The sequence below is a fragment of the Rhodococcus sp. IEGM1339 genome, assembly GCF_050321925.1.
GTDB lineage: Bacteria > Actinomycetota > Actinomycetes > Mycobacteriales > Mycobacteriaceae > Rhodococcus > Rhodococcus pyridinivorans.
On the sequence record NZ_JBNQFT010000018.1, the window covers coordinates 57,672 to 107,905 of the forward strand.

A 50,234-nucleotide genomic window follows, 5' to 3' on the forward strand; every position below is an offset into this window, starting at 1 on the left:
AGCCTCCTCGACTGTGATCCTGCGAAGACGGGCCTCGGGCGGAAGCTTCGCCAACGGGTTCTTTCCTTCGACGAACAGCCGCCGATGGTAGTCGACGATCCACGGCTCCTCCCCGTCGTACAGGTCTCCTTCGTCGACGATAGGAGTCCTGTTTCCGCCCATGGACGCGGGCAGCGTGGGAGCGGGGCGGTCCAGCCCCATTGCACGCCCCTGGCCATTGAACAACATCCCCGCATAGGGAGAGCGTCGCAGGACCGGTGACTTCGCCAACGTGATGATGGCGGTGCACAGGGAATCGTTGCCCGGTTCTCCTGCGCGGGGCAGGAGTGACAGCGTCGAGCGGACGGTGGGAGGCGCGTCGATCGTGGGAGGTTCGGGAAGGGCGAAGTCCGGCCCGTCATGCGGCACGCCGACGAGGAACATGCGCTCACGCGCCTGGGGCACGCCCCAGTGGGAGGCGTTAAGCACGATCAGCTCGATCTTGTAGTCGAGCGCTGCCATGTCCTGGAGGTTTGCGATGATGTCCGCCCAGCGTCGGTTGCGCGCAAGCGCCGCGACATTCTCCATCACGAACGCCCGCGGCTTCACCGTGGCGACCAGCCCAAGAAAGTCGAACACATGGCGTGAGCGAGGATCGTTCGGGTCCATACGGCCGGCAACCGAGAATCCTTGGCACGGCGGCCCGCCGATGACGAGGTCCGCCATCCCTGCCTCAAGTTCCGCTGCGGCGACCCGCACGTCGCCGCATACAGCTGCGTGGCCCTCAAATCGGCGAGCGGCTTCTCGCCACTCAGGATCGCGCACCTCATGCAGCCGGGTATAGGTCTGGACCGCATACGGGTCGATGTCATTGGCGAACACCGGGGTGAATCCCGCCCGCGCGAACCCGAGGTCGAGGCCGCCCGCTCCCGAGTACAAGGAGACGAAGGTAAGGCCGTTCGCGCCCCTGGACGCTGCTGAGTTATGCGCTTTTGACATAGCGCGATCCTAGCAACGCTGGGCGACATCTCGTCGAAGATAGATTTGTGGCGTGTCATCAGGAACAGGTGCCGAAAGCGACTTCCACCGCGCGCTCGCGAACATGCTTTCCGAGCTGAGGAACGACCGCCACGCTTCTCAAGGCACGCTTGCCGGTGAACTCGGTATCAACCAGGCCGCAGTGTCACGCGTCGAGTCCGGCCAACGCCGCCTGACTGTCGCCGAGGCTTTTGCCTGGCTCGAGGCGCTAGGCCTTGACGCGGACGAAAGTGCCACGCGCCTGCGGGACCTATGGCAGGCCCATGGCGGGCGGCCTCCGGGATTCTGGAACGAGGGCGGCCGTGGCTGACACATCAAACCTGGCCCTCGCGCAGGTGATCCGTGGCTGGGAGCTGCCCCTCGCGATCGAGCACGAGCACGCCGCAGTTGAGGCAACCGCCGAGCTTGGCGCTGCGCAAGGCCTGCGCCCCGACGATTTCGCGCTTGTGCTCGAGGAAGCCACCGAGCGCTGGCAGCTCAACCGCACCGTTGGCTCGCTACTCCGTCTGGCCGTCGACGAGGCGCTTAGGTTCACCCCTCCGGTGCTCGACAAGATCGACGCTGGGGCTTATTTCGAACTCTACAAAAAGCTACGAGACGGCGCCGGAGATGTTGCAGGACTGCCACATTCGGTCGCTCGCAGACTTCTCTCCAGGACGTCTCTCATCGCCCATTTGCTCGACGAAGAGCAATTCTCCTGCTCCCAGGTCGCGAGGTTGCTCGCGACCACCGAGGCCAGCCTCGACGTCTCGCACGGCTCTGTCGCATTCATCGCACGCAAGCTGAGCCTTCTGCCCAAGCTGGATGAAGACGCTGCCGGGCAGGATCTGTGGGATTCGGACCAGGCGCTCTCTCTCGCCTTATTCCCCGACTCATCGGTTGCCGAGACCAGCGCCATCGCGGGCAAGGAGACCGATACGTGGTTGCCTGAAGTCGACGTAGAACGGCTGCTCAACCGGCTCAGCGGGGCCGACCAGGGCAGTACGGAACCAAACTGGCCGTACTTGCAGATGCTTCATTGGTGCCTCACGCCGATCGAGTTCTACGATCATCCAGCGAGTTACCTGTACGAGTTCTCACCCCGAGGCCAGATCGCGCTTGAACTCTTCGCCCGCTATCCGGCAGCCACGGGCAACCCGGTCTTGAACAACGCTAAGGCGGTGCAAACGCTCAATTCGACATGGGCTCGAAACCGCGGCAGAGCCGATGCCCACGCGCTCGTCGCACTTCTCAGCACTATCGAATCGCTGCCCTTCGTCCCGAGACGCCAGGTCGCACGCGTACTCCGAGCCTGGCTGCTGCGCATGATCGAACTCCGCACGGTAAAGCCAGTGCTCCTCGACCTGACCGTGACCGATGACCTGTTCACAACGGTCACCGACTACATCACCAAACACGAGACGTACACACAGGGAGTCATAGAGCAAAGAGTGGTCGACTGCCTCGCCGTGCTCGCCTTCGATCGCGCAGGCTGGCGTGCCCGTGGCCTTGGAGACGGGGTCAACGCGTCCAACCTCAGCCGCCACAAGCTGGGCGACGTGGAGTTCGCCAACGTCGACGAGCGGCGCGCAATCGCGCTCGAAGCCCACGGCGGCCATCTCTCGGTGACCTACGTCACAGACCATACGCGCTCCTTGAAGCGAATCGTTGAGCAGCGCCTCGCAGAATCGTGGGCAGCTCTCGACGACCCCGAGGCATGGACTGTCGAGGTGCTATTCGTCGCGCACTCGAAAGATGCGGCAGGACTCCCGACGGCCCAGACTCTGCACGGCGTCAACGTGACCTACGAGTACATCGACTACCGCGAGCTTGTGGAACGCGCAGTGTCGGGATCGACGCCTCCGGACAGGATTGCGGCCTTCGGACTGCACGTCATCGAGCAGCTCAACGCCGGCACTGTACGAGAGTCGGTCCGCGAGAAGTTCCGAGAGATCACGGCTGCTCCTGCAATAAGCGATCTTATCCCTCAAGTAAGTAGCTAGGACCGGACCAGCAGATGATGATCACTTGAGTCGTCGGGTGGTGGCCGGGTCGGCCACCGGAAGTACGTGCGTGCCCCGGTTGCTCAGACGCCTGATCACGGTCAGCGCGGCAGAGCAGGTGCCGGACGAGGCCGGGGGATCCGGAAGATCTCGAGCCGGACGAACTCTTCGCGCTTGACGGCGTGATGGTCATGGTCGTCGATACCGACCGGAACGGCGTCACTACTACGGATCCGCCCCGGTCGAGACCGACGAATGATCTGTGCGCAGAAAAATCCCCGCCGCAAGGGGTACGGCGGGGATGGTCCCTCCAGTGTGACAGAACCACCCGATACTGTCGCCGATCACCGTCACCGGAAACCGTCCGCCCCCTCATCCGATCCGCTCCGGTGTGCCCGAGCCGATCCCCGTATGCCGGTGGTGTCGCCGTTCGGTGATAGACACAGGCCGTGGCGAACTGGGATGTATTGATCGACAAGCTGGCGGTCGCCGACTCGCCGGTCCGACTGACGTGGGACGAACTCGAATCGCTCGTCGGGGACCTGCCGGCCTCGGCGTCGAAGCACCGCACCTGGTGGTCGGGCGATCGCGGCCATGTCAACGCCTGGAAGGCCGCCGGATTCGCCCTCACCGACCTGCGGCTGGGCGAGACGGTCACCTTCGACCGCGTCGCCGACCCCGGCCACCCGTCCTCGGGCGTGGTGACAGCGGATGGTTCCGTCCCCACCGCGACAGCAGGGGAGCACTCGGATGGACATGTCGAGGCGGATCTGGTGCTCGTCACGTGCGTGAAATCCAAACGCGAGGCGCCGTCGGCGGCGAAGGATCTGTACGTCTCGCCGTTGTTCACCAAGCAGCGGGCCTACGCCGAGCAGACGGGGCGGCCGTGGTTCATCCTGTCGGCCGAGCACGGACTGGTCGCCCCGGACGACTGGCTCGCCCCCTACGAACGCTATCTCCCCGACACCCCCGCCGCGTATCGCGCCGCGTGGGGGAGGTGGGTCGCCGAACGCCTTGAGCTACTGACCGGTGCCCTGCAGGATCGGGTCGTCGAGATCCACGCCGGATCGACCTACCTCGACGCTTTGACACCGCACCTGCACGCCAAAGGCGCCAGCATCCGCACCCCGTTGGCGGGGTTGAGCATGGGCCGGCGCCTGAGCTGGTACACCCAGCACGGCAGCGACGCCCCGGCCACCGAGACGACCCCGACGGCGACGGATCCCGACGCTACGCATGCCGACACCGCTGCCTTCGTCGCCGGGTTGCTCGATCACTCCCACGCCCTGCGCCCGACCCAGTTCCTCGCCGCCGATCCGGCGCCGTGGAAGCGGCCCGGCTTGTACAGCTGGTGGGTCGATGCCGCCGGCGCCGATGATCTCACCGTCGGTCTCGACCTGCCGATCGCCCCAGGGTTGATCTACGCCGGATTAGCCGGGGCGACACGCTGGCCGAGCGGCAAACGCTCCACCAACACGTTGTGGTCGCGCATTGCGGGCATGCACCTGGGCGGTAAGCACGAGTTTTCCACCTTCCGGCGCACCCTCGGCTCGATCCTCGCCCACGCGCGGGGCAGCGACGTCATCGACGAGGCTGCGTTGACCGCGTGGATGACCCGGCATCTGAGCGTGGTGGCGATCGCCTCCACCGATCCGGACACCCTCGGGCACCTCGAGGACGAGGTTCTCGCGGCGATCGATCCACCCTTGAACCTGCAAGGGATGGTCGCCACCCCGGTCCGGATCCGGCTGAAAGAACTGCGGCGGCACCACCGCTAACCGACGCCGGTCCGTGCACCGAGTGATCTGCAGCGGGTGATGCCGGCGCGGGCGACTGCACACAGCAGCAACACCCGCTCGAGGACCACGTGTATAGATGACCTGAAGATCATCGGTACTGCTCGTACATCGATCTCCATGGAAGGAAGGCACGCGCCCGATGGACGACTCGACTCCCGGGTGGCGGCCCGATCCTCACGATCCGACGGTATTGCGGTACTGGGACGGACAGCAATGGACGTCGAACACCCGCATCCGGACCGAACCGGTGCCGGAACCAGAATCACCGACATTGCAGAACCCGACTTCGTCGTGGGGCCGTGGGCACTCTCTTCTGGTAGGAGCGGTACTGGCGACCATTCTGGTCATCATGATCGGCGGCATCTTCGTCGACGGTAACGACGACACCGAAGCTGCTGTCCGCGCCGAGGACACCAGCAGCGCGCCTGCACCGCCGCCCGAGACCACGGCGCCCGCCGTGCCGTCCGAGAGCGTGGACACCCCCACTCTCGCGCCCCCGCCCGAGACCACGGTCGCCGAGCCTGCCACCGATCTGGGTGTGCCGCTGCGCGACGGTAGTTTCGAGATCGTCGTGCACTCGTGGAACAACTCGACTGCCGCGATCACGGTGACCAATATCGGTACGGGTCCCCGGGTGTTCTGGTTCGGTGACCTCGATGCGTTCGATTCGCAGGAGCGTCGCTTCAGCCCGACTGTCAACACGCTCTCACCGCTTGCCTACCCGACCCTGAACCCTGGGGAAGCGGCGTCTGGGGAGTTCTACTACGAGATGAGTGGAGCGGAACCGGACTATCTGTTGTTCGAGGATTCGTTGACGTTGTTCTCCGAAGGGGTCCGGATCCGGTTGCGGTGATCGGGCGGGCCAGTATGAATCTCGTTCGTTCGCCCTCGTGTCCGGCAAGCCGGATCAGCGGCTGCACGAGTCCGGTGCTGTTCTCACGCTCTTCGGACCTGCGGATGTTCACTGTCGCTGCGGTCGGGGTTGTTCGCTCGCTGTCGTTTCTGAGCGGAACCCGGAAGCGATCCGGGCCGGTAGGTGAGATGCCCGATTGCCGATACGACCCGCGTGCTGGCCTCATGCCCATCGCGCTCACTGGCACCTCCCCACCGGATACGCAGGAGGACGGGTAGCCGAAAAGGACTCTACGATCGCAGATGTGTCGACCCCTGAATCCCCATCTGCCGAAACGGTTCCGGATCCTGCTCTCGTCGAGGGCGACAAGGCCGATATCCTCGCTCGCACCGTGGCTGCGATCGATGCCGGTGATCTCGAGCAGGGCCGGCAGATCCTGCGCAGCGAGTATCCCTTCTCCCCGGTAGCGAAGAACTCACGGCAGTACACCGACCGTCAATGCCTGCGCGTGTTCTACCGGGACGGCTTCCTCGATCGCTACAGCGGCACCAAGCTCGTGCACCCAGCTGCCCTGCGCACGCTGTCGCTGATCCTGCCGGACGAGTTCCCGGCGCATCCGAACTGGCAGATGTCGCAGTCGCATTTCGCGTTCTGGGAGCTGTTTCCGACCATCGACCATCTGGTTCCGGTCGCCCGCGGCGGCGTCGATGCGGAACCGAATTGGGTGAGCACCTCGATGTTGCGCAACTCCGCCAAAGCGCACTGGACCCTCGACGAACTCGGCTGGAGCCTGACCGCGCCTGGGGACCACAGAAGCTGGGACGGCCTGTCCGGCTGGTTCGTCGGCTACGTCGAGGCCCACCCAGAGTTGATGGCCGATAAGTACCTGGCCCGTTGGTTCCGCGCGACGATCGACGTGCGCTCCACCTTGACCTAGCCCGCAATGGTCACGACCTGCGAAACGCCGCGGCGAGTGAACGTGAGGTCGATTGTGTGGGCTGACACCTCGAGACGGTGTGAAGCTCCGTGGTCGGCGCGGGTCTGCGCCCGGTAACTTACCGACCCTGCATGTCAGGCGACAGCCCAGGTCAGCAGGTCGAGCAGACGCACATCGGTCAGGGTGGCGATCCGGCGGACCTGCTCGGTCTCGGACTGCTCCAGGCGGCGGCGGAAGAGCGGGAGGGCACCGCTGTCGAGGTTGGTGCACACGTCGTCGCGGATGGCGGCCCAGAACATCTTTTGCCTGCCGCGGTGGGGGTATCGGGCCGCTGCGGCACGCGCATGGAGCCGGTAGAACGCCATGACTTTCGAGTCGAGGATGGGGAACAATCCGGGGCGTTTGAGGTGGAGCACCTTGCTGATCTTGGCTACCCCCACCTGCCGGGGCACGGCGGTTCGGAAATGGTCGTAGAGAGCTTCCGCGCGGTCGTAGAGTCCGTCGTTGACGTTCGGGTCGGCGTCGATCAGTTGTGCTTCGATCGGTACCGCCTCCCATGGGGCGTCGACGGCGGTGCGGATGAACCAGTCGCGTTGGGCGTGGCTGATGCGGGAGCGCACCTTGTGGGTGCGGGCGATCTCGTCGGCGGTGATCACCGCGGCGGGTCCGGGTCCGGGCAGGTCGTAGCGGGCCACGGTCACTGCCGGATAGCCGTGGGCCTTGGCGACCGCGGTGTCGATGTCGATGCTGCGGCCGGCGATCACCAACACGGTGGCCGCGGCCTCGCCGCCGGCGCGGTTCATGGCTTCTGCTTCCAGGCCGGGCCCGGGTCGGTGTCGTGGCTGCATCCCCGATCGGTGTGTGGAGTTGCGGCGGACGTGCCTGCGTTCGTCGCAGCGGGGATTTCCGTCGGGTCCGGCGGGCTCGAGGTGCGGATCGTGCGAGCGAGTGCCCGCAGTTGCTGCAGCGAGCGGATTCCGTCCGGGACGCTGCCGCCGGCGGGTGGCCGTCCACCTCGATAGCAGGCGCGGAAATCCTCGGTACCGGTCTCGTTCATCGCATCCTCGAGGTCTTGCGCTGCGGCGATGTACTCGGCGCGATCCTGTTCGGTGAGCGAGCCGAGGTACCTGCCCAATGTCTCGATCTGCGCCTGGGCGTGGGTGTGCGCTGCCGCGTCGGCCGTCGTCTGCGCGGGTGTGCCGCTCCGGTGCGATTCGGTGGTCGGCGCGTGGGCTGTGGTCGATCGTGTGCGGAATCGGGCGCGTAGTGCGGTGAACATCGTTCCCCTCGGTGCGTGTTCGGTGGCCTCTCATCATGCACGCCCGCTTGACGATTCGACCACGCATCGACTCTGGACGGATGCGATTCCCGCAGGGCCCCGGGTTCAGGTGGGCAGACGACACCCCAGGGGTGTCTACGACGTCGCCGCCCTGGTCGGCGATGAGTGAGTGCCTGACCGCAGAACCCATCCCCGCCGCAAGGGGTACGGCGGGGATGGCCGGATCGAAGTATGACAGGTCGATCCCGTCGAGCCCTGGAGGTCCGCAGCTGCGCCAGCCGGCAGTGCAGGGAGCCAGCTGGGGGTTCACGGGCCGGCCGGGGGCTTGCGCAGGTCCTGGAGTTCGGCGCGCAGTTCGGCGACACGTTCGCGGGCGGCTTCGGCTTGCGCGTGTGCGGCGGCGGCGTCGGCGCGGGCGGTGGAGGCGCGGTCGCGTTCGGCTGCCGCCGCGGTGCGGGCGGCGGTGAGTTCGGCTTCGAGCCGCCGGGTGTGTTCGGCTGCGGTGGCCGCCGCGGCGTCTTTCTCGGCGATCGCTCGGGTCAGCCGCTCGCGGTGCTCGTCGAGCTGCCCGGTGAGCAGCTCGATCCGGTGCTCGAGGCCGACGATCTGCTCTCGGTGGGTCGAGGCGGCCTGATCGAGCTGCTGCTGCCAGCGGTCCTGTGCCGCGGCATGGTCGGCTCGGGCCGCGGTGAGCTGGGCGAGGGCCTCGGTGGCGTCGGCGTCCGCGGCCGTGGCGGCGGCATCGGCGTCGGCGCGTTCGGTGCGCGCGGTGTCGAGTTCGTCCCGCAGTGCCGCGATCTCGGCTGCGGCGTCGGCCCGGACCTTGCCGGCCTCGGCCTGCACGCGCCGCAGCTGTGCATCGATCGCCGCCGGATCGGCGAGCAGATCGGTCGCGGTGGTGATCGACGACGCGATCGTCGTCAGCGTCTCGAGCATCGCCTGGGCTTCGCGGCGCAGCAGTGGTACCGCCTCGGCGAGGGTGCCGATCGCCGAGGTCGGATCGGTCGGCAGCGCATCCTGTTGTTGCTGGGCGCGGGCCTTGTCTTTCTGGCGCTGCCGCCAGGCCCGTACCCGATCGGCGTCGGTGGCGTATTCGCGGCGCCGTCCCCCTCTGGCTTCCTCGGCCATGACCCCGCCCTCCCGACCCGATGACGTTCCGTATCCAGCATCGTAACATCATTCGTAACGTACGTATCGTGATACGTACGTTACGAATGGGGGGAATCGATGCTCGGACCAGGAGATCGACCCCTGCCGTCGGCGTACCTCCCGAGGCTTCTACGCCCTGCGGAAACGATTCGGCAGGCCGATGCTTCCCGAAGTCCGCTCTCGCGTCCCTCCATCGACCTGCCGCCCACCGACTATAACGCCAGAGTCGAACACATGTGCGAAAATCTGCGGTGTGGTGTCCTACGAACGCGCACCGAAACGGTGCCCGAACGTTATGTACCCCTATGTAGTCGATGTCAGCGCTTGTCCGCGCAGGGGAGACCGAGACATGTTCTGACAGTTATGCATCCGGCTATCAGCAGTTTGCCGTAGCGTCCGGACGCATGCCGGAGAAGCCGACGTACAGCGTGACGTCAGCGATCCATACCCAGACCGGTGAGCAGCGATTTGTGATCGTCGATCGCGACGGGCGCATGCACCCGGCTGGCACCGCGTGGCTGCAGTACCTCAGCGACAGTGGGCGATCACCCCTCACTGCCCGTGAGTATGGACGCCGGGTCGCGGGATATCTCTCCTGGTGTGCCCAGACGATGGACTGGCGCACGGCAACGCTCAGTCATATCGCGTTGTGGCGACAGATCGTCGCGGCCACTCCTATGGGGAAAACAAATGGTCCGGCGGTGACTCGGGCAGCGTCGACCGTCCAGTTGTGGGTCATTGCTGTGCGCTCGTTCTATGAGTGGGCCGATGCGCATGAGCTGCTGGAAACCGATCTGATCGCGCGGATGACGCAGCTCAAGTACTTTCCTCCCGGCACTCGAGCGGGCGGTGAATTCGGCGTCACCCGTCGAGTGTTGGTCGATTCTCTACGGTCCGTGACGGAGACCGAAGCCACGCCGCGATGGATCGCGGATGCGGATGCTCGCACGGCTCTCACCCATCTCGAACTCGGCACCCGAGACCGCTTCCTGGTCGATCTTCTGTCCACAACAGGCATCCGTGTGGGCGAGGCGTTGTCGCTGTTCGTGGCCGATCTGCATTTCGGTGGAGGTTCGAGGCAGCTGGGTTGCCATCACGTCGACCCGCACTTTCACGTGCGTGTCGGCAACTCGGTGGAGAACCGGGCCCGCGCCAAAGGGCGGCCTCGAACGTTGTTCGTTCATCGTGATGTTGTCGAGGCCTACATCGACTATGCCCTGGAGCGTCGAGAGATCCTCTCGGCGGCCTCGGTCCGTGATTCGAGTCCGCATGTGTTCGTCAATGTGCGCTCCGAGCCTCGTTGGCTGGGACGAGCGATGAGCTACCAGTCGGTGAAACGACTGATGGACCGGTGTTCACGAGCTATCGGCCATGATCTGAGCGGTCCGCACATGCTGCGCCATACTTTCGCCACCCGGCTGTTGCGTGGGATCGACTGCGACCCGGTACCGATCGATGTTGTCCAATCGCTGCTCGGGCATGCCAGCATCACCTCGACCCGGATCTACACCCACGATGTCGAAACTGCGATGAAAGCGGCTACCTCGGCGCTGGCACCCCGCCCCACGCCGCCGATGACAGCGTCGCGTTGATCGGCGTCGGCGGCGGTGCTGCGCTCTCGCTGTGGACAGAAAGCGGTTCACCACCGGTCCTGACATGGCGCGAGCACCTGTTGAGCCACATCGATACGCAGTGGCGACCGGGCGAGTACGACCATCGCCGGCTGATTCTGATTCCGAGCCCGGACAATCCTCGGACGCTGTTGCGGCGCTGCTGGCGCGAGGGCTGCTTCCATGTTGTGGACGGGGTACGACTCTGCCCGTCGTGCACCGCCGAGCACGCCGTGACCTCGGGACAGTCGTTGGAGGAGTTCTGTGCTTCTCCGCCGATCGTGCGTCGGGACATACGCACGTGCCTAGTCGGATGCGAGCGCACGACCCGCCGAACCGGCCTGTGCTACGCACATGCCAGGCATTACCAGAATTCTGTCCACAAGCACGGTGCCGACCTCGGCCTCATGGAGTGGATCGAACTCACCCGGCCGACGATTCTGGAGAAGACGCCATCATGCGCGATACCCGGCTGCCGGTACGACCAGGTCACCGCGACGTTATGTTCGAACCATCGAACAGCGGCACAGTGCTGGCTCACTACCTGGAACGCTGCCGGCCGGACACCACCCGCGGATGTGAACCTCTGGATCCAGCGCTCCGCGGAACCGATCGACGAGCAGACCGGCCGGACCATGGCCACGTTGCGTGCGGTGCCCTTCGGTTTGTTGGAAGAGCCTCTCCGTTTCGAGCTCGTCTACGCCCTGCAACTGCGCGACACCGACGCCAAAGCCAGCCTCGACCCCGTCCACCTCCGACATATGCACCACGCATTGCGTCGCGGCGGGGTGAGCACTCTCATCGGCTCGGATCCGCTCCAGGTCGCTGAACTCACCACGTCCACACGAGCTGTGCGGGTGTTGGCCGCTGACTGCGTCCGCCGGATCGAAGCAGAACACCGCGTGTGGTCCGGACGTGACGATCGGGATCCGAGGTTGATCCACTTCGTCGACCTCGATCTCACAGATCACCATCGGCCGGGCCCGAAGGCTGTGGCGGATCTGAACGGCTTCACCCAGAACTGGATTGTGGAGAGTGTGGCTCACTGGATGTGGAACACCCGCACCCACACCACCACCATTTCGCGGATGCTCGGGGCATGGCGTCTCGCCGATCGGGTGCTGAGTGTGCACGACAAACCGCCGTCACGGCTGAGCGCGACTGACATCGACGCCATCGTCCGAGCGATCACCGCGAAATGGCCCTCCGCGACCGAGCAACGACGCCGGATGACGATGCTCTGGACGCTCATCGAGTACGGGCATCGGGTGGACGACCTCGAGCACATTTGGAAGAACATCCCCTCACGGTTCGGTCGAAACCGCACGACGCACAGGCCGAAACCGCGCAGCGGTACCGGACGCGACGACGACGAGCCTTTCCGGTTCGTACCCCAGCCAGTCGTGGATTGGCTTATGGACCATCTCCACCTCGTCGAGCGCGACACCGATTACCGGACCATGGAGGCGCGGGCCTTGCTGTTTCTGCTCGAACGCTGCGGCCGCCGGCCCGTCGAGCTCTTGCATCTGCGCGATGACTGTCTGTCCTTCGACTCGTCCGGACACCCTTTTCTCGAGTGGGAGCGCATCAAGGCACCCCGGAGCGCGGGAAAAAGGTTGCCCATCCACCGTGAGACCCATGACTTGATCCGGCAGTGGCAAAAGGTCAAAAGTGAGTGCGGGATCGAATCGCAGTGGCTGTTCCCGTCGAGCAGGTATCGACATCGGGACGACCCCTACGGGACCGGGCATTTGCTGTCCCGACTGCGGGAGCTTGTGACCGCGGTGCTCGAGCATGCGCCGTACCCCGGCCGGGTCGAAGGTGCCGACGGAAACCTGATCGACTACGACCTGCGGACCATCGATGCTTATGCCCTGCGGCACGCCTACGCGCAGCGTTACGCCGACGCGGTGGATGCGGACGGCCGAAGCACGACACCCCCCGACGTGCTGCAGGCGCTCATGGGTCACAAGTCGTTCACCACGACGATGATGTACTACGAGGTCGGCGCCAAACGCCGCAAGAAGGCACTCGCAGCCATCCCGCCCCGGAGAATCGATTCCTTCGGCCGCGTCGTCGACGTCAATCCCGAGCGCGATGGCTTCACTCGAGTTGCCGTCGCCCTCGGACACTGCGAAGAACCACAGAATGTCGCGTTGGGCGGCGATGGGTGCATGCTCGCCCACGCGTGCGAAGCCTGCCCGTTCTTCCGGGTCGATCCCCTCGAACGCGATGGCATGATCGCCAAACGGGTCGACCTGAAGGTACACCTCGAGCGGGCGTCGGTTATCGGAACTCCCCAGCACATGCTCGATCACTATAGAGCCCGAATTGACCACTGCACCAACATTATCAACGCGATCGACGACTACCTTTCCACCCTCCCTCCCGAGGAGGGCGCGGCGATCCGGGTGGCGCTCGACAGCATGGCCGATATCCGACGCCGCGCCACCTCCGCACGACGAATCGACCTTCGCTACCACCTGAAAGCAGTCGACCAGCCATGACCACCACCGCGGCGATCGCCGGTTTGATCCACTACAACTCCGCCAGAAGCAAGCAGAAGACGCAGGCGGTCCTCGACGCCGTCGCCGAGCTTCGCGAGAGCCCGCGGGGTCGAATCACCAAATCGATCGTCGCCAGGCACGCGGGCGTCTCCCGCGAATTCATCTACGCCCATCCCGACCTACGCCAGCTCATCGACGCTGCCGCACGGGAACTTCCACACAACACGACGTCGATCCCCTCGGAAAACGCGAGCATCGACGGACTCCGCGCCCAGAACCAGACGTTCGCCGCCAAGATCTCCGACCAGAAATCCGCCATGGCGCACTTGCGGTCCACGATCCAGGAATTACAAAGACAGCGGCAGCATTATCTCGGTGACGCACTCGCTCACTCGACCATCGATATCGGCGATCACCAACGCCTACAAGCGGATCATGACCGGCTTGCCGCTGAAAACATCGCACTACGGCACCAAGTGCTTCAACAAGACAACCTCCTCGCGGAACTTCGCGAGGACCTCGCTGCATCCCGACGAGCACACGCCGAGGACCTCGCGCACCAGAATTGTGCGGACGGGACGGTCCCGCTCCACGGCCGGAGGGTGTGACGACTCACCCGTTGTCGGCCCATCAGAGACCGCGGTAGCGACGCTGACGAGACGGTTTTCATTCATCGTTGGTTAGCGGTTATTATCGCCGTATGGCGATTAATAGTGTGGATGGGTGCCTCGCCGCAGCGGGCACCGAATCGAATCTCGATGCGGCGGTGGCGTTGTTCCACAGCCTCTCCGACGGCACCCGACTGGCGATCGTGCGCAGCCTCGCCGGCGGGGAAGCCCGAGTAGCGGACCTGGTCGGCGAGCTGGGATTGGCACAGTCGACAGTGTCGGCGCACGTGGCGTGCCTGCGGGACTGCGGCCTGGTGCAGGGCCGGCCGCAGGGCCGGCAGGTGTTCTACTCGCTGACCCGACCGGAACTGCTCGATCTGCTGGCCTCGGCCGAAACCCTCTTGGCCGCCACCGGCAACGCCGTCGCGTTGTGCCCGAACTACGGCACCGGCACCGACACCGGGGTGACGGCATGAGCGACGCCTGCGGGTGCGGCCACGACGAACCCCGCGTCGAAGGCGAGGACGAGCACGAGCCGGACAAGTGGTGGCAGGTCACCGAGATCCGGGCCGCCGCAGTGGCCGGTGTGCTGCTGATTGCGGCCCTGATCGTCCACCTGATCGGTGGGCCCGACGCTCTCGGGACGGGCTTCGAGGCGGTGGCGCTGATCGTCGCCGGCTACACCTTCGTCCCCTCCACCCTGAAGCGGCTGGCCAAGGGCAAGATCGGCGTCGGCACCCTGATGACCATCGCCGCCGTCGGCGCCGTGCTGCTCGGCGAGGTCGGCGAGGCCGCGATGCTCGCGTTCCTGTTCGCCATCAGTGAGGGCCTCGAAGAGTACGCGGTCACCCGCACCCGCCGCGGCTTGCGCGCCCTGCTGAATCTGGTGCCCGACACCGCCACCGTCCTCCGCGGCGGCCGTGAACAGACCGTCGCCCCCGCGGAGTTGAGGCTCGGGGAGATCATGATCGTCAAGCCCGGGGAGCGGCTCGCCACCGACGGCACCATCCGCACCGGCCGCACCGCCCTGGACACCTCCGCGATCACCGGGGAATCGGTGCCGGTCGAGGCCGGACCGGGTGATGAGGTGTTCGCCGGATCGATCAACGGCACCGGCGTGCTCGAGGTCGAGGTCACCGCCGGCGCGCAGGATAACTCGCTGGCCAAGATCGTCAAGATCGTCGAGGCCGAGCAATCCCGTAAGGGCGAGGCCCAGCGTCTGGCCGACACGATCGCCAAGCCCCTGGTCCCGGGGGTGATGGTCGCCGCGGCGCTGATCGCCGCGATCGGCAGCGTGTTCGGCGATCCGCTGGTGTGGATCGAACGCGCCCTGGTCGTGCTGGTCGCCGCCTCCCCGTGTGCGCTGGCGATTGCGATCCCGGTGACCGTGGTCGCCGCGATCGGCGCCGCCTCCAAGCTCGGTGTCCTGGTCAAGGGCGGTGCCGCCCTCGAAGCGTTGGGCCGGATCCGCACCGTTGCGCTGGACAAGACGGGCACCCTGACCCGCAACCGACCCGAGGTCATCGACGTCGCCACCACCGGCGGCGCCACCCGCGCCGACGTCCTGAACCTTGCAGCGGCACTCGAGGCCCGCAGCGAACATCCCCTCGCCGCAGCGATCCTCGCCGCCGTCGACGACTACACCCCGGCCGGGGACGTCGACGCGGTCCCCGGCGCCGGACTGACCGGACACGTCGGCGGCATCCCCGCTCGCCTGGGCCGGCCGGGCTGGATCGACCCGGGCCCCCTGGCCGCCGATATCGAGCGGATGCAGCACGCCGGAGCCACCGCGGTGCTCATCGAACGGGACGGCACCCTGATCGGCGCGATCGCGGTGCGCGACGAACTGCGCCCCGAAGCCCGCGACGTCGTTGCGGGGCTGCGCCGCGACGGCTACACCGTGGCGATGCTCACCGGCGACAACGAGCGCACCGCACGAGCGTTGGCCGCCGACGTCGGCATCGACGAGGTCCATGCCGATCTGCGTCCGGAGGACAAGGCCCGCATCATCGACACCCTCCGCGGTACGCGGCCGACGGCGATGGTCGGCGACGGCGTCAACGACGCCCCGGCCCTGGCCACCGCCGATCTGGGGATCGCGATGGGCGCGATGGGCACCGACGTCGCCATCGAAACCGCCGATGTCGCCCTGATGGGTGAGGACCTGCGGCACCTGCCCCAAGCCCTGCAGCATGCCCGACGCTCCCGGACGATCATGTTGCAGAACGTCGGCCTGTCGCTGGCGATCATCACCGTCCTGATCCCCCTCGCGTTGTTCGGGGTGCTCGGGCTGGCCGCCGTCGTCCTGGTTCACGAGGTCGCCGAGATCATCGTGATCGCCAACGGGGTCCGCGCCGGCCGCGCCCGCGCCCTCGCCGGCCCGACGCCGGGCATGCCCAAACCAATGTCGGCGTCTACGGCCAGCGCATGACCGGTACACCGATCGCGAGAGTGCGGCCGCCGTGGCGACTGCTGCTCGTGTCCGGTGTCGTCGATGCTCGCACTGAATCCAAGGAGTCCGCACTATGACCGCGATGTCCACGATCGTCCACGCCGCCTACACCGCCGAGATGGCGGCCGCCCGCGCCACGTCCGTGGACAGCGAGCGGTGGGCGCACCTCGAGCGTGCGCACATCCTGTCCCAGCCCTACCCGTGGCCGCACACCCGCAACCACCTCGCCATGCTCGGTCTTGCTCTGCGCCAGCGTGACCGTCGTGAAGCTCTCGGTCAGGTAGTGCGGGTCATCGTCGCGTCTCCCGGGTCCACGCTGGGCCGTTACCCCGAGGGCAACACCGGTCGTACCCGTGCCGGGCTGATGACCCGGATGACGGTGCCGGCCGACCTCGCTGAAACCCTCGCCGCACAGCATTGATTTCCTCGAGTGTCCTCAGGCAGCACAGCGAATGGGCACAGTATCCACAGCAACTGACACCCCACAGCCCGCTGGCCAGCAAAAACCGACGTAGGGGTGAGATAACGAACGGGCACCGGCTGGGACCGCACCGGGTGGTCGTGGGATGGACACCGTGCACCTGCGCGACGGCGCTGCGCCCCTCGGGAGCCACCGGACATCGCACCTATCTGTGCATCGTCTGCGATGCGGAAATCTTCGTTCCGCCCCATACGGGGCCGCCGTTCTCCGGAGTGCAGTGGCCACCGAGACAGACGCAGGGGCAGCCGCGGCCCGACTCGTCAGGCGAGTGAGCCAGCCAGATCGCAGGCGGGGCGACCCGCCAGGATCCAGAAAATTAGCTTCGCTAAAATTGCGGTGTGAAATGGGAAAACGACACGTCCCGTTCTGTCGTGTCGATCGGAGACAGCACCACCATCAAGCCCGGCGATCAGGTGAAGGTCAGCACACGCGGCGCGTTCGTGTTCACCGTCAAAGACATCGACAAGGACACCGGCATGGCGAGGATCGAGGTCAACGCCGACAGCCCGCTCACATATCCGTGGCTGGCGCGCATCACCGATCTCGTGCCTGTCGAGGACTGACTCCGAGAGTTCCTTCCCTGCCGGTCGCTTCCGCTTCACCTGTTTGGCGGGCGATCCGCCCGTCCGATACGGTGACCGCTGCAATCACCCGAGTTCCCCGACAGGTGAGTGATTCCCTGACGGGTCGAAGGATGGTCCCCGGCGCCACCCCGCCGGGGACCATCGCCTTTTCACTGCTGGGCTGCGCGTACACCGGACGACACCGTGGCTACCCTCGGCGTGTGGAGGACAGGACGCGAGCCATCGGCGATGCCGCCGATGCGATGACCGACGATGAGCTCGAGACCGCGATTGCGGCACTACATGCCCGTGAGCGGGAACTTCTCGTCGCCGGCGACAGTGAAGCGGCGTTCGATCTGATGGGCACGAAGCTCGTTCTGCTGTCCACGCTGGAAGGTCGGCGGCGGTAGCTGACTGTTGTACCGATTCGGTTTTTTCTTCATTTCTGTCTGCCGCGGTATTCACTTAGCGGTCTGTGGAGCAGATTCGTACAGGCCACTGCACGGCTGACGTATCCCTCTCGGTGGTTGTTCAGGGTTCAGCGCGGCGCAGCCGCTTGTGATCATGGGCTCCGGTGTCGTAGCGCATGGTGTTCTTGCCTGCTGCCGGGTCGAACAGGTCCTTGTAGCGGTGGTTCGGCTCGGGAAGTGCTGCGGCGGCGCGTTCGGCGGCGAAAGTGGAGGTGCCCTCGAGGATTCGGCGTACGGCGGCATCGTGTTCGGGACCGTAGTCGGTGCGTTCGGCCAGGTTCAGGCCGATGCGGACCAGGGCGTGAGCGTTGTCGAGTTCGGCTCCGCTCAAGGATCGCTCGCGGGGGATCTCCCGGAAGGTCTGGAAGGCCGTGTAGGGGCCGCTGCGATCACGGTCGTAGTCGCGCAGCATCGTCATATGTGTGGTCAAAGACAGCACTGGTCGACCTGGGGCGGGCTGGGCAGGGACGTATCCGATGTTCGGTACGACCGCCGGGGCGAGAACGTCGGCGAGCAGTCTGGGATCTCCGGTCTCGGCGGTGATGTAGCGGGCCGCCGATAGGGCAGCGAGGTCGACACGTGCGGTGTCGATCTGCCATCCGGCCCGGTCTGCGATGCGGCGGAACAGCTCGTACTGCGTCCGAGAGTTCCCGTCCGGGAAGGGATGAATCTCCGTCAAGCGTGACCAGTAATCGGCCAGACGGGTGACGAAGGTGTGGTGGTCGAGTCCGGTCAGGTTGTTCTCGGCGGCGAGATCGGCGAACAGTTCGTCGACGTCGGCGGTGGTGTCCTCGGGGCTCGAGTGGGCGATCGGCAGATTGCCCTGGGTGGTGGGCACCGTTTTGTACTGGCCGGCCCAGTCGTACAGGCCGTCGAAGGCTCGCCGGTGTATCTCGCGTAGGAACTCTCCGGTGAAGGTGCTCGGCGAGGGAACGTCCGTGAATTCGTACATCGCCTGCGTGAACAGGCGTTTTTCGATTCTGTCGAGTGTTGGGGTGTCGGTGATGCCGAGAAGGTTCACTCGCGTGTCGGTTCCGGGGATGTAGCCCTCGATCGGGAGCGACGAGGCGGTCATTTCTCGGGGCGCTCCCCGCGTCGGAACTCGTTGAGGATGTCCTCGCGGGTGAGTCCGGCTTCGATCTGCTCGATGATGTCTCGGGGATCTTCGCCGCCGAGGTCGCCCGCCATCGCGCAAGCGGCGCGGATGTGCTGTGCGATGGTCTCGCGTGTCACCTCCTCGCCGAAGGGGGCGAGTCGTTCACGTAGGGACGGGTTTTCGGTCGTGTCGTCGTCCATGTCGGTCATGGTCTCCCCTGTTGGTGTGGTGTGGTTCGGACGTGGGGCGGGATCGGCCGCGGATCCCCTCCCCCACTGGTGTGTTCACGTTGTGGCTCCGACAGTAGGCGCGCCCCCGAGTCGGGCGCGTACACGCTCGAGGCGTCGGGCGGCGGCGCGCTGGACACGGCCGATGGCGACCATGTGGTCGAACAGGTCGGCTTCGGGCAGGGTTTCGGCGGCTTCGGTGATGGTGGCTCCGGCGGTGCGAAAGCTGCGGCGGTAGGCGGCGCTGATGACGGCATGGGCGTAGTAGGGCGCGGCGGTGGGATCGGCGCCGGCGGTGGTGGCGGTGGTCAGGGCGTAGGCGAGTCGGCGGCCGTGGTGACCGGCGAGCCGACCGTGGCGCTCGAGGTGGGCCAGGACCATTGCGGGGTCGTGGGGTTGGCCGGTGTTCATCAGTGCGGCGATGGCGTCGAACAGTTCGGCGTGGAGTGGCTGGTGGAAGTCGTCGGTGGTGAGCAGGTCCACGATGTAGGCGGCTGCGGCGCGCGTGGCGAACAGCAGCGCGCACAGCAGCAGGGTTTCGGTGTCGGCGTCTGGGGGCGCGAACTCGTCGGCGCTGAGGTAGCGGTCGAGATCGGTCTGGTCGGTGACGGTCATGCGCTGATCCGTTCGTCGAGGGCGTCGGCGATGTCGAGCACGGGAGTCGGGTCGGGGTGGCCGATGGCCGAGTGGCCGATGGTGGCGCGAGCGATGACGCTTCCGTCGATGGTGATGGTGACTGCGCTACCGGCGGGCGCACCGTAGGCGAGCGCGAGCGTGCGCGCTGCTTCGGCGGCGTCGGAGGCGGCGGCCGCGTGGGTGAAGGTGCAGCCAGAATCGGAGTGCGCGACGGTGGGCGCGGTCAGCGTGACGGTCCAGACGATCATTGCGGCGCTCCTTCGGCTTGACGGGGTTTCCCCAGGTACTCGTCGATTGTCGCTTAATTGACATGCTTTGTGAAGCCTTTTCGATGAGTTTTACATGACTGTGTGGTTGTTTTTTGATTCTTTTGTGATGAGTAAGTGAGGGCCGTGCCGGAGCCGTCGACCGGGGTTCGATGCCCCGGTCGACGGCCATGCGTGCCGGGGGCCGGCACCCGGCGAGTGGTCTGGCCCGGTGGGCGGCCGATACGACCGCCCACCGGAAGGGGCGTTACTGCTCGTCGAGGGGGTCGAGTCCGGCGGCGCGGCGCTCGATGTCGGCGAGGGTGTAGCCCTGGGCTTCGATGGCGCGCAGGTAGAACTGCGACAGGTCGGTGGGCTTGCGCCAGTGCTCGACGCCGACCTGGGACTCGAGGGCGATGAGGATGTGGGCGCGCAGCAGGACCAGGGCGCGGGGGTCGGTGGCGCTTGCGAGCTTCGCGAGAGTGTCAGACGTGGGGAGCATCTGTTCGGCCAGGGTGCGGGCGTGATAGGCGGCGGGGATCTGGGGCCACTTCATCAGCACTGTTACCACGAATGAGGCGGTGCCCTTGGGTGCGGTCTTGCGGGTGGCCTGCTGGGCGATCCACTTGCGGCGGACCTCGGTGGCGGCTCGCCATTCGCGGTTGTTCTCGATCACTTCGCGCCGCTGGGCTGCGCGGTCCTCGGCACTTTGTTCCTGTTCGGACTCGGCGGGGCGGGGGTGTCCCCACCAGGTGCGCCAAGGGGCGTCTTCGATATTGACGACGTGCCAGTACAGCGTGGTCTCGTGGTTTTCGACGACGTTCTCGCGGGGAATCATCCATTCCTCGCGGGCATCGCCGTCGGGTAGCTCGTCCACGATGTAGTCCGCGTCGATCTCGTCGCCGCTCTCGCGGTCGAAATAGGTGGTGCAGCTGTAGACGTACAGCCCGAGGTGTCCGAGGGCGGCGACTTCTTCGATGGCGGGCGTGTTGCCTTCTTCGTCGGTGACGCGCTCGACCAGCTGGCTGGTCCCCTCCCCCACTCTCTCGTGAAGAGCACCAAGCGGCACGGCGGCGATGGAGTGTTCTGCGAGGTACGCCTCGGCGCGGGCCAGTGCGGCGTTGCGTTCGGTGCGGCGCAACCGTTCGGCGGCGAGTGCGTGGTCGAGTCGTCCGCTGGCGATGGCCCACTCGATGCGGCGGACGGTGGCGGGATCGTCGCCGAACTCGGCGAGGGCGGCGGCTTGTTCGATGGTCAGCTCGCCTCGTTGCACAGCGTCGCGCTGCTCGGTGTCGCGCAAGGTCAGGGCCGCCTCGATCTCGGTGCGGGGCGCCTTGGTGCGACGGGCGATCTTGGTGGAGGTCAGTCCGTGGTCGGCCAGGGTCTCGAACAGGGCCAGGCGTTCGCCGTTGGTGATCGCGGCGCGGTGTTCGTTCTCGCTCCACTGGGTGACGAGCCGTTCGACGGCGGCGTCGGTGCCAGCGCCTTCGTCGCCGACGATGAGGGCGGGGATCTGGGTCAGTCCGGCCTCGAGGGCTGCGGCGGTGCGGCGGTGGCCGGTGAGCACGCGCAGGGGTCCGGCGGCGGTGCGGCACACAGTGATGGGGGTCAGAACTCCTTGCTCTGCGATCGACTCGCGGAAGGCATCGGTCAGGCGCAGGTCATGGCGGATGTTGGAGTCGGTGAGCAGGTCAGCGGGGTCGACGGTGGCGAATTCGGCGGTGCTTCCGTTGTTCATAACTCAAGTTTACATCTGTTTTGATGCTTTTTCGATGTTTTATTGGTGCTTGTTCGATGATTGTTTGGTGACTATTGTCACACTTTCTACCCTCCGAGCTGGGGGTTTCCGTGAAACGCAGACGGCCCCGCCAGGGCGGGGCCGTTGGTTCAGTCTTCTATGCGGTCATGGATGGGCAGGATCATGGATCGGTGGCCGAGATACCGTTCGGACAGCTCGCCCAGTCTCGAGTCGGAGGTTCCGGCATAGTTGCCTCCGAACATCACCACTCGTCCCGACTCGGTGAGTTCGTACCGACGACGGTCGGCGTTCCATTCGACTCTGACCAGAGCGGCATAGCTACCTTCGATGAAGGCGTGGCGTCGAATCCGTACGGCGACGGTGGGGCTGATCTGCTTATGGCCGCCGACGTGGCTTCGCACTCCGTGGGGGGTGCAGCCGGACGGCAGTGACGTGATGCGGCCCGTGCGGGCGCGGCGCTCGTCGAGGACGCCGACCAGAAGAAGAGTGTCGGCGGCGGCGCTGATACCGCCGTTGGTGCAGTCGCCGAGGCAGTGGGCACGGTAGACGTCGAGCAGGAGGCCAGCGGAGCGATGGTCGTTCTCGTTGTTGTTCATGCCTCTAGTTTACATCTGTTTTGATGCTTTTTCGATGTTTCATTGGTGCTTTTCCGGTGCTTTTCTGGTGATGCTGGTCACACGTTTTTAGGCTCTGACCTGCGGTTTTGCGGGTGTAGCGGGGGTTCGGTGGCGGTGGTGGAGCGGGTACCTCGGTCGGTCGGTGCGGCCCTGGTGAACCGGGCGCGGTGACTGCCGGGCAAGGGCGGGTTTTCCCTTGCTCGGTGGTCGGCGGGTCCGGTAGGGCCGTGGTGTGGCGACCGGGCGCGGTGCACGCGGAGCAGCGGGAACCTTGGGAGGGAGGGGCAGGGGTCCGGGGGCGGAGCCCCCGGGGATCGGTAGAGCGATGTGGGTCGGGCCGGGGGTTTCTGTGCCTGTACACGAGGCCCGCATAGACCGAAGGCCCCGACCAGGAGGTCGGAGCCTTCAACGGTTGGACTGTGGTGCGGTCAGTCCTCGTCGGTGCTGTCGTTCTTGCTGCCGCGGGCTTTGCGCCGGCGCACCTTCTCCACCTCGGGGAAGGGCTCGCCGCCGTTGTATTCCTCTTCGAGCTTGTGGGTGTACTCGGCGATGGCGGCCTCGATGAAGCTGTTGAGACTGCCGTGTGCGCCGGGGTAGACACCGCGCAGACCCTTTTGAGCGTTGGTCGCAGCGTCGATGACGGATTCGGCGAGGGTGAACGTGCGCCGGGTCAAGGTGGGTTGCTGCACGATCTTCTTCGGTGCTGCGGACCGTGCCGGGACGTTCTCGTCGGGAGCTTCGGCGTCGAACATGCTGCGGATGTCGCTCATGACTTCTTCCTTTGGGTAATGGTGGTGGCCAGGTCGTCATAGACCAAGGCGTGACGCCAACCGTCCTTCGTGTCGGCGAGGGATACTCCGTCGTTGACGGCCCTCTTGATCGGCTCGGCGGATCGGACGCTGCCGAGGACGGGGATGCCGGCCTCGGTGAATTGGGTGGTCCAGGCGCGAGCGAGGACCGTTCCGGACTGCACCTTGTTGAGGATGGTGCCGCGGACCCACAGAGTGCTGTTGTGCCGCTTCTTGATGCTCTGGGCGTACGAGGTCACGCCCTGCATGGCCGCGATGCTGAAGTCATGCGCCTCGTTGAGGACGATGAGCTGGTCAGCGGCCACGAGCGCGCACATCTCGAGGGCATTTCGCGTGGGGGAGCAGTCGATGAGGATGTAGTCGTAGCGGTCACGGATCGGCTCGAGTGATTCCCGCAGGACGTGGGGGCCTTCGATGGGATCGTTGGTGATGTTCTTCTCGGCGGCGATGAGGTGGGCCGCGTTCGCAGGGGCGGCGATGAGATCGACGCCGGGGCGTATTGCATCGAGGATCGCCTCGGCAGCGGGCTTTCGGGTCTCCGGGTCTATATCGACGATGTGATCGGCGGTCACCTTCGCTGCGGCGCGGAGGTCGGGCTGCAACTTGGTGAGGGTGTGGGTGAGGTTGCCGGAGGGATCAAGGTCGACCAGGAGCACCTTTTCGCCGGCGCGGGCGAGGGCTTCACCGACGTTGAGCACGGTGGTGGTCTTGCCCACCCCGCCCTTTTCGTTGCCGATCAGAATGATTTTCGAACTCATGACCTCCCTTTCCTGATGCAATAATACATCACTTCTGATTCATAAAGCGTGCTTTTCTGGTTCTTATCGGATGGCGGTTTCGTGACTGTTGCGGACTGGGTGGTGTTGCATCTGTTCAGGTGCGGTTTTCATGTCAGTGGTGGATGGAACGGCGACGGCCAGGGCTCGATGCCCTGGCCGTCGGCCACCGCTGCCACTGAGGTGGGGGTGGTGGGTTGAATCTGGTTGCGTTCGCGGGGTTTCCAGTCCTGTCGGCTGGTGCGTGACGCTAGCCAACATCCAACACTATCGGTGGGGGTCGTGCACAGGGGGCCGCTGGGATTCGCGTCGGGCTCGTGGTCGGCGGTGGGGTCTGTGCGGCGCAGCCGCTCCTTCGGGTTCGGTTCTCGGCCGGCCTCGCGGTGGTGGCAGACCGTACGGGTGGGGCGGATATGGCGGCGGCCCGAGCCGGGGCCGTGAGGGGCGTCCGGCTCGGGCCGTGTGTCAGCGGATCTCGCGGCACTGTCGGCATTCCCACCCTTGGGGGCGGAGAAGGCAGGTTCGTCGTTCTTCGCAGAGCCAGCAGGTCTGGTTGGCTTTTTCGGCTTCGCCGCGTTCCTGCGCTGCGGCTTTTTCGTGTTCGGCTGTGCGGCGTTCTCGCTCGGTGTCCAGGTCGTTGTGCTGGGCCGCGGTGGGTAGTGCGCGCATCATGCGGTAGGCGGCGGCGGTGCCTGCGTCTCGTTCTGCGAGGTCGGCGGCGGTGTAGCTCGGGGGTCGGTCGGCTTCGTGCAGCATGGGTCCGAAGATCGCGCGGCAGGTCTGGCAGGGGGTGAGTTCGTCGGTGACGGGCTGTTTGCATCCGGGGATGATGCACTCGGCGAACAGGGATTCGGCGGTCATGGCGTCCTCGCGGCGAGTGGGGACCGGCGGCCGCGAGGGGGTCGCGGCCGCCGGATGTGGGTTACTGACCTGGGCGGATGGGGGTGTGGGCGTCCTCGGCGCGGGCGTCGGTGATCTTGTCGTAGGGCAGTCGGTCGGTCCAGCTGTAGGCGGTGGCGACGGTGACCGACTTTGCGTTGACTCGGATCACCTTGTGCCAGGTGCCGGAGCAGTTGACGAAGCATCCGGGGCGTAGGTCGGCGCGGCTGTAGAGCTTGGGGCCGTCGGTGGCGTCCTGTTCGGCGCGTACTGCGGTCCAGTATTCGATGTCGCGCTCGAGTTCGGCTTTGTTGAGTTCGAGTTGGTGCATGTGGTTGCTGGTCTCGGCGGTGTGTCCGGCAGCGCGGTACTTGGTGAGGTGGCGTTCGATGCTGCGTAGTTCGGCGCTCTGTCGTTCGATGCGGCGGTGGATCACTGCGGGGCTGTAGCGGTGATCGGTGCTGCGGGCGGCGATGCGGGCGGATTCGGCGGCTGAGCGGGCGGCGGCGTCGGCTTCGATCGAGGCGCGGGCGGTGGTGTGGGCGCGGTCGAGGGCGCGGCGGTGGCGTCGTTCGCTGTGATGTCCCACTTTGATGGGTTCTCCGCCTTCGGGCAGTGCGGCACAGGCGTGGTCGTGGCGTGCGTGGGCGGCGGCGGCGGCGGTGGCCTTGCGTTCGGCCTTGGCTGCGAGGGCGGCGGCGCGGTCGGTCAGACGCTCGTTGCGGTCGTGGTGGGCGTCGGTGCCGTCGCGGAGGGTGGTGTCGATGTCGGTTTCGACGTCGTAGCCGGCGGCGCGCAGGGCGGCGGCGGTGTGTTCGATGCGGGCGAGGTGGGGGGCGCGGTCGCGGCTGTGCGGGATGTACCAGGCGGTGATGCTGCGTCCCCATTTCCAACCTGCGGTTTTGAGGATCGGCGCGGTGCCGTCGCCTTTGCTGGTGCCGTCGATGATCGTGCCCTCGGTGGGGGTGTGCGTGATGGTGAGCATGTGGGCGTTTCCTGTTCGGGTCGGTAGTGCGCGCCGGTGGGGAGTCGCGGTGACTCCCCACCGGCGCGGAATGTGGATCAGTACTCGGCGATGAAGACCGGCCAGTGGGGGCCGGGGCGGGTGGTCCAGCGGAGGATCGGCCGCCAGTAGGTGGTGGTCCGGTAGGCGCGTTCCTCGTGGTGGGGGCACATGACCCACTCGCCGTCGGTGTGGGTGGCTTCGGTGGTGCAGCCGTTGTAGTCGCACCACTGGTCGGGAAGCTCGAGTGTCTGGACGGGGGCGGGAGTGGTCATCGCGTCTTTCCTTCCGGGGTGGTCGGTCAGCTGAGGCCGGATTCGATTGCGGCCGCTGATTTCGTCCTCGGTCATGCCTGCGGCACGGGCGGCGGCCTTGGTGTCGCGGGACTCGGCCAGGAGGGGTCACGGTAGTAATGGCGCAAAAAACAACGAAGTTCGCGTAGTGCCTGGTCAGCGGGTAGACGGACGCTCTTGTTGGTGGCCGCTATCGGTGGCTGCGGTCGGGGCCGATGAGGCTGGTGATGCCGCGCATGGCTGCCGGTGAGGGTTTGAAGTAGCGGCGTAGGTTCTCGGGTTTGCGGTGGCGGGACTTGGCCATCAGCTCCACCAGGCTGGCACCGGCCTCGCCGAGATGCGTCAGGCCGGAATGCCGAAGTTCGTGCAGATCCCAACCGGTGCCGGGCCCATTCGTCGCGGTGGCGGCATCCAGCACGGCGCGGGCCTGGCCGTAGGACAGCCGGGCCAGCCCGGTGTCGGGGCAGATGTCCCGGTCGGCGGCGGCCTTTCCGGGGCCCGGTCGGCGGTGGGTGACGAACAGCGGTCCGCGGGTGCGGCCCTTGGTGAGGCGTGGCAGGAGCCGGGCGGTGCCCGCGTCCCAGTACACGAGCTCGTGCGCGTACTCGTGGTAGGTGGCACCGCGGCGGCGGGTGCGGGGCTTGGCGCCCTTGGACTTCACCGGGCAACACCGCCCGGCCAGATCGAGGTCCTCGATGTTGACCTGGAGCAGTTCCTCGGTGCGGGCGCAGGTTTCGTAGAGCATCCGCCACAGCGTCTTCTCCCGGAGGTCGATGTCGCGGCGGGCGATGAGCCGGTCGATCGCGGTGCGCGAGTGCACCGGGGTGGTGGAGTCCGGTGGAGTGGAGCGTTTCACCCAGGCCGGGACCGCCGGGGCGGTGTGGCCGTGCTCGCGGCACCACGCCAGCCACGACGCGACCGCGGCGCGGCGGGCGTTCCAGGTGTTGACTGCTGAGGAGCCCCACAGGGTTTCGAGGGTTTCACCGATCTCATCGTCGGCGACGTCGGCCAGCCGCCGGGTCTCGCCGAGCGTGGCGGTGGTCTTGTCGACGGCGATGCCGTAGGCGCGGCGGGTGTTCGGGGAGCCGATCGAGTCGAGGAAGCTGTCGCCGGCGGCGCGGACGGTGATCCCGGACGGCACGGTGGTACCTCCCTCACTGGGCTTGCCGCAGATAACAGGTCCGCGTCGCGCACCGCCGGAGCGGAGTCGGCGCAGGCCGGATGTCATGATGCTACAGATAACAGGGTGTTATCCGTGGCAGTCGGAAAATGGCCTCACCCGAGTACCGGGCGATGCTCATGGGGTGTCTATGCGCCGATTTCGCGGTGGACGCCGCCGGCGGCGGTGTTGACCGCTTCGGCGAGGGTGGGGTGGATGTGGATGGCTTGGGCGAGTTGGGTGTAGGTGGCGCCGGTGGTCATGGCGATGACGGCCTCGTGAACGAGGTTCCCGCCGTCGGGTCCGGCGATGTGGCAGCCGAGGATACGGTCGGTGGCGGCGTCGGCGACGAATTTGACCAGGCCGCGGGTGTTGCCGATGGCGCGGGCTTTCACGACGCCGGTGAAGTCCTGGCGCCCGACGACGACGTCGTAGCCGGCGGCGCGGGCGGCAGGTTCGGTGAGCCCGACGGCGCCGACTTCGGGGTCGGTGAACACCGCGTGCGGCACGATGCGCCCGGTTGTGGTGCGGTCCTGGCTTCGGAATATGGTGCGGTAGACGATGTCGGCGTCGTCGCGGGCGGTGTGGGTGAACATGGGCCCGCCGCGCAGATCGCCGAGCGCCCAAACATTTTCGGCGTCGGTGCGCAGGGAGGCGTCGACGGTGAGGAAGCCCTGTGGGTCGGGTTCGAGACCGAGGTACTCGAGGCCGAGATTGTCGCTGTTGGGGGTGCGTCCTGTCGCGATCAGCAGGTGGCTGCCGGTGATGTCGTCGGCTTCGCTGCCGGTGCAGCCGAGCCGGATGTTCCCGGTGGTGCCGGTGGCCGCGGTGCAGGTGGTGCCGGTGAGCACGGTGATGCCGTCGGCGGTCATGCCCTCTCTGACGGCGGCGGAGATGTCGGGGTCCTCGCCGGGCAGCAGCCGGTCGGCGCGTTGGATGAGGGTGACCTCGGAGCCGAATCGCCGGAACATTTGGGCGAACTCGCAGCCGACGTAGCCTCCGCCGACGACGAGCAGATGTGAGGGCAGGTCGGTGAGGTCCAGCAGGGTGCGGGAAGTGAAGTAGGGGACGGTGTCGAGGCCGTCGATGGCGGGGATGGTGCTGCGGGTGCCGGTGACCAGCAAGATCCGGTCGGCGGTCAGGTCGGTGCCGTCGACGGTGAGTGTGCGGGGTGCGGTGAAATGTCCTGTGGCGTGGTAGAAGTCGAGGTCCGTTGATTTCTCGACGGTGCGGTAGGAGCCCGCGCGGATGGAGTCGACGATGGTGTTCTTGCGGTCGACCACGGCGGCCAAATCGACGGTGACCGGTCCGGGTAGGCGGACCCCGAATTCGGCGGCGCGGCGCGCCTGGTGCGCCACGGCGGCGGAGGCGATCATGGTCTTGGTGGGGATGCAGCCGCGGTTGAGGCAGGTCCCGCCGAGCAGTTCTTTCTCCACGAACGCGACGCGGCCGTGCCGGGCCGCGCGCAGCGCGAGCGGCAGGCCGGCCATGCCGCCGCCGAGTACCAGGGTGTCGTAGCGTTCGCTCATGTGCTCGGTGCCTTTCCTCGATCGAATCGCTCTGGAAGGGGTACGGCAGTCGACCGGTCGGCGCGGTCAGCGCGCGTGTTTCTCCTCGATTGTGGCGGGTGCGGGGGCGCAGCAGTCGTTGTCGGGGGTGGCGTCGCGGTGTCGGGCCCGGGTGTTGCGGGCAACGACGGTGGCGGCAAGCGTGGCGGCCACGGCCGCCACGGCGAGAATGATGACCGTGCCGGTGTGGTTTTGAATCCAGATGCTCACCGCGGCGGACCAGGCGGTGGAGCCCATCGCGGCACCACCGGTACTGCCGATAGCGGCGGGCCACCAATACCAGACGAGGTAGGCGCCGGTAGCGACGAGCACGACGGCGGTGATGCGGGTGCCGTGGCGGGCGAGCACCGCGAGGTAGCGGGTGGCAGCGGTGCCCGCCGCGGCGGTGGCGAGGCTGACCAGCAGCAAGACCGTCGCGGCCCCGGCGGCGTAGACGGCGAACACCACCAGCAGCGCTGCCCATCCGGCGGTGGCCTGGGCTTGGGCGATCACGGCGAGCAGCACCCCGAAGGTGCACGACAGCGACGCGGCCGCATAGCCGGCACCGGCGGCCACCATACCGGTGGTGGTCATCGATGCGCGGGGCGGGCGCTGAGCGCGGCGGGGCAGGCGCAGGCCAAGGCCACGGCCGGTGAGCATGACCAGCCCGAGCACCGCCAGCGCCGCGCCGACGGCCAGGCCGAGGCGGGGGGCCGCGGCGATGAGCGCGCGGGCGCCGGCGCTGACGGCCAGGCCCGCCGCGGCGAGGGTGCCCGCGAATCCGAGGGTGAGCGCGGTCCCGGCGCGCAGGGCGCGCGCCATGCGGACCGGGAACGCGTCGGTGGTGGTGTCGCCGAGGGTGTGGGTGATCCAGGCGGGCAGCAGCGCGAATCCGCACGGGTTGACCGGGGCGAGCATCCCGGCGGTGAACGCCAGCGCCAGCAGTCCGCCCATCACGCCGCTCCCGCGTCGCGCAGTGCGGTGGTGATCTGGTCGGCGGACGGGTCGGTGGCGCGGTAGGTGACCTTGCCCGCCGGATCGACCACGACCAGCGTCGAGAGCGACGCCACCGAGAGTCGTGTGGTGAGGGTGGCGCCGGTGTCGATCACGGCGGGCAGCGCCTGGGTGCCGGTGAAGTCCTGGAACCCGGCCACCGTCTGCGCGGATTCACCCGGATCCATGTCGACCAGCACGAACGACGCCTTGTCGCCGAGTTGTCCGGCCGCCTGCGCCACCGATTTCGCGCCGCCCACGCATTCGCCGCAGCCGACGGAGAAGAAGAACAACGCGGTCGGCTTGTCACCGGGCACGCTGATGGAGGTGCCGGTGACGGTGTCGACCTGCACCGGCGCCACCGGATCCTGCGCCGTCGTGTCGGTCGAGGTGCACCCGGTGAGGGCCAGGGCTGCGGACAGCGCCAGCGCGGCGGCGGCGAGGGCGGGGCGGCGAAAGCGTGGCAGAGTGGCCATTCGAGGACAGTGGCCTTTCGTGCGGGGGCGAGGGAGTGTCAGCGCGGTCTCGCGACCGCTCATCGGGGTGTCAGAGTTCGAGACGGTCATGCCGGGGTTTCCGTCCGGTCGCGGTCGGCCGGAGCCGACCGAGGGGATCCGGGTCGGGGCGGACAACACCCCGTGGCCTTACGGGCGCGGCGCCGCAGGGTGTAGCCGACGGCGGCGGCCACGACCAGCACGCCTGCGGCAAGCAGCCACGGGCTGGTCAAGACACCGCCGAGACCGGCGAGCACGCCGCCGGCGATCAGGGCGGGACCGGCGCAGCAGGCGACCATCACCAGCACGCCACCGGCCACTGCGAGCAGACCACCGAACCCGCCCGAGTCGTTGTCGGGTGTGTTCATCGCCTTGTTGTCGGGTGTGTTCATCGCCGCCCACTACCGTCCGCGGCGGGGATGCGCGGGCAGCAGCCCAGCGCGGCGGAGTTGTCGGCCGCCAGCGACCGCGCCAGCATCACCAGGTCAGCTACCCGCGGATCACCCACGGAGTACCGCAGTTTCTTCCCGTCGCGGCGCGCGAGGACATACCCGCAGTCGGCCAGGCAGGACAGGTGTACCGACACCCGGGGCTGCGAGATGCCGGCGTGTTCGACGCAGTCGGCGGAGGTGCGCTCCCCGGCGAGGATGAATTCGAGGAGCTTGAGCCGGGTCGGATCCGACAGGGCGCGAAAAAACTTCGCCGTCGTATCCAGATGCGTACACGCCGACTCGGCACCGGGCACGGTGACAGTGGCGGTGGTGGACCGGGCCATGGGATCGCCTCCACGAGACTTGAACTATTCGGATAAGCGCATAATATGGTTCCGGTAGATATTCGTCAACACGAATAGCAGCCGTTGTCGGTTCAGCGGTTGCCCGACCAGGAGGCACCCTCGTGACCTTGACAGATTCCCGCGCCGATCTGGCGATCATCGGTTCCGGCTCGGCGGCGTTCGCCGCCGCCATCGCCGCGGTCAACCTCGGCAAACGGGTGGTGATGGTGGAGCGCGGGACGGTCGGGGGCACGTGCGTGAACGTCGGGTGTGTGCCCTCGAAGGCGCTGCTGGCCGCCGCCGAGGCCCGCCACGCCGCCGAGGCGGCGGGCCGGTTCCCCGGGCTCACCCCCGCCGAGGTGCCGCTGGATTTCCCCGCCCTGATCGCGGGCAAGGACGCGCTGGTCGGGCAGCTGCAGGCGGAGAAGTATGTCGACCTGGCCGCCGACTACGGGTGGGAGATCGTCTCCGGCACCGCGGTGTTCGACGGCAGCGCCGAGGCACCCGTGCTGCGGGTCGCGCGCGCCGAGGGCGGTGTACGGGTGATCGAGGCCGACCAGTATCTGATCGCCACCGGTGCCGCGCCCTGGGCTCCGCCGATCGACGGCCTCGTTGAGGCCGGGTATCTGACCTCGACCACCGCCATGGACCTCCAGCAGCTGCCGGAGTCGCTGATCGTGGTGGGTGCGGGCTATGTGGGGCTCGAGCAGGCCCAGCTGTTCGCCCGCCTGGGCAGCAAGGTCACGGTGATCGCGCGTAGCCGGCTGACCTCGGGTGAGGAACCGGAAATCTCGGCCGCGCTCGAGGCCGTCTTCGCCCACGAGCGCATCGACGTGCTCACCACCGCCACCGTCGAGAAGGTCCTCGCCGACGACGGGCACAAGGTGGTGACCGTGCGCACCGGCGGCGGCGCCAGCACCGAGCTGCGGGCCGAGCAGGTGCTGATGGCCACCGGCCGCCGCCCCAACACCGCCGGGCTGGGCCTGGATGCGGTCGGCGTCGCCGTCGACGAGCGGGGCGCGGTCGTGGTCGACGACCGCCAGCGCAGCAGCAATCCGCGCATCTGGGCGGCCGGGGACGTGGCCGGGGATCCGCAGTTCGTGTACGTGGCCGCCGCGCAGGGCACCCTGGTCGCCGACAACGCCCTGGCCGGTGCCGATCGCGTCCTGGACTACACCACGGTGCCGCGCGTGACGTTCACCAGCCCCGCGATCGCCTCGGTCGGACTGACCGACGCGCAAGCCGCCGCGGCCGGGCTGGCCTGCCAGTGCCGGGTGCTGGGGTTGTCGAGCGTGCCGCGGGCGCTGGTCAACCGGGACACCCGCGGCCTGGTCAAGATCGTCGCCGAAGCCGGCACCGGCCGGATCATGGGCGTGCACGCCCTCAGCGACGGCGCCGGGGACCTGATCACCGCCGCCACCTATGCGATGACCGCGGGTCTGACCGTCGACCGGCTCGCCCACACCTGGGCGCCGTACCTGACCATGGCCGAAGCGCTGAAACTGACCGCGCAGACTTTCACCACCGACGTCACCAAACTGTCCTGCTGCGCAGGCTGACGCCGTCGGACGGGAGGCAGTGATGAACGGACACATGACGATCGGGGACCTCTCGGCCCGCACCGGGGTGCCGGTGAAGGCGCTGCGCGAGTACACCGACCTCGGCCTGATCTACACCCTGGGCCGCAGCCCGGCCGGCTACCGCCTCTACACCGACGACGCGGAGTGGTGCGTGCGGTTCATCGGCGAGCTGCGCGGCCTCGGGCTCACCATCGCCGAGATCTGCCAGCTCACCTCCACCGACCGTGACGACCACGGCCGTTCGGTCGGCGCCCATCTCGCCGAGCTGCTGCAGCGGTCGCGGCAGCGGCTGCGCCAGCGCATCGCCGATGCCGAGCAGATCCTCGACCGCATCGACGCCTTCGAAACCGCACACCGTGCGCATCTGGCCACCGACGACCTGTGCTGGGCCGGTGACCCGTGCGGATGCGAGCTACGGGCTTGACCCTCACCCCGGGGACAGACCCTACCGTCGGCACCGTCACTGTCCGATCGCCCTCGAGGAGTCCGATCCCATGAGTACCGACAACCTCACTGCCGACGTTTTCGCCAAGATCCTGCCCGCCGGCCGGGACCGGGCGCTGATGCGCGCCGCGCTGCGGCTGCTCGCCCACGGCACCCCGGTCACCGTCACCGAACTCGCCGCCGCCGCGGGAGTGCCCGACCTCGACCCCGCGCAGACGCCGATCGGCGCCGACGTCGAATACGACGAGGCCGGCCGGATCGTCGGCTGGGGCCTGACCCTCAACCCGACCCCGCACCGGTTCAGCGTCGGTGGCCACCAGCTCTACACCTGGTGTGCCCCCGACACCCTCATCTTCCCCGCCGTCATCGGCGCACCCGCCTGCATCGAATCCGACTGCCCGATCACGGGCACCACCGTGCGCCTGACCATCGACCCCGTCACCGGGGTCAGCGACCTGGAACCGGCCACCGCGATGGTGGCCTTCGTCGACCCCGACCGGATCCAGCCCGGTCACCTCCGCGCCACCTGCTGCAACCCGCAGATGTTCCTCGCCACCTCCGACGCCGCCCACCACTGGCAGGCGAAATTCCCAGGCATGACGGTGCTGCCGGTCACCGACGCCTACCACCAGCTCGCCCGCCCCCTCGCCGACGCGATCACCGACCCGACCACGACCACCGGAACCAGCGCCTGCTGCTAGATCGCGCCGCCGCCGATCCGGGCCGGCGCTGCGGGTCAGAACAGGGTGTCCCGCACGCGCAGCGGCCGGTACCCGGTGGGGCCGAGCTGGGCGAGTTCGGCGTCGATGTCGACCTCGATGGCGCCGAAGAAGTTGATGTTCTCGCTGTGGGCCGGGGAGATGTGCGTCAGCACCTCGTCGTCGATGCGCCGCCCGGCCCGCCGCATCTGTTCGGTCGCCAGCCCGTAATACTCTGTGGTCCAGGCGATGACGGCGTTGGTCGCCAACGTGAGGCACCATGCCTGTTCGGTCTGTCCCTCCAGGTGCCTCGCGCGCACGGCGCCTTCGTGCGCGTAGAGCAGGTCGCGGCGGAGCGCGTGCAGGGATTCGCCCTTGTTGAGCTGTCGGGAGATCTTGCGCCGATAGCCCGGGTCGGACAGGTACCGGGCGGCGTAGATCGTGCGCCGCAGCGCCCCGTATTCCTTGAGCGCCGCCGCGAGGGCGTTCTGCCGGCCCGACGCGGAGAGCTTGCCGACCAGCAGCGACGCGGTGGCGTGCCCGAACTTCAGCGACCCGCTCAGCCGGAGCAGGTCGTCGTAGTGCTCGGCGATGAGATCCAGATTCAGCTTGCGGGTCAGCAGCGGCCCGGCGTGCGGGAACGCGGACTCCACCTGGGCCCGAGGCGCCGCCCGATACAGGGTGATCCGGCCCAGGTCCCGGATGCGGGGCGAGAGCTGCAATCCGAGCAGGTCGAACAGCCCGAAGTTCACGAGGGTGACGCCGTGCGTGTCGGTCGCATGCTCGGTGATCGGCAGATCCGTTGCATTGCCGAGGATTTCGTCCAGCACGTAGTGAGCTTCGCGTCTCGTCGCGACGATGACCTTGGTGCCGTAGGTGGCGTGCTGATCGGTGACATGGGTATACGTGCTCAGTCCTTCGTTCGCGAAATAGCGGCTCAACGCTCTGGCGGTGACCGATTTGCCGCGGGTCGGGAACCGTTGCCCATCACTCGACGACAGGGTGCCGGCGCCGAAGACCGGGGTCAGCGGCAGCCTTTGGTGGTAGTCGATGATCGTCAGGTTCGCCGCCCGCAGCGTCTCCTCCCGCACATACCATTCGCTGGTCCAGGCCAGGATGTCGTAGGAGAGGCCCGACGCCTCGGCCATTCGGGTCAGCCCGAGGTTGGTGGAGTAGGCCAGCAGGACGGCGATGAGGTTGCGTTTCAGCTCCGGGCTGCGGGCCTGTTTGCCGCCGGCGTGGGTGAAGCAGTCCAGGTAGCCGGTGCGTTTGTCCAGCTCGATCAGCAGCGACACGATCGGCGCGAACGGCAGCATCTCCGTCAGCTCGGCCTTGAGCGCCGTCGCCTCCGCGGGCACATCCTCCGCCGACAGCGGTGAGATCACCAGGTCACCGGCCTCATCGAGACGGACCGGCCCGTCGCCGCCGGCGAGCACCTTCTCCAACTCGCCCATAGCGGCGTCGAGCTCGTCGGTGGCGGTCGCCAGCGCGCGAGCGGGATCAGCGGACTTGCCGACCAGGCGGCAGAACTCGTCACGCTGCGGCTCCCACGCCTGCGGGGTCAGCAGGTACGCGGCCGGGTCGGCGTAGCGGCGCGACCCCGGCACGAACACATCCCCGCTGCGCAACCCGTCACGCAGCCCCAGCAGCACGCACAGCTCCCAGTAGTGCCGATAGGCGGTGGTGTTACCGGCTTTGCGGGCCTCGTCGAGGTAGCCGCGCCACTTCGTCGGCACGAACCCGGTCGGCGCGTCGTCGGGCACCTTGCGGGTACCGGTCGCGTTCAGCTCCCGCAGCATGTGCACCCCGATCAGCAGCTCGGTCGCGGCGGTGCCGCCGGCGAACCGGACTGTCGACAGCACCTGCGGGGTGAACTGCCGCAGGTAGGAGTACGAGCTGTCCAGAGCGGCCAGGTGCCCGTGATCGCGCGGCAGCCGAGGCTTGGCCTGCGCGACCGCGGCCCGCAACCGCTCCCATCCGATCCGATCGCCCCGGATCAGGCCGCCGATCTCCTCGTCGGGGATCTGCAGGTCACAGACGATCGCCAGCAGGTCGTCGAGCAACCCCTGCCGATCCTCTCCGGCCTTACCGCGCTCGGCCAGCTCGTCGCGCATCCGGCGTTCGGCCTTGCTCAACCTGGCCGAGATCGCCTGATCGAACAGCTGCACCACCTCGTCGAGCACATCGGTGGCCGACTGCGCCAACACGGTGAGCAGAATCGGGTAGCGGCGTTGCGGATCCCGGCGTTCGAGGGCTTGGCCCGTCAAGCGGCGGCCCACCGTCGCCAGGAACCGCCGCCGCTCCGCCGGCAGCACCGACATGTCCAGCTCATCCGCGCCCAGGTTGCGCAGGAACACCAGCTTCTCGACCTCGGCCTTCACCGCGGTCGCCGACGCCTCCACCGGGCCGGTCGACAACCACCGCAACCGCGACATCTCGATCGACGGGTCGACGACCAGCAACGCATCCAGTTCCTTACACCGCTGCGGCGTGAACTCGCGCGCCAACCGGTCGTAGGTCTCCCGCTGCGCCCGCGTGCGAGCGTGCGCGACCCGGCGGACCACCGTTTCCGGGCCCGGCCGGATCACCCGCGCCGAGATCAGGTACTCACACGCCAGCCGGAACAACAGCGTCGGCGAATCGTGCTCCATCGCCCGCGCCAGCAGAAACTCATCCAGCTCCTTCAACTCCATCGCCCCGGCAGGCCGCCACCCCAGATACTGGGCCACCAGCCGCACATGCTCGGTCCGCGTCTGCGCCCGCTTGCCATACGAACGAAGCTGCGCTGCATCGATATTCAGCTGATCCGCCAGCCGGGCCACCGCCACCGGCGGCGCCGACGGCACCTTGTCCGGCACGAACCCCAGCCACGGCAAGGTGCACAACGCCACCGCCAGGCCCAGACGGACCGCAGGGCCCCTGCCCTGCGGAGCAACAAACGCCAGATCCGCCGGGGTCAGCGTGAAGTACCGGAACAACTCCTCACGACTGATCTCCGGGAACTCCCGCAGGCGCTGCAACTCCTCGTCCGCGAATACCCGCGTCGCCACGAACCCCAGCCTCCAACACGCCGACCAACCTCATCGGCAGACAAGCCAAGCACCAACCACCCCGGCCCGCAGCCCGAACCGAGAAATCGCCGCTGACCAGGCACTACGCGAACTTCGTTGTTTTTTGCGCCATTACTACCGGGACCCCCAGGACTACGGAGATGTCCTTGCCGGTCGAGATGTTCTCGAGCAGGGCATCGATGTCGCGGCCGAGGTTGTGGAGCTTCGCGGTGATCTCTTCCTTGTTCATGCCTCTAGTTTACATCTGTTTTGATGCTTTTTCGATGTTTCTTTGGTGCTTTTCCGGTGCTTTTCTGGTGATGCTGGTCACACGTTTATAGGCTCTGACCTGCGGTTTTGCGGGTGTAGCGGGGTTCGGTGGCGGTGGTGGAGCGGGTACCTCGGTCGGTCGGTGCGGCCTGGTGAACCGGGCGCGGTGACTGCCGGGCAAGGGCGGGTTTTCCCTTGCTCGGTGGTCGGCGGGTCCGGTAGGGCCGTGGTGTGGCGACCGGGCGCGGTGCACGCGGAGCAGCGGGAACCTTGGGAGGGAGGGACAGGGGTCCGGGGGCGGAGCCCCCGGGGATCGGTAGAGCCGACACACCGCAGACGAGCCGGGGCACACTCCTAGCCAGGGCGAGGGGGCACCGTCCGCCGGCCGCGGGAGCATACGTTTGCCGGCCCCGAGACCAACGAGGCAAAGATCCGACTGCCACACCGGCCCTCGAACACACTGCTCGTCGACACCCGACACGACCTTAAGGGGGTCCGGGGGCGGATCGCCCCTGGTCAACGCCGACAACGCGACTCGGCGCACCGAACCGGGGGACGATTCCCGGGTTCGATGCGCCGAGGTGAGACTGGCAGGCATCAGACGTGGACATTTTTTGATGTCGCTCTGATTGTTTGTTGATTCCGATTTGCCGCTGAAAAGTTGATATTTCCGATGTCGTTGTGATGCTCAGATGGTGACGGAGGTGTCGGCCTCGGAGAGCCAGCGGTAAACGGTGGCGACGGAGCGGTCGACTTCTTGGGCGATGACGGGCACCTCCACTCCGGCCTGGCGCCGGGCGAGTGCCCATTCGCGACGCTCCTCGTGAGAATGGAAGGCCGGGATGGGGTTGGTGTCGAGGTGGGTGCCGGGCAGGTGGGGCAGTGGCACCTCGAGCTGTCGAGCGAGAGCGTCGGCGGTCGCGGTGCGAGTCGACCGCGCGACCGGAGTCTCACTTGCGGTCTCGGCGGCGGCACGGTTCTCGGTGATGGTCGTGACGTGAGTCGTGGGTGCGGTCGCGTTCTCGTGTGCGGTCTCACGGCGCGGCTGTGTCGCGGGCGCGGATTCGATGTGAGTCTCGGTGGGTGCGGCGGTGCGACGGCCGAGAACGGTCAGCGCGTGGGTGGAGGCGAGCAGTGAGATCGGCGGGAGTGTGGCGATCACGGCGGCGAGAACGGAGTTGAAGCCGGGGGTCGTGGTGAGAACGGCGTGGATCGCGTTTCCTGCGATCGAGACGGTGGCGGCGCCGATGAGAATCTTCCAGAAGAATCGTCGCGCCCGGTGGTCGTGACGTCGGGAAACGACTCCCATCGTTGCTTGCAGGATCGTTCCGTCGACGATGACGGGGAACAGGAAGGCGATCTCTCTCGGTTGGCCGGCCTGGATGCACAGGTCTCGCAGTGCGAGGAAGCTGAGAATGAACGCGGCCGCCCCGATTCCTACGGTGATGGTCACGCCTGCGAACCACATGGATCCGCTGACGGCTGTCACGTTCTCGGGCACTGAGGCGTTCTTGTTCTTGTGTCGCTTCGTCCACATCATAGTTCCCATAGTAACAATGAGAACCATGACATGAGAAGGGGTTTCTCAGATGAGATTCGCAGGTCACGACGGGATCGAGGCGGATACGTGAGATGAGAGATGACTGCGCTCCGGCCGGTTCTCGGAGGAGTCGTTCGGGCGTGATGGTTCTTATCGCTCGGGTCGGCGTCTCACAATGTCGACTGATCCTGTTGCTCGTTGCAGAGGCCCATCGTTGGCGAAGCCGCCCCCTGGTGCATCCACCCGCGACAGCTCCGGTCCGAGTAGTTCAGGAAGGGTCAGTTCGCGGCGATCAGGCCGAAGACTCCGACGACGAATCCCATGAGGCCGCAGTAGAGGAAGAAAGCCGCTCCGAGCCTGTTCTTCTCTTGCCGTTCCCTCCTGGTCACGCTTTTTCGCCGCATGTACTCGCATGCTCCGAAGCAGATGAGCGCCGCGATGATCAGGGGTAGCCGTAGCATTTGCCGAAAATCGGGCGGATATGGCGTAGTGCCGGTCGGTGATCCGCTCGGCCTGTTGGGTCGAAACGATCGTCTGTCTCGCCACCGGCTCCTGGCGGGCGCGGCGTATCCGCCCAGCTCGCCGACGATCCGATTCGGGCCAGAACTCGTGTGGGACGTAAGGGCCCGCAACCCAAGGTTGTCAGGAAGTGCAAAGTAGCGGGATCCTGACGACAGGCTGGTGAATTCTCAGGCTCGTGGTGCAGCACTGCTGACGATGCGGTGGATGGTGGAGCGGCCGACGCTGTATTCCTCGGCCAGGTCCGCCAGGCTCGCGTCGTCGGCGGGGTCGTGGTAGCGGCGGTGGATTATTTTCCGTGCCGTGAGAGGAAGTTTCGGCTGCTTGCCCTTGAGCCTGCCTTTCGCGCGGGCCTTGGCCATGCCCTCGCGGGTGCGTAGGTGGTTGAGGTTGGCCTCGAATTCGGCGACCATGGCCAAGGTTTGCAGGAAGAGCTTGCCGAACGGGTCGTTCCAGTCGTAGATCGAGCTCCCGAGTCCGAACAGCACCTCGCGCTCGCGCAGTTCGGTCAGGGTCTGGCCTGCTTCGGCCATGTTGCGTGCGAATCGGTCGAACTTCGGCGTGGTCAGCACTACCTGTCGCCCGTCGATGGCCGCCGCGGCGGAGGTGACGGCGGCGAGTGCGTTGTCGAGCCCGGCCCGGTTCTTGCGGGTGGTCCCGGAGAACCCTTTGTCGATGAAGATCCGCTCACGCGGCACTCCGAGCGCCAATAGCTGCTCGGTTTGGATCTCGACGTCTTGTTCGTCGGTGGAGCAGCGGCAGTATCCGACGCGGAACGGCTCACCCATGCCGAAAGTGTTCCAGATAGCGGGGGCTGACCGGCACAGTCAGCGGAACACCTCTACGGAACACCGGTGAGCTGGGCCGACGTTGGCTCTGCGTGGTGTTCCGGTGGCCGATCCGGTTACGGAACAGGTCAGGGGGTGTTATCGGTGTGTGGGGGTGTGTTGTGGGTGAGGGCGTGCTGGTGGGCGGTCCGCAGGATGGCCTCGGTGGGAGTGGTGCCGCGTAGCTGGTAGGCGTCGGGTCCGAGCCGGTCGAGGTCCGCCCCGAGCTCACGTGCGTCGATGTGGTGGCGGGCGCAGATGATCAGGAGCCGGGCGTGGGTGGCGTGGGCGAGTTCGGCGGCGTGGTCGACCACACGGTAGGAGCGGTCGGATCCGTCGGTGTCGACGATGATCGTGCGATAGGCCGTCATGACGGGCGTCTTTCACGAGAAGGGAGCGTGTTTTGCGGGGGAAATGGTCGAGATGTATCGGCGGCGTGGTGCGCGGCCGGGGGCCAGTACTGCCAGCACGATCGCCCCGACGGTGGTGAGGGCGGCCAGGGCGAGCGCGGCCTGGCCGCTGCCGTGCACGAACGCGGCCTTGGCGAACTCGGCCAGCGGTGCGGCCACCGGTCCGGCCTGGTCGGCGACCTGCAGCGCCGCGGCCAGGGAATCGGCGACCGGGCCGCGGGCGGGCTCGGGCAACTGGGGCAGGGCGGGCTGGATGCGGTGGGTGTAGCCGGCGGCCAGCACGCTGCCGGCCACGGCGATCCCGATCGCGGCGCCGATCTCGCGGGCGGCGTCGTTGACCGCGGCGGCGACCCCGTGTTTGGCCTCGGGGGTGTCGGCGACGATGGCATAGGTCGCCGGCGCGGTGCACAATCCCAGGCCCGCGCTCATGATCAGCAGCGGCCACAGCAGGTCGAGGTAGTGCGCGGCGAGTGTCAGCCGGCTCACCAGCACCAGCCCGGCGGCGATGGTGAGCAGGCCGGCCACGGTCATCACCCGTAACCCGACCAGGCTCGACAGCCACGGCGCGATCACCGAGATCACGACCAGCGGCACCACCATCGGCGCCAACGCCAGCGCCGAGGCCAGCGGCCCGTAACCGAAGACCAGCTGCAGGTACTGCACAAGCAGCAGGAATACCCCGAAGGTGACCAGGAACTGGATGGTCACCGACAGCGACCCGGCACCGAAACCACGGCGGGCGAACAACCGCACATCCAGCAGCGGCGCCGCCGAGCGCAGCTCGACGACCACGAAGGCCGCCGTCGCGGCCACGCCGACCCCGGCGGCGGCGGCGACGAGCGGGTCGGCCCAGCCGCGCGCGGGGAACTCGATCACGGCGAACACGATCGCCGCGACAGCGACCGCCACCGCCACCGCGCCCACCCAGTCCACCTGCGGATGCTCGCGCTGGCGGGACTCGGCGATGGTGCACGCCAACCCCGCCAGCACCGCCCCGGCCACGGTCAACCCTACGAACACCGATAGCCACGACCATCGTTCGAGCAGCACCCCGGCACCGAGAATCCCCAGTATCGCCCCGGATCCGGCGACCCCGGCCCATATCCCCACCGCCCGGCCGCGATGAGCGGGGGCGAACCCTGCAGTGAGGATCGACAGCGTCGAGGGCATCACCAGCGCGGCGCCTGCCCCGGCCAGCGCGCGCGTCGCGATCAACCAGGCCGGGTCGGACAGCAGCAGCGGCAGCGCCGAGGCGGCGGCGAACACCACCAACCCCACCACCAGCACCACGCGGCGCCCGTAACGGTCACCGACGGCGCCGGCGGGCAGCACCAGACACGCCAGCACCAGCGTGTAGCCGTCGACGATCCAGGTCAGCTGGGCTTGGGTGGCCCCGGTCGCAAGCGCGATCTGCGGCAACGCCGAATACAACGCCGCCATCGCCGCGACCACCAGCGCCACCGCCAGGCACGACACCGCCAGCATCCACCACTGGGCCCTGGTCCAGCGGGCGATCTCGACAGTGTCCGTTCCGGGTGTGGCCACCGGCACCTCCCCGACTTTGAAGACCAACGGTATCTGTACGAGACCATTCGTATCATAGTGGTTGGGGGGTGGGATAGAGTTCACCCATATCAAGAGTTCAACGACACGAATTCGGAGGAAGGCGCGTCCATGACCGACCCAGGCCCGGCGGCGACCGACCCGCTCGCCGCGGACGACGAGCAGGCCGATCCGCGACTGGCGCGCTCACGCAACCGGTTGCTCGACGCGGCCACCCATCTGCTGTCCACCGGCGGTGTCGAGGCGGTCACCGTCGAGGCGGTCACCCGCGTGTCGAAGGTCGCCCGCGCCACCCTCTACCGGCACTTCGGCAGCACCACCCAGCTGCTCGCGGCGACTTTCGAACGACTACTTCCCCAGGTCGACACACCGACCGGCACCGGGCCCGTGCGTGAGCGGCTCCTGGCGCTGCTCGCCAGCCAGGCCGACCTCATCGAACAGGCTCCGGTGCAGATGACCACCCTGGCCTGGCTGGCGATGGGTTCCATCGGCGAGGACCACCCCGACCCGGCCGCGGTCACCTCGCTGCGCGCGCGCGTCATCGAGCAGTACCGCCACCCGTTCGACCAGATCCTCACCAGTCCCGAGGCCCGCGCGATGCTCGGCGAGCTCGACACCACCTTCGCCATCATCGAACTCCTCGGCCCGATCGTGTTCGCCCGTCTCACCGGATTACGCAGCATCGACCACGACGACTGCACCCGGCTCGTCGACAACTTCCTCACCGCCCACCGAACACCCACGCCAGCAGACACCGCTATCGACATCGCCACGCCGTAACCACGGGCCCCGGTTCCGCGCGGTCAGAACAAGGTGTCGCGCACCCGCAGCGGCCGGTACCCGGTCGGGCCCAGCTGGGCCAGCTCGGCGTCGATGTCGACCTCGATCGCGCCGAAGAAGTTGATGTTGGCACTGTGGGCCGGGCTGATGTGGGCCAGGACCTCGTCATCGATACGCTGCCCGGTCCGGCGCATCTGCTCGACAGCGAACCCGTAATACTCTGTGGTCCAGGCGATCACAGCGTTGGTCGTCAAGGTCAGGCACCAGGCCTGCTCGGTCTGGTCCTCGAGGTGGCGCGCCCGGATCATCCCCTCATGGGCATAGAGCAGGTCGCGGCGCAGCGCGTGCAGCGACTCGCCCTTGTTGAGCTGCCGCGAGATCTTGCGCCGGTAGTCCGGATCGGAGAGGTATCTCGCGGCGTAAATGGTGCGCCGCAGCGCCCCGTACTCCTTGAGCGCCGCGGCCAGGGTGTTCTGCCGCCCCGACGCCGACAGCTTGCCGACCAACAGCGACGCGGTGGCGTGCCCGAACTTCAGCGATCCGGCCAACCGCAGCAGATCGTCCCAGTGCTCGGCGATCAAACCCAGGTTGGCCTTGCGGGTCATCAGCGGGCCCGCGTGCGGGAACCGGGCCTCGGCCTCGGCGCGCGGGCCCGGCCGGTACAGGGTGATCCGCCCCAGATCCCGGATCCGTGGCGAGAGCTGCATCCCGAGCAGGTCGAACAACCCGAAGTTGACCAGGGTGACCCCGTGGGTGTCGGTGGCGTGCTCGGTGATCGGCAGATCGGTGGCGTTGCCCAGGATCTCATCGAGCACGTAGTGGGCTTCGCGTTTGGTCGCCACGATGACCTTGGTGCCGTAGGTGGCGTGGGTGTCGCTGACATGGGTGTAGGTCGACAGGCCCTCGCTGGCGAAATAGCGGCTCAACGGCCGCGCCGTGGTCGACTTACCGCGCGTCGGGAAACGCTGCCCGTCGCTCGACGACAGTGTTCCGGCGCCGAACACCGCGGTCAGCGGCAGCCGCTGGTGGTAGCCGACCAGTACCAGGTTGGCCGCGCGCAGGGTCTCCTCGCGCACATACCACTCGTCGGTCCAGGCCAGGATGTCGTAGGTGATTCCGCACGCCTCGGCCATCCGGGTCAACCCCAGGTTCGTCGAGTGCGCCAGCAGTACCGCGATCAGGTTGCGTTTGAGCTCCGGCGTCCGGGTGGCCTGACCGCCGGCGTGGGTGAAGCAGTCCAGGTAGCCGGTGCGTTTGTCCAGCTCGATCAGCAGCGACACGATCGGCGCGAACGGCAGCATTTCGGTCAGCTCGGCCTTGAGCGTGATCGCCTCGGCGGGAACATCTTCCGCGCTCAGCGGCGAGATCACCAGATCCCCGCCCTCGTCCAGCCGGACCGGGCCGTCCCCGCCGGCCAGCACCTCCTCCAGCTCACCGAGAGCGTCGTGCAGTTCGGCGACCACGGTGGCCAGCGCGACGCCAGGATCGGCGGATCGCCCGACCAGGCCGCAGAACTCAACGCGTTGCGGTTCCCACTGCCCGGTGGTGAGCAGGTAGGCGGCCGGGTCGGCGTAACGGCGCGAGCCCGGCACGAACACATCCCCGCTGCGCAACCCGTCACGCAATCCGAGCAGCACACACAACTCCCAGTAGTGCCGATACGCGGTCGCGCTGCCGGATTTGCGGGCCTCGTCGAGGTAGCCGCGCCACTTCATCGGCACGAACCCGGTCGGGGCGTCATCGAAGACCTTGCGCCGCCCGGTCGCGTTCAACTCGCGCAGCATGTTCACCGCGATCAGCAACTCGGTCGCGGCGGTACCGCCGCAGAAGCGCACCGCTTCGAGCACCGCGGGGGTGAACTGACGCAGGTAGTTGTAGGAGGAATCCAACGCCGCCAGATGCCCGTGATCACGCGGCAACCTGGGCTTGGCCTGGGCGATCGCCGCGCGCAGGCGCTCCCACCCGATCTTCTCGCCGCGGATCAGCGCACCGATCTCCTCATCCGGAACGCCGGGGTCGGTGACGATTTCCAACAGATCGTCCAGCAGCGCCTGACGGTCCTCTCCAGTCTTCCCTCGTTCGGCCAGCCGCTGCTGCATCTTCCGTTCGGCAGCACCGAATTTCACCGAGATCGCCTGATCGAACAACGCCACGACCTCATCGAGGACATCGGTGCCGGACTGGGCCAGCACCGTGAGCAGGATCGGATACCGGCGTTGCGGATCCCGACGTTGCAGCGCTTGCGGACTCAGGCGCCGGCCCATCGTGGCCAAAAACCGGCGCCGCTCGGCGGGCAGCACCGACATATCCAGCCGATCAGCGCCCAACCCGCGCAGGAAACCCAGCTTGTCGACCTCGGCGCGGACCGCGGCCGCCGAGGCCTCCACCGGCCCGGTCGACAGCCACCGCAACCGCGAGATCCCCAGCGAAGCGTCGGTGACAAGCAAGCCGTCCAACTCCGCGCACCGCGCCGCAGTGAACTCGTGAGCGAGCCGGTCATAGGTTTCGGTCTGGGCCTGGTGGCGGGCGTGGGCGACCCGCTCGACCACGGTGACCGGGCCTGGCCGGATCACCTTCGCCGAGATCAGATACTCACACGCCAGCCGGAACAGCAGAGTCGGGGAATCGTGCTCCATCGCCCGCGCGAGCAGGAACTCATCGAGCTCCTTGAACTCGAGCGCACCGACCGCACGCCATCCCAGGTACCGCGCGGCCAGGCGCACATGCTCGGTGCGGGTCTTGGCTCGCCTGCCGTAGGCACCGATCACCACCGGATCCAACCGCAACTGCTCGGCGACACGAGCCACCGCCACCGGCGGAGCCGTGACCAGCCGATCCGGCACGAATCCCAGCCACGGCAGCGTACACAACGCGATCGCCAAGCCCAGCCGCTCGGCTGGGCCCCGGCCCCGGCCCGGATCCACGAACGCCAGATCCGCAGGCGTCAGCGTGAAGTACCGGAACAGATCCTCGCGGCTGATCTCCGGGAATCCCCGCAGTCGTTCCAACTCCTCGTCCGCGAACATCCGCGTCGCCACGACCCCAGCCTCCACCAGCACCGACCAACATCATCATCGGCAGTCAAGCACCAACCAGTCGACAGCGCATGCCGAACTCGAAACCCCGTGCCCACCAGTCGGATACGCCAAATCCGCCCGATTTCCGGCGGATGCTACGGCTACCCCGATCAGTAGCCACCACAGACCCGTGAGACCTCCGGCGAGATTGCGGACGGGTTCGGGTGGGCCGTCGAAGCCGAGGTAGGTGGTTCGGGCGTAGAGGTGGGGCTCATTCACGTCGGTGGCGGTCCTTTTCTCGGGCTCGGTCAGTCGGTGGTCGGCACTGTGTCACGCGGCACCGACTGATCTTGGTGCGTCGTGGTGCGCCCCGCTATCGGCTCGACGGCGAGAACGGCGACCGTTACGACGAGAACGACGGCGGCAACTGTCATTCGGCCGGCTACCGGATAGGCGTTGTTTGTGCTGGCGGGAGCGTTATCGTCACGGATTCTCGCGCACACTCGCATGGGTGCTTGAGGGTTCTCTGTGCTGCTGCCTCATGAAAGGGATTCCATAGTAATAATGGGTTATATGAGGCGTGAGAGTCCCACTGGGGGTGAGAATGGGTGGTTCTCATCGTGTCCTCAACGCATGAGGATGTGCGACTGAGAACCGGTCAGGTGCGATTCCAGCGGCCGACGCCGGTCTGGGCGGTGGATTTGACTTCCCCGGTGGTCGGGGCGTCCCAGCTGTGGCCGTTGTTGTGTTCGGCTTCGAGTCGTTCGATTGTCTCGAGGACGGCGGTCTCGAGGAATTCGCTGAAGGTGCTCGGCGGAAGGACTGCGCGGGTGCCGAGGTAGGCAGCGCGGATGCGTTCGGCCTGGTCGGTGTGGAACCCGAGTTTGGGGCGCGGTGTGCGTGACGCCTCGGTCATTGCTGGTCCTGTTCTCCTGGGCGGCTGGGGGCGTTGCGTCCGACGCCGGTCTGGGAGAGGGATTTGAGTTCGCTGCGGCTGGGGGTGCGCCAGGGCCGGCGGTCGTTGTGTTCGGCTTCGAGACGTTCGGTGGCCTCGACCAGCAGGTCGGTGATGAACTCGCTGAGGGTGGCCGGGGGCAGGATGGCGCGGGTGCCGACGTAGGCGGCGCGAATCCGGTCGGCGTCGGCTTCGCTGATGTCGAAGGCCATGCGCTTCTTCCCGGTCATGGTTCTCATCGTAACTTCGGTACGTGAAGCACAGCCTCTGCCACGAATGGACATGTTCGAGGGTTCGAAAGGGAGAAGGCGGGGCGGATACCTGATATGGCTTGGCATGACCTACCCGAATAATGTCTGTATATGGCTCGGCGTGTCCTACCCGAATACTCGATCTTGGTAGTGCACAGTACTCGGCATGGAAACGGCGGGGGAGTCCCTTCTCACTGACGAGCAGTGGGGAAACGAGGTGCTACTGCCGCATCGGCCGTTCGCGACGAACCAACTCGAGCACGGTCAGTACCGAATGAGCCGTGACCAGGCATTGACGATGCGCTACATCCAGCACTCTCCACACGCGTTGCTCGGATCGATCGTCATCGACTGTGACCACCCCGATGCGGCGATGCGGGCGTTCGAGAAACCGTCGGATCATCCGACGCCGAGCTGGGTCGCGCAGTCTCCCTCCGGGCGGGCGCACCTGGGTTGGTGGCTGGGCGACCATCGAGTCTGCCGTACCGACTCGGCGCGGTTGACTCCGCTGCGCTATGCCCATCGCATCGAGCGAGGTCTGTGTATCTCCGTCGGCGGGGACTTCTCCTACGGTGGGCAGCTGACCAAGAACCCGATCCACCCTGAATGGGAAACCATTTACGGTCCAGGGGATCCGTACTCGTTGCGGGATCTGGCGACCATCTACACACCTCGTCAGGCTCCGCGCCGGCCCGACCGCTCCGTGGGTCTGGGCCGCAATGTGACGATGTTCGACACTGCCCGTAAGTGGGCGTACCCACAGTGGTGGCACCATCGTCAGGGCACCGTAGACCAGTGGCTTCAGCTGGTTCTTCAGCGTTGTCACGGAATCAACAGCGAGTTCGCCGACCCTCTTCCTTTCATCGAGGTCCGTGCCACGGCGTACTCCATCGGCAAGTGGATCTGGCGTAATTTCGACGAGGGGACGTTCCGGGCGCGCCAGGCAGTACGTGGCAGCAAGGGCGGCAAGGTCATGAGCTCCGCCAAACGGGAAGCAAACAGGAAGCGGGCCACCAAGTTCAATCTGGCGACAGCATTGGAGTTCGCGCAATGAGCGGCAGCGCCCAGGCACAACAACGTCGGTCCATCACCGCAAAGGAACTGGCACGCCGGCTCGGCTCGTCGGAGCGCACTGCACGTCGCCTGATTGCCGAACCCCGAGACCAATTCCTCGAACGCGCAGAACGCCGACGCAAGCAGGTGGTCGAACTTCGCCAGCAGGGGATGAAGTACCGCGAGATCGCCGAGAAACTGGAGATGTCGACCGGAGCGGTGGGTCGGATACTGCATGATGCCCGCAAGCTCGAGGGGTAGGAGTGGCTTCCGCGTGAAACGATTCGATTCCCCTTCGCCGCTGTGGTTCTGACCGGAGCGAGAATTTCGTTCAGTAGCGGTGCCGGTCGAAGCGGTCCCCGCGGGTCCGGGTGCGCATGCCCGAGCGCCGGAACAGTATCTGCCGGATCTCGGCGAGAGCGGTGGCACGGGTGTCGTCGCTGGCCGGAGGATGAGCAGCACGCCGGTCGAGTTCGGCGCGACGTTCGGCGGCGCGGCGGTCCTGGATCTCAGTGCGGCGCTCGGTGGGGGTAGGCCCTGACCACACATCGGCGAGGGCACGGAGCTGCCAGCGCAGGAAAGCGGTCGGGGATGCTAGGTGTGGGAGGCTGCGGTCGTGGCGGAACTCGGTGATCTGGTCGGCTACGTCGTCGCCGGTCCATCGGGTGGTGTCGATGCCTGCGGCGGTCAGGGCATCGGCGATCGCTCCGACGTGGTGATGGGTGATTCCGGGTACGTAGTGGCCATTCCGATCCACGCCGCGGTATTCGGGCATCGTGGGACCGAGTCGGTCGGCCAGGCGCGCTGCGGCGATCTGAGCGTGCAGGGGTCGTGGGTCGCTCCCGGCCTTCATCGAAGCCCGGGCGCGGCGCGTAGCGCGCGCGTTGGTGATTACTTGAGAACGAGAGATACCTGTAGAACCCAAAGGGTTCTCCGGTAGATCCGCATGATTCGGAAACTGGGGATAAACAGAAGAGTTGGCAGTGAACTTGCTGGTCAAGGCCCACACGGAAGCTGCGCGAAGTTGCTTTCCACCGTGGGTGAGGCTGGCTTCGATGCGTTCGGCGATGGTGAGGTAGCGGCCGCGGACGAGCTCGACGGCGGCTCCGATGCGGCGAAGGATCTGGCGGGCACGATCGAGGACGTCGGTGCTAATGCCGGCGTACTCGGCGAGGGTGTCGCGGGCGGCGGTGAGGCTGCGGCCGGTGGATTCGTCGGCGTAAGCGGCGTGAGCGTTGGCGGCGGCGATGAACTTGTCCGGGGCGATGCGGTGCTCGTGGCAGATCTTGATACCGGTCTCGCTGCGGGCGAAGGTCATGATCTGGCGCATCCAGCCCGTGCGGGAGTCCCAGACGGGGATGGGGGAGTAGGCACCATCGGCTACGCGGAGGTTGTAGCTGCCGCGACGGCGACCACGGCGGGTCTGGGGAGTGGCGCGGCCGGGACCTCGACGGTTGTCCCGGGCGGTGTGTGCGCTCCGTTGAGGGCGACACGCGGGAGTGTGATTTGAGACGGAAGTTGGCCCAAACGAGCAGCGCTCGCTAATATGCATAACGAAGGCTTTCTGGAGAGAAAGTTCGAGTGCCCGAGGAGTTTGGCGACTTTGCTCGGTCACAGATTCGGTTTGGAAGACCCCTCGCTTGGCAGGCGGGGGGTTTTCTGCATCTGAGGGCGGGCTAGTTGGCGGCTAGCGGCCCTCTCTGGTGGCGTTTACACGGCCACCGCCTTGATCTCGCGGGCAAGGTCCGGTCGACCGGCTTGTAGTGCGAGCAGGTCGGCGACGTATTGGGATAGCGCGACCTTGGCGTCTTTGGCATCGTTGCGGAGCTGTTCGTGCAGCTCAGCGGGGATGCGTAGAGTCATCGCGGCGCGGTCGCCTTTATGCGGCTGTGCCATGCGTAAACCCCCGGTTCTTCAAGATCGGCCCGTTGAATCTGACTCAGGTTAGCGGCTGCGAGCGCGGATGTCAGTTACCCCCGTACATCGGCGTGGCGCGTGTCGACTAGTGGGACGGCAGTCAGGGAGCCCTTGAGCGGTGGGAGGCGGCGGTGTGCCTCTCGTCGGCGGTGGGGCACACTCTCACGAATGGCGTCACCGCAGCTTTCGACGAGCAGCCCTGCGACCACCGACTCCCAGCCGATCCCGCGACCTCGATGGAGACTTCCGCTGGTGGGTGATCTGCTCAGCATCGACGTGGCCAAGCCGGTTCAGCGTGAGATGCAGATGGCACAGGAACTCGGTGGGATCTTCGAACGCAAGATC

General features: G+C 67.0%; 52 protein-coding genes and 1 pseudogene (1 of these 53 only partly in view). 20 read left to right on the forward strand and 33 right to left on the reverse strand.

Annotation, left to right across the window (positions count from 1 at the left end; translation table 11 throughout):
* Positions 1 to 978 carry the 5' portion of a DNA cytosine methyltransferase gene (locus ACQR3U_RS16420; RefSeq protein WP_230810903.1) on the reverse strand. 189 nt of this gene lie to the left of the window's left edge, so only the first 978 of its 1,167 coding nucleotides appear in the window; its start codon is at positions 976 to 978; its stop codon lies beyond the left edge, outside the window.
* Between the two features lie 52 nt (positions 979 to 1,030).
* Here ACQR3U_RS16420 and ACQR3U_RS16425 point away from each other — a divergent pair, with 52 nt between their 5' ends.
* From ACQR3U_RS16425 to ACQR3U_RS16450, 6 genes and pseudogenes are all read left to right on the forward strand, one after another.
* Positions 1,031 to 1,327 (forward strand): helix-turn-helix domain-containing protein, encoded by a 297-nt coding sequence (locus ACQR3U_RS16425; RefSeq protein ID WP_145708729.1) that lies wholly within the window; start codon positions 1,031 to 1,033, stop codon positions 1,325 to 1,327.
* On the forward strand, positions 1,320 to 2,999 hold the full coding sequence (locus tag ACQR3U_RS16430; RefSeq protein ID WP_230810904.1) for a hypothetical protein: 1,680 nt from the start codon (positions 1,320 to 1,322) through the stop codon (positions 2,997 to 2,999). The genes ACQR3U_RS16425 and ACQR3U_RS16430 overlap by 8 nt, the downstream gene beginning before the upstream one ends.
* Before the next feature lie 449 nt (positions 3,000 to 3,448).
* On the forward strand, positions 3,449 to 4,777 hold the full coding sequence (locus ACQR3U_RS16435) for a DUF6884 domain-containing protein (RefSeq protein WP_230810905.1): 1,329 nt from the start codon (positions 3,449 to 3,451) through the stop codon (positions 4,775 to 4,777).
* A 160-nt stretch (positions 4,778 to 4,937) separates the two neighbouring features.
* A pseudogene (locus ACQR3U_RS16440) lies at positions 4,938 to 5,039 on the forward strand (DUF2510 domain-containing protein); the annotation flags it as partial.
* Between the two features lie 108 nt (positions 5,040 to 5,147).
* Positions 5,148 to 5,651 carry a DUF4352 domain-containing protein gene (locus tag ACQR3U_RS16445; RefSeq protein ID WP_230810906.1) on the forward strand — a complete coding sequence of 168 codons (504 nt, stop codon included), beginning with the start codon at positions 5,148 to 5,150 and terminating at the stop codon, positions 5,649 to 5,651.
* 304 nt (positions 5,652 to 5,955) lie between these two features.
* The gene (locus tag ACQR3U_RS16450; RefSeq protein WP_230810907.1) at positions 5,956 to 6,588 is read left to right on the forward strand and encodes an HNH endonuclease; all 633 of its coding nucleotides are present in this window, start codon (positions 5,956 to 5,958) and stop codon (positions 6,586 to 6,588) included.
* A gap of 134 nt (positions 6,589 to 6,722) precedes the next feature.
* Here the strand turns inward: ACQR3U_RS16450 and ACQR3U_RS16455 are convergent, their stop codons facing one another.
* From ACQR3U_RS16455 to ACQR3U_RS16465, 3 genes are all read right to left on the reverse strand, one after another.
* Positions 6,723 to 7,391, reverse strand: a complete 669-nt coding sequence (locus ACQR3U_RS16455) for a DUF6308 family protein (protein ID WP_230810908.1) — start codon at positions 7,389 to 7,391, stop codon at positions 6,723 to 6,725.
* Positions 7,388 to 7,867, reverse strand: a complete 480-nt coding sequence (locus tag ACQR3U_RS16460; protein ID WP_230810909.1) for a hypothetical protein — start codon at positions 7,865 to 7,867, stop codon at positions 7,388 to 7,390. Before ACQR3U_RS16460 ends, ACQR3U_RS16455 begins: the two co-directional genes overlap by 4 nt.
* A gap of 306 nt (positions 7,868 to 8,173) precedes the next feature.
* Complete coding sequence (locus ACQR3U_RS16465; protein ID WP_230810910.1) at positions 8,174 to 8,995, reverse strand: hypothetical protein; 822 nt, start codon at positions 8,993 to 8,995, stop codon at positions 8,174 to 8,176.
* 425 nt (positions 8,996 to 9,420) lie between these two features.
* On the opposite strand from ACQR3U_RS16465, the gene ACQR3U_RS16470 reads away from it, so the two are divergent.
* The 8 genes from ACQR3U_RS16470 to ACQR3U_RS16505 all read left to right on the forward strand — a co-directional run bounded on the left by ACQR3U_RS16470 (position 9,421) and on the right by ACQR3U_RS16505 (position 17,647).
* Entirely contained in the window at positions 9,421 to 10,608 is a 1,188-nt protein-coding gene (locus tag ACQR3U_RS16470; protein ID WP_061064897.1) for a tyrosine-type recombinase/integrase, read from the forward strand.
* Positions 10,605 to 13,133, forward strand: coding sequence for a tyrosine-type recombinase/integrase (locus tag ACQR3U_RS16475; RefSeq protein WP_230810911.1), 2,529 nt, complete (start codon positions 10,605 to 10,607; stop codon positions 13,131 to 13,133). Before ACQR3U_RS16470 ends, ACQR3U_RS16475 begins: the two co-directional genes overlap by 4 nt.
* Positions 13,130 to 13,741 carry a DUF6262 family protein gene (locus tag ACQR3U_RS16480; RefSeq protein WP_193904022.1) on the forward strand — a complete coding sequence of 204 codons (612 nt, stop codon included), beginning with the start codon at positions 13,130 to 13,132 and terminating at the stop codon, positions 13,739 to 13,741. Before ACQR3U_RS16475 ends, ACQR3U_RS16480 begins: the two co-directional genes overlap by 4 nt.
* A gap of 92 nt (positions 13,742 to 13,833) precedes the next feature.
* On the forward strand, positions 13,834 to 14,217 hold the full coding sequence (locus tag ACQR3U_RS16485; protein ID WP_072636221.1) for an ArsR/SmtB family transcription factor: 384 nt from the start codon (positions 13,834 to 13,836) through the stop codon (positions 14,215 to 14,217).
* A complete protein-coding gene (locus ACQR3U_RS16490) occupies positions 14,214 to 16,172 on the forward strand; it encodes a heavy metal translocating P-type ATPase (RefSeq protein WP_006947237.1) in 1,959 nt (652 codons plus the stop codon). Before ACQR3U_RS16485 ends, ACQR3U_RS16490 begins: the two co-directional genes overlap by 4 nt.
* Before the next feature lie 94 nt (positions 16,173 to 16,266).
* A complete protein-coding gene (locus ACQR3U_RS16495; RefSeq protein WP_006554224.1) occupies positions 16,267 to 16,614 on the forward strand; it encodes a DUF3703 domain-containing protein in 348 nt (115 codons plus the stop codon).
* A 431-nt stretch (positions 16,615 to 17,045) separates the two neighbouring features.
* Positions 17,046 to 17,237, forward strand: coding sequence for a hypothetical protein (locus tag ACQR3U_RS16500; protein WP_230810912.1), 192 nt, complete (start codon positions 17,046 to 17,048; stop codon positions 17,235 to 17,237).
* A gap of 221 nt (positions 17,238 to 17,458) precedes the next feature.
* On the forward strand, positions 17,459 to 17,647 hold the full coding sequence (locus tag ACQR3U_RS16505; RefSeq protein WP_230810913.1) for a hypothetical protein: 189 nt from the start codon (positions 17,459 to 17,461) through the stop codon (positions 17,645 to 17,647).
* Between the two features lie 121 nt (positions 17,648 to 17,768).
* Here the strand turns inward: ACQR3U_RS16505 and ACQR3U_RS16510 are convergent, their stop codons facing one another.
* The 17 genes from ACQR3U_RS16510 to ACQR3U_RS16590 all read right to left on the reverse strand — a co-directional run bounded on the left by ACQR3U_RS16510 (position 17,769) and on the right by ACQR3U_RS16590 (position 31,015).
* Positions 17,769 to 18,782 (reverse strand): Fic/DOC family protein, encoded by a 1,014-nt coding sequence (locus ACQR3U_RS16510; protein ID WP_230810914.1) that lies wholly within the window; start codon positions 18,780 to 18,782, stop codon positions 17,769 to 17,771.
* Complete coding sequence (locus tag ACQR3U_RS16515; RefSeq protein WP_072815709.1) at positions 18,779 to 19,003, reverse strand: hypothetical protein; 225 nt, start codon at positions 19,001 to 19,003, stop codon at positions 18,779 to 18,781. Before ACQR3U_RS16515 ends, ACQR3U_RS16510 begins: the two co-directional genes overlap by 4 nt.
* Before the next feature lie 84 nt (positions 19,004 to 19,087).
* Positions 19,088 to 19,645, reverse strand: a complete 558-nt coding sequence (locus ACQR3U_RS16520) for a DnaB-like helicase N-terminal domain-containing protein (RefSeq protein WP_230810915.1) — start codon at positions 19,643 to 19,645, stop codon at positions 19,088 to 19,090.
* Entirely contained in the window at positions 19,642 to 19,914 is a 273-nt protein-coding gene (locus ACQR3U_RS16525) for a hypothetical protein (protein ID WP_230810916.1), read from the reverse strand. The genes ACQR3U_RS16520 and ACQR3U_RS16525 overlap by 4 nt, the downstream gene beginning before the upstream one ends.
* A gap of 265 nt (positions 19,915 to 20,179) precedes the next feature.
* A complete protein-coding gene (locus tag ACQR3U_RS16530; protein ID WP_230810917.1) occupies positions 20,180 to 21,649 on the reverse strand; it encodes a ParB/RepB/Spo0J family partition protein in 1,470 nt (489 codons plus the stop codon).
* Positions 21,650 to 21,798: 149 nt separating this feature from the next.
* Positions 21,799 to 22,266, reverse strand: a complete 468-nt coding sequence (locus ACQR3U_RS16535; protein WP_230810918.1) for a hypothetical protein — start codon at positions 22,264 to 22,266, stop codon at positions 21,799 to 21,801.
* A 449-nt stretch (positions 22,267 to 22,715) separates the two neighbouring features.
* Positions 22,716 to 23,057, reverse strand: a complete 342-nt coding sequence (locus ACQR3U_RS16540) for a hypothetical protein (RefSeq protein WP_072816384.1) — start codon at positions 23,055 to 23,057, stop codon at positions 22,716 to 22,718.
* Positions 23,054 to 23,854: a ParA family protein gene (locus ACQR3U_RS16545; RefSeq protein ID WP_039585755.1), complete on the reverse strand. Its 801-nt coding sequence runs from the start codon at positions 23,852 to 23,854 to the stop codon at positions 23,054 to 23,056. The genes ACQR3U_RS16540 and ACQR3U_RS16545 overlap by 4 nt, the downstream gene beginning before the upstream one ends.
* 483 nt (positions 23,855 to 24,337) lie before the next feature.
* Complete coding sequence (locus tag ACQR3U_RS16550; protein ID WP_072816383.1) at positions 24,338 to 24,733, reverse strand: hypothetical protein; 396 nt, start codon at positions 24,731 to 24,733, stop codon at positions 24,338 to 24,340.
* 61 nt (positions 24,734 to 24,794) lie between these two features.
* Positions 24,795 to 25,736, reverse strand: a complete 942-nt coding sequence (locus tag ACQR3U_RS16555; protein ID WP_230810919.1) for a DUF3560 domain-containing protein — start codon at positions 25,734 to 25,736, stop codon at positions 24,795 to 24,797.
* Between the two features lie 77 nt (positions 25,737 to 25,813).
* Positions 25,814 to 26,029, reverse strand: a complete 216-nt coding sequence (locus ACQR3U_RS16560; RefSeq protein ID WP_029547350.1) for a hypothetical protein — start codon at positions 26,027 to 26,029, stop codon at positions 25,814 to 25,816.
* Positions 26,030 to 26,237: 208 nt separating this feature from the next.
* Positions 26,238 to 27,188: a tyrosine-type recombinase/integrase gene (locus tag ACQR3U_RS16565; RefSeq protein ID WP_005195278.1), complete on the reverse strand. Its 951-nt coding sequence runs from the start codon at positions 27,186 to 27,188 to the stop codon at positions 26,238 to 26,240.
* Between the two features lie 167 nt (positions 27,189 to 27,355).
* Entirely contained in the window at positions 27,356 to 28,735 is a 1,380-nt protein-coding gene (locus tag ACQR3U_RS16570) for a dihydrolipoyl dehydrogenase family protein (RefSeq protein ID WP_005206419.1), read from the reverse strand.
* A 66-nt stretch (positions 28,736 to 28,801) separates the two neighbouring features.
* Entirely contained in the window at positions 28,802 to 29,707 is a 906-nt protein-coding gene (locus tag ACQR3U_RS16575; protein ID WP_230810920.1) for a cytochrome c biogenesis CcdA family protein, read from the reverse strand.
* Positions 29,707 to 30,222, reverse strand: a complete 516-nt coding sequence (locus ACQR3U_RS16580; protein WP_005180213.1) for a TlpA family protein disulfide reductase — start codon at positions 30,220 to 30,222, stop codon at positions 29,707 to 29,709. Before ACQR3U_RS16580 ends, ACQR3U_RS16575 begins: the two co-directional genes overlap by 1 nt.
* Before the next feature lie 86 nt (positions 30,223 to 30,308).
* Positions 30,309 to 30,632, reverse strand: a complete 324-nt coding sequence (locus ACQR3U_RS16585; protein WP_005180211.1) for a hypothetical protein — start codon at positions 30,630 to 30,632, stop codon at positions 30,309 to 30,311.
* Positions 30,629 to 31,015, reverse strand: a complete 387-nt coding sequence (locus tag ACQR3U_RS16590) for an ArsR/SmtB family transcription factor (protein WP_004018626.1) — start codon at positions 31,013 to 31,015, stop codon at positions 30,629 to 30,631. The genes ACQR3U_RS16585 and ACQR3U_RS16590 overlap by 4 nt, the downstream gene beginning before the upstream one ends.
* 122 nt (positions 31,016 to 31,137) lie before the next feature.
* Between ACQR3U_RS16590 and merA the strand changes: the two genes are divergently transcribed.
* The 3 genes from merA (at position 31,138) to merB (ending at position 33,740) form a co-directional block, all read left to right on the forward strand.
* The gene (merA, locus tag ACQR3U_RS16595; RefSeq protein WP_004018625.1) at positions 31,138 to 32,574 is read left to right on the forward strand and encodes a mercury(II) reductase; all 1,437 of its coding nucleotides are present in this window, start codon (positions 31,138 to 31,140) and stop codon (positions 32,572 to 32,574) included.
* A gap of 34 nt (positions 32,575 to 32,608) precedes the next feature.
* Positions 32,609 to 33,019 carry a MerR family transcriptional regulator gene (locus ACQR3U_RS16600; protein WP_004018624.1) on the forward strand — a complete coding sequence of 137 codons (411 nt, stop codon included), beginning with the start codon at positions 32,609 to 32,611 and terminating at the stop codon, positions 33,017 to 33,019.
* A gap of 70 nt (positions 33,020 to 33,089) precedes the next feature.
* Complete coding sequence (merB, locus tag ACQR3U_RS16605; RefSeq protein ID WP_004018623.1) at positions 33,090 to 33,740, forward strand: organomercurial lyase MerB; 651 nt, start codon at positions 33,090 to 33,092, stop codon at positions 33,738 to 33,740.
* Positions 33,741 to 33,775: 35 nt separating this feature from the next.
* On the opposite strand, the gene ACQR3U_RS16610 is transcribed toward merB, so the two are convergent.
* The 7 genes from ACQR3U_RS16610 to ACQR3U_RS16640 all read right to left on the reverse strand — a co-directional run bounded on the left by ACQR3U_RS16610 (position 33,776) and on the right by ACQR3U_RS16640 (position 41,898).
* Positions 33,776 to 36,787 (reverse strand): Tn3 family transposase, encoded by a 3,012-nt coding sequence (locus ACQR3U_RS16610; RefSeq protein ID WP_005203168.1) that lies wholly within the window; start codon positions 36,785 to 36,787, stop codon positions 33,776 to 33,778.
* Positions 36,788 to 36,890: 103 nt separating this feature from the next.
* Positions 36,891 to 37,037 (reverse strand): hypothetical protein, encoded by a 147-nt coding sequence (locus ACQR3U_RS16615; RefSeq protein ID WP_230810921.1) that lies wholly within the window; start codon positions 37,035 to 37,037, stop codon positions 36,891 to 36,893.
* Positions 37,038 to 37,745: 708 nt separating this feature from the next.
* Positions 37,746 to 38,597 (reverse strand): DUF2637 domain-containing protein, encoded by an 852-nt coding sequence (locus ACQR3U_RS16620; protein WP_230810922.1) that lies wholly within the window; start codon positions 38,595 to 38,597, stop codon positions 37,746 to 37,748.
* Positions 38,598 to 38,875: 278 nt separating this feature from the next.
* Entirely contained in the window at positions 38,876 to 39,058 is a 183-nt protein-coding gene (locus ACQR3U_RS16625; RefSeq protein WP_283568533.1) for a hypothetical protein, read from the reverse strand.
* 228 nt (positions 39,059 to 39,286) lie between these two features.
* Positions 39,287 to 39,904, reverse strand: coding sequence for a recombinase family protein (locus ACQR3U_RS16630; RefSeq protein WP_230810923.1), 618 nt, complete (start codon positions 39,902 to 39,904; stop codon positions 39,287 to 39,289).
* 128 nt (positions 39,905 to 40,032) lie between these two features.
* Complete coding sequence (locus ACQR3U_RS16635; RefSeq protein ID WP_230810924.1) at positions 40,033 to 40,314, reverse strand: universal stress protein; 282 nt, start codon at positions 40,312 to 40,314, stop codon at positions 40,033 to 40,035.
* 12 nt (positions 40,315 to 40,326) lie between these two features.
* Positions 40,327 to 41,898 (reverse strand): MFS transporter, encoded by a 1,572-nt coding sequence (locus ACQR3U_RS16640; RefSeq protein WP_039583601.1) that lies wholly within the window; start codon positions 41,896 to 41,898, stop codon positions 40,327 to 40,329.
* A 129-nt stretch (positions 41,899 to 42,027) separates the two neighbouring features.
* Between ACQR3U_RS16640 and ACQR3U_RS16645 the strand changes: the two genes are divergently transcribed.
* Positions 42,028 to 42,696, forward strand: a complete 669-nt coding sequence (locus ACQR3U_RS16645; RefSeq protein ID WP_006554624.1) for a TetR/AcrR family transcriptional regulator — start codon at positions 42,028 to 42,030, stop codon at positions 42,694 to 42,696.
* A 23-nt stretch (positions 42,697 to 42,719) separates the two neighbouring features.
* Here the strand turns inward: ACQR3U_RS16645 and ACQR3U_RS16650 are convergent, their stop codons facing one another.
* From ACQR3U_RS16650 to ACQR3U_RS16660, 3 genes are all read right to left on the reverse strand, one after another.
* Positions 42,720 to 45,734 (reverse strand): Tn3 family transposase, encoded by a 3,015-nt coding sequence (locus tag ACQR3U_RS16650; RefSeq protein ID WP_230810925.1) that lies wholly within the window; start codon positions 45,732 to 45,734, stop codon positions 42,720 to 42,722.
* A gap of 637 nt (positions 45,735 to 46,371) precedes the next feature.
* Positions 46,372 to 46,629, reverse strand: a complete 258-nt coding sequence (locus ACQR3U_RS16655) for a ParB family protein (protein ID WP_072815827.1) — start codon at positions 46,627 to 46,629, stop codon at positions 46,372 to 46,374.
* Positions 46,626 to 46,898 carry a hypothetical protein gene (locus ACQR3U_RS16660; RefSeq protein ID WP_072815825.1) on the reverse strand — a complete coding sequence of 91 codons (273 nt, stop codon included), beginning with the start codon at positions 46,896 to 46,898 and terminating at the stop codon, positions 46,626 to 46,628. The genes ACQR3U_RS16655 and ACQR3U_RS16660 overlap by 4 nt, the downstream gene beginning before the upstream one ends.
* A gap of 187 nt (positions 46,899 to 47,085) precedes the next feature.
* On the opposite strand from ACQR3U_RS16660, the gene ACQR3U_RS16665 reads away from it, so the two are divergent.
* Together ACQR3U_RS16665 and ACQR3U_RS16670 are read left to right on the forward strand one after the other, a co-directional pair.
* Positions 47,086 to 47,973, forward strand: a complete 888-nt coding sequence (locus ACQR3U_RS16665; RefSeq protein ID WP_072815824.1) for a replication initiation protein — start codon at positions 47,086 to 47,088, stop codon at positions 47,971 to 47,973.
* Positions 47,970 to 48,233 (forward strand): sigma factor-like helix-turn-helix DNA-binding protein, encoded by a 264-nt coding sequence (locus ACQR3U_RS16670; RefSeq protein WP_072815822.1) that lies wholly within the window; start codon positions 47,970 to 47,972, stop codon positions 48,231 to 48,233. The genes ACQR3U_RS16665 and ACQR3U_RS16670 overlap by 4 nt, the downstream gene beginning before the upstream one ends.
* Before the next feature lie 70 nt (positions 48,234 to 48,303).
* Here ACQR3U_RS16670 and ACQR3U_RS16675 read toward each other — a convergent pair whose 3' ends face one another.
* Together ACQR3U_RS16675 and ACQR3U_RS16680 are read right to left on the reverse strand one after the other, a co-directional pair.
* Positions 48,304 to 49,290, reverse strand: coding sequence for a replication protein (locus ACQR3U_RS16675; RefSeq protein WP_230810926.1), 987 nt, complete (start codon positions 49,288 to 49,290; stop codon positions 48,304 to 48,306).
* 392 nt (positions 49,291 to 49,682) lie between these two features.
* Positions 49,683 to 49,868: a toxin-antitoxin system HicB family antitoxin gene (locus ACQR3U_RS16680; RefSeq protein ID WP_064061405.1), complete on the reverse strand. Its 186-nt coding sequence runs from the start codon at positions 49,866 to 49,868 to the stop codon at positions 49,683 to 49,685.
* Between the last annotated feature and the right edge of the window lie 366 nt (positions 49,869 to 50,234).

What these genes read in the sequence shown, in the direction of transcription:
- ACQR3U_RS16630 (WP_230810923.1), bottom strand. Translation starts at nt 39,904, where the DNA reads ATGGGTGAGCCGTTCCGCGTCGGATACTGCCGCTGCTCCACCGACGAA.
- ACQR3U_RS16590 (WP_004018626.1), bottom strand. Translation starts at nt 31,015, where the DNA reads ATGGCCCGGTCCACCACCGCCACTGTCACCGTGCCCGGTGCCGAGTCG.
- ACQR3U_RS16620 (WP_230810922.1), bottom strand. Translation starts at nt 38,597, where the DNA reads ATGATGTGGACGAAGCGACACAAGAACAAGAACGCCTCAGTGCCCGAG.
- merB (WP_004018623.1), top strand. Translation starts at nt 33,090, where the DNA reads ATGAGTACCGACAACCTCACTGCCGACGTTTTCGCCAAGATCCTGCCC.
- ACQR3U_RS16645 (WP_006554624.1), top strand. Translation starts at nt 42,028, where the DNA reads ATGACCGACCCAGGCCCGGCGGCGACCGACCCGCTCGCCGCGGACGAC.
- ACQR3U_RS16655 (WP_072815827.1), bottom strand. Translation starts at nt 46,629, where the DNA reads ATGACCGAGGCGTCACGCACACCGCGCCCCAAACTCGGGTTCCACACC.
- ACQR3U_RS16490 (WP_006947237.1), top strand. Translation starts at nt 14,214, where the DNA reads ATGAGCGACGCCTGCGGGTGCGGCCACGACGAACCCCGCGTCGAAGGC.
- ACQR3U_RS16675 (WP_230810926.1), bottom strand. Translation starts at nt 49,290, where the DNA reads ATGACCTTCGCCCGCAGCGAGACCGGTATCAAGATCTGCCACGAGCAC.
- ACQR3U_RS16555 (WP_230810919.1), bottom strand. Translation starts at nt 25,736, where the DNA reads ATGCTCACCATCACGCACACCCCCACCGAGGGCACGATCATCGACGGC.
- ACQR3U_RS16510 (WP_230810914.1), bottom strand. Translation starts at nt 18,782, where the DNA reads ATGACCGCCTCGTCGCTCCCGATCGAGGGCTACATCCCCGGAACCGAC.
- ACQR3U_RS16660 (WP_072815825.1), bottom strand. Translation starts at nt 46,898, where the DNA reads ATGACCGGGAAGAAGCGCATGGCCTTCGACATCAGCGAAGCCGACGCC.
- ACQR3U_RS16615 (WP_230810921.1), bottom strand. Translation starts at nt 37,037, where the DNA reads ATGAACAAGGAAGAGATCACCGCGAAGCTCCACAACCTCGGCCGCGAC.
- ACQR3U_RS16480 (WP_193904022.1), top strand. Translation starts at nt 13,130, where the DNA reads ATGACCACCACCGCGGCGATCGCCGGTTTGATCCACTACAACTCCGCC.
- ACQR3U_RS16600 (WP_004018624.1), top strand. Translation starts at nt 32,609, where the DNA reads ATGACGATCGGGGACCTCTCGGCCCGCACCGGGGTGCCGGTGAAGGCG.
- ACQR3U_RS16585 (WP_005180211.1), bottom strand. Translation starts at nt 30,632, where the DNA reads ATGAACACACCCGACAACAAGGCGATGAACACACCCGACAACGACTCG.
- ACQR3U_RS16460 (WP_230810909.1), bottom strand. Translation starts at nt 7,867, where the DNA reads ATGTTCACCGCACTACGCGCCCGATTCCGCACACGATCGACCACAGCC.
- ACQR3U_RS16625 (WP_283568533.1), bottom strand. Translation starts at nt 39,058, where the DNA reads ATGCTACGGCTACCCCTGATCATCGCGGCGCTCATCTGCTTCGGAGCA.
- ACQR3U_RS16580 (WP_005180213.1), bottom strand. Translation starts at nt 30,222, where the DNA reads ATGGCCACTCTGCCACGCTTTCGCCGCCCCGCCCTCGCCGCCGCCGCG.
- ACQR3U_RS16680 (WP_064061405.1), bottom strand. Translation starts at nt 49,868, where the DNA reads ATGGCACAGCCGCATAAAGGCGACCGCGCCGCGATGACTCTACGCATC.
- ACQR3U_RS16520 (WP_230810915.1), bottom strand. Translation starts at nt 19,645, where the DNA reads ATGACCGTCACCGACCAGACCGATCTCGACCGCTACCTCAGCGCCGAC.
- ACQR3U_RS16470 (WP_061064897.1), top strand. Translation starts at nt 9,421, where the DNA reads ATGCCGGAGAAGCCGACGTACAGCGTGACGTCAGCGATCCATACCCAG.
- ACQR3U_RS16560 (WP_029547350.1), bottom strand. Translation starts at nt 26,029, where the DNA reads ATGACCACTCCCGCCCCCGTCCAGACACTCGAGCTTCCCGACCAGTGG.
- ACQR3U_RS16570 (WP_005206419.1), bottom strand. Translation starts at nt 28,735, where the DNA reads ATGAGCGAACGCTACGACACCCTGGTACTCGGCGGCGGCATGGCCGGC.
- ACQR3U_RS16495 (WP_006554224.1), top strand. Translation starts at nt 16,267, where the DNA reads ATGACCGCGATGTCCACGATCGTCCACGCCGCCTACACCGCCGAGATG.
- ACQR3U_RS16445 (WP_230810906.1), top strand. Translation starts at nt 5,148, where the DNA reads ATGATCGGCGGCATCTTCGTCGACGGTAACGACGACACCGAAGCTGCT.
- ACQR3U_RS16575 (WP_230810920.1), bottom strand. Translation starts at nt 29,707, where the DNA reads ATGGGCGGACTGCTGGCGCTGGCGTTCACCGCCGGGATGCTCGCCCCG.
- ACQR3U_RS16525 (WP_230810916.1), bottom strand. Translation starts at nt 19,914, where the DNA reads ATGATCGTCTGGACCGTCACGCTGACCGCGCCCACCGTCGCGCACTCC.
- ACQR3U_RS16465 (WP_230810910.1), bottom strand. Translation starts at nt 8,995, where the DNA reads ATGGCCGAGGAAGCCAGAGGGGGACGGCGCCGCGAATACGCCACCGAC.
- ACQR3U_RS16665 (WP_072815824.1), top strand. Translation starts at nt 47,086, where the DNA reads ATGGAAACGGCGGGGGAGTCCCTTCTCACTGACGAGCAGTGGGGAAAC.
- ACQR3U_RS16535 (WP_230810918.1), bottom strand. Translation starts at nt 22,266, where the DNA reads ATGAACAACAACGAGAACGACCATCGCTCCGCTGGCCTCCTGCTCGAC.
- ACQR3U_RS16635 (WP_230810924.1), bottom strand. Translation starts at nt 40,314, where the DNA reads ATGACGGCCTATCGCACGATCATCGTCGACACCGACGGATCCGACCGC.
- ACQR3U_RS16530 (WP_230810917.1), bottom strand. Translation starts at nt 21,649, where the DNA reads ATGAACAACGGAAGCACCGCCGAATTCGCCACCGTCGACCCCGCTGAC.
- ACQR3U_RS16670 (WP_072815822.1), top strand. Translation starts at nt 47,970, where the DNA reads ATGAGCGGCAGCGCCCAGGCACAACAACGTCGGTCCATCACCGCAAAG.
- ACQR3U_RS16485 (WP_072636221.1), top strand. Translation starts at nt 13,834, where the DNA reads ATGGCGATTAATAGTGTGGATGGGTGCCTCGCCGCAGCGGGCACCGAA.
- ACQR3U_RS16540 (WP_072816384.1), bottom strand. Translation starts at nt 23,057, where the DNA reads ATGAGCGACATCCGCAGCATGTTCGACGCCGAAGCTCCCGACGAGAAC.
- ACQR3U_RS16515 (WP_072815709.1), bottom strand. Translation starts at nt 19,003, where the DNA reads ATGGACGACGACACGACCGAAAACCCGTCCCTACGTGAACGACTCGCC.
- ACQR3U_RS16550 (WP_072816383.1), bottom strand. Translation starts at nt 24,733, where the DNA reads ATGACCGCCGAATCCCTGTTCGCCGAGTGCATCATCCCCGGATGCAAA.
- ACQR3U_RS16455 (WP_230810908.1), bottom strand. Translation starts at nt 7,391, where the DNA reads ATGAACCGCGCCGGCGGCGAGGCCGCGGCCACCGTGTTGGTGATCGCC.
- ACQR3U_RS16545 (WP_039585755.1), bottom strand. Translation starts at nt 23,854, where the DNA reads ATGAGTTCGAAAATCATTCTGATCGGCAACGAAAAGGGCGGGGTGGGC.